Origin of the sequence: Weissella sagaensis (assembly GCF_010306265.1) — a bacterium.
In the GTDB taxonomy this organism is placed as follows: Bacteria; Bacillota; Bacilli; order Lactobacillales; family Lactobacillaceae; genus Weissella; species Weissella sagaensis.
This window is the reverse complement of record NZ_BLKA01000008.1, coordinates 1-46,696: the sequence shown is the minus strand read 5'-3', so window position 1 is coordinate 46,696 and position 46,696 is coordinate 1. Positions and strand designations below refer to the sequence as shown.

General features: G+C 35.5%; 41 protein-coding genes and 1 pseudogene. 36 read left to right on the top strand and 6 right to left on the bottom strand.

Annotated elements, in window-relative coordinates; translation table 11 throughout:
- From G7Y65_RS08180 to G7Y65_RS08145, 8 genes are all read left to right on the top strand, one after another.
- Nucleotides 1-1,050 (top strand): DUF1542 domain-containing protein (locus G7Y65_RS08180; RefSeq protein WP_165314789.1); only part of this gene is annotated, 1,050 nt, incomplete at its 5' end.
- Nucleotides 1,051-1,299: 249 nt separating this feature from the next.
- A complete protein-coding gene (locus tag G7Y65_RS08175; RefSeq protein WP_042494529.1) occupies nt 1,300-2,232 on the top strand; it encodes a phosphate/phosphite/phosphonate ABC transporter substrate-binding protein in 933 nt (310 codons plus the stop codon).
- A gap of 114 nt (nt 2,233-2,346) precedes the next feature.
- A complete protein-coding gene (phnC, locus tag G7Y65_RS08170) occupies nt 2,347-3,111 on the top strand; it encodes a phosphonate ABC transporter ATP-binding protein (protein WP_141926430.1) in 765 nt (254 codons plus the stop codon).
- Between the two features lie 3 nt (nt 3,112-3,114).
- Nucleotides 3,115-3,897 carry a phosphonate ABC transporter, permease protein PhnE gene (gene phnE / locus G7Y65_RS08165; RefSeq protein WP_042494533.1) on the top strand — a complete coding sequence of 261 codons (783 nt, stop codon included), beginning with the start codon at nt 3,115-3,117 and terminating at the stop codon, nt 3,895-3,897.
- A complete protein-coding gene (gene phnE, locus G7Y65_RS08160; RefSeq protein ID WP_185831444.1) occupies nt 3,897-4,691 on the top strand; it encodes a phosphonate ABC transporter, permease protein PhnE in 795 nt (264 codons plus the stop codon). Before phnE (G7Y65_RS08165) ends, phnE (G7Y65_RS08160) begins: the two co-directional genes overlap by 1 nt.
- 127 nt (nt 4,692-4,818) lie before the next feature.
- A complete protein-coding gene (locus G7Y65_RS08155) occupies nt 4,819-6,369 on the top strand; it encodes a bifunctional metallophosphatase/5'-nucleotidase (protein ID WP_165314788.1) in 1,551 nt (516 codons plus the stop codon).
- 122 nt (nt 6,370-6,491) lie between these two features.
- Complete coding sequence (locus G7Y65_RS08150; RefSeq protein WP_042494600.1) at nt 6,492-7,232, top strand: threonine/serine exporter family protein; 741 nt, start codon at nt 6,492-6,494, stop codon at nt 7,230-7,232.
- Nucleotides 7,233-7,664: a threonine/serine exporter family protein gene (locus tag G7Y65_RS08145; protein WP_042494539.1), complete on the top strand. Its 432-nt coding sequence runs from the start codon at nt 7,233-7,235 to the stop codon at nt 7,662-7,664.
- Nucleotides 7,665-7,715: 51 nt separating this feature from the next.
- On the opposite strand, the gene G7Y65_RS08140 is transcribed toward G7Y65_RS08145, so the two are convergent.
- Nucleotides 7,716-8,003, bottom strand: a complete 288-nt coding sequence (locus tag G7Y65_RS08140) for a PspC domain-containing protein (RefSeq protein WP_165314787.1) — start codon at nt 8,001-8,003, stop codon at nt 7,716-7,718.
- Nucleotides 8,004-8,121: 118 nt separating this feature from the next.
- Here G7Y65_RS08140 and G7Y65_RS08135 point away from each other — a divergent pair, with 118 nt between their 5' ends.
- From G7Y65_RS08135 to G7Y65_RS08125, 3 genes are read left to right on the top strand one after another with little or no spacing between them, the layout of a single operon-like run.
- The gene (locus tag G7Y65_RS08135) at nt 8,122-8,445 is read left to right on the top strand and encodes a PadR family transcriptional regulator (RefSeq protein ID WP_042494542.1); all 324 of its coding nucleotides are present in this window, start codon (nt 8,122-8,124) and stop codon (nt 8,443-8,445) included.
- A complete protein-coding gene (locus tag G7Y65_RS08130) occupies nt 8,435-9,064 on the top strand; it encodes a DUF1700 domain-containing protein (protein WP_042494544.1) in 630 nt (209 codons plus the stop codon). Before G7Y65_RS08135 ends, G7Y65_RS08130 begins: the two co-directional genes overlap by 11 nt.
- Nucleotides 9,057-9,995, top strand: coding sequence for a DUF4097 family beta strand repeat-containing protein (locus G7Y65_RS08125; protein ID WP_042494545.1), 939 nt, complete (start codon nt 9,057-9,059; stop codon nt 9,993-9,995). The genes G7Y65_RS08130 and G7Y65_RS08125 overlap by 8 nt, the downstream gene beginning before the upstream one ends.
- A gap of 256 nt (nt 9,996-10,251) precedes the next feature.
- Here the strand turns inward: G7Y65_RS08125 and G7Y65_RS08120 are convergent, their stop codons facing one another.
- A complete protein-coding gene (locus tag G7Y65_RS08120; RefSeq protein ID WP_240006087.1) occupies nt 10,252-11,151 on the bottom strand; it encodes a YihY/virulence factor BrkB family protein in 900 nt (299 codons plus the stop codon).
- Nucleotides 11,152-11,264: 113 nt separating this feature from the next.
- On the opposite strand from G7Y65_RS08120, the gene G7Y65_RS08115 reads away from it, so the two are divergent.
- From G7Y65_RS08115 to G7Y65_RS08085, 7 genes are all read left to right on the top strand, one after another.
- Entirely contained in the window at nt 11,265-11,660 is a 396-nt protein-coding gene (locus G7Y65_RS08115; RefSeq protein WP_042494549.1) for a LysM peptidoglycan-binding domain-containing protein, read from the top strand.
- A gap of 129 nt (nt 11,661-11,789) precedes the next feature.
- Nucleotides 11,790-13,175, top strand: a complete 1,386-nt coding sequence (locus G7Y65_RS08110; protein WP_042494551.1) for an MFS transporter — start codon at nt 11,790-11,792, stop codon at nt 13,173-13,175.
- Between the two features lie 499 nt (nt 13,176-13,674).
- Nucleotides 13,675-14,418 (top strand): hypothetical protein, encoded by a 744-nt coding sequence (locus tag G7Y65_RS08105; RefSeq protein ID WP_042494553.1) that lies wholly within the window; start codon nt 13,675-13,677, stop codon nt 14,416-14,418.
- A 10-nt stretch (nt 14,419-14,428) separates the two neighbouring features.
- Complete coding sequence (locus tag G7Y65_RS08100) at nt 14,429-15,091, top strand: ATP-binding cassette domain-containing protein (protein ID WP_052348465.1); 663 nt, start codon at nt 14,429-14,431, stop codon at nt 15,089-15,091.
- 264 nt (nt 15,092-15,355) lie between these two features.
- The gene (locus G7Y65_RS08095) at nt 15,356-15,712 is read left to right on the top strand and encodes a hypothetical protein (RefSeq protein WP_165314782.1); all 357 of its coding nucleotides are present in this window, start codon (nt 15,356-15,358) and stop codon (nt 15,710-15,712) included.
- A 1,608-nt stretch (nt 15,713-17,320) separates the two neighbouring features.
- Entirely contained in the window at nt 17,321-18,265 is a 945-nt protein-coding gene (rbsK, locus tag G7Y65_RS08090) for a ribokinase (protein WP_042494559.1), read from the top strand.
- A gap of 294 nt (nt 18,266-18,559) precedes the next feature.
- Nucleotides 18,560-19,381, top strand: a complete 822-nt coding sequence (locus G7Y65_RS08085; protein WP_042494561.1) for an HAD family hydrolase — start codon at nt 18,560-18,562, stop codon at nt 19,379-19,381.
- Nucleotides 19,382-19,455: 74 nt separating this feature from the next.
- Here G7Y65_RS08085 and G7Y65_RS08080 read toward each other — a convergent pair whose 3' ends face one another.
- Complete coding sequence (locus G7Y65_RS08080; RefSeq protein WP_042494563.1) at nt 19,456-20,376, bottom strand: hypothetical protein; 921 nt, start codon at nt 20,374-20,376, stop codon at nt 19,456-19,458.
- A gap of 270 nt (nt 20,377-20,646) precedes the next feature.
- On the opposite strand from G7Y65_RS08080, the gene G7Y65_RS08075 reads away from it, so the two are divergent.
- Entirely contained in the window at nt 20,647-21,096 is a 450-nt protein-coding gene (locus tag G7Y65_RS08075) for a DUF3290 family protein (protein WP_042494564.1), read from the top strand.
- A gap of 29 nt (nt 21,097-21,125) precedes the next feature.
- Nucleotides 21,126-21,737 (top strand): DUF421 domain-containing protein, encoded by a 612-nt coding sequence (locus G7Y65_RS08070; RefSeq protein WP_165314785.1) that lies wholly within the window; start codon nt 21,126-21,128, stop codon nt 21,735-21,737.
- Nucleotides 21,738-21,807: 70 nt separating this feature from the next.
- Here G7Y65_RS08070 and G7Y65_RS08065 read toward each other — a convergent pair whose 3' ends face one another.
- Nucleotides 21,808-22,779, bottom strand: coding sequence for an AEC family transporter (locus G7Y65_RS08065; protein WP_042494568.1), 972 nt, complete (start codon nt 22,777-22,779; stop codon nt 21,808-21,810).
- A 190-nt stretch (nt 22,780-22,969) separates the two neighbouring features.
- Here G7Y65_RS08065 and G7Y65_RS08060 point away from each other — a divergent pair, with 190 nt between their 5' ends.
- The gene (locus tag G7Y65_RS08060; protein ID WP_042494570.1) at nt 22,970-23,392 is read left to right on the top strand and encodes a cytidine deaminase family protein; all 423 of its coding nucleotides are present in this window, start codon (nt 22,970-22,972) and stop codon (nt 23,390-23,392) included.
- Between the two features lie 295 nt (nt 23,393-23,687).
- Here the strand turns inward: G7Y65_RS08060 and G7Y65_RS09585 are convergent.
- A pseudogene (locus G7Y65_RS09585) lies at nt 23,688-25,100 on the bottom strand (oligosaccharide flippase family protein).
- Between the two features lie 269 nt (nt 25,101-25,369).
- On the opposite strand from G7Y65_RS09585, the gene cbpA reads away from it, so the two are divergent.
- A complete protein-coding gene (gene cbpA / locus G7Y65_RS08045) occupies nt 25,370-26,014 on the top strand; it encodes a cyclic di-AMP binding protein CbpA (RefSeq protein WP_042494573.1) in 645 nt (214 codons plus the stop codon).
- A gap of 73 nt (nt 26,015-26,087) precedes the next feature.
- Nucleotides 26,088-26,813 carry a TatD family hydrolase gene (locus G7Y65_RS08040; RefSeq protein ID WP_042494574.1) on the top strand — a complete coding sequence of 242 codons (726 nt, stop codon included), beginning with the start codon at nt 26,088-26,090 and terminating at the stop codon, nt 26,811-26,813.
- Nucleotides 26,814-26,877: 64 nt separating this feature from the next.
- Here G7Y65_RS08040 and G7Y65_RS08035 read toward each other — a convergent pair whose 3' ends face one another.
- Complete coding sequence (locus G7Y65_RS08035) at nt 26,878-27,480, bottom strand: TetR/AcrR family transcriptional regulator (RefSeq protein ID WP_042494576.1); 603 nt, start codon at nt 27,478-27,480, stop codon at nt 26,878-26,880.
- Between the two features lie 137 nt (nt 27,481-27,617).
- Between G7Y65_RS08035 and G7Y65_RS08030 the strand changes: the two genes are divergently transcribed.
- From G7Y65_RS08030 to lysS, 13 genes are all read left to right on the top strand, one after another.
- Complete coding sequence (locus tag G7Y65_RS08030; protein WP_165314783.1) at nt 27,618-30,140, top strand: YhgE/Pip domain-containing protein; 2,523 nt, start codon at nt 27,618-27,620, stop codon at nt 30,138-30,140.
- Between the two features lie 123 nt (nt 30,141-30,263).
- Nucleotides 30,264-31,220, top strand: coding sequence for a TerC/Alx family metal homeostasis membrane protein (locus G7Y65_RS08025; protein ID WP_042494580.1), 957 nt, complete (start codon nt 30,264-30,266; stop codon nt 31,218-31,220).
- Between the two features lie 227 nt (nt 31,221-31,447).
- Complete coding sequence (locus tag G7Y65_RS08020) at nt 31,448-33,028, top strand: amidase family protein (protein ID WP_042494582.1); 1,581 nt, start codon at nt 31,448-31,450, stop codon at nt 33,026-33,028.
- A gap of 146 nt (nt 33,029-33,174) precedes the next feature.
- Nucleotides 33,175-33,741 (top strand): aminoacyl-tRNA hydrolase, encoded by a 567-nt coding sequence (gene pth, locus G7Y65_RS08015; RefSeq protein ID WP_042494583.1) that lies wholly within the window; start codon nt 33,175-33,177, stop codon nt 33,739-33,741.
- 17 nt (nt 33,742-33,758) lie between these two features.
- Nucleotides 33,759-37,259, top strand: a complete 3,501-nt coding sequence (gene mfd, locus G7Y65_RS08010; protein WP_141926435.1) for a transcription-repair coupling factor — start codon at nt 33,759-33,761, stop codon at nt 37,257-37,259.
- Between the two features lie 4 nt (nt 37,260-37,263).
- Entirely contained in the window at nt 37,264-38,853 is a 1,590-nt protein-coding gene (locus G7Y65_RS08005; RefSeq protein ID WP_042494585.1) for a polysaccharide biosynthesis protein, read from the top strand.
- A complete protein-coding gene (locus tag G7Y65_RS08000; protein ID WP_042494586.1) occupies nt 38,853-39,131 on the top strand; it encodes an RNA-binding S4 domain-containing protein in 279 nt (92 codons plus the stop codon). The genes G7Y65_RS08005 and G7Y65_RS08000 overlap by 1 nt, the downstream gene beginning before the upstream one ends.
- Before the next feature lie 130 nt (nt 39,132-39,261).
- Nucleotides 39,262-39,633, top strand: coding sequence for an FtsB family cell division protein (locus G7Y65_RS07995; RefSeq protein WP_042494588.1), 372 nt, complete (start codon nt 39,262-39,264; stop codon nt 39,631-39,633).
- Between the two features lie 110 nt (nt 39,634-39,743).
- Nucleotides 39,744-40,718: a tRNA lysidine(34) synthetase TilS gene (gene tilS, locus G7Y65_RS07990; protein WP_042494590.1), complete on the top strand. Its 975-nt coding sequence runs from the start codon at nt 39,744-39,746 to the stop codon at nt 40,716-40,718.
- Nucleotides 40,719-40,813: 95 nt separating this feature from the next.
- Nucleotides 40,814-41,410, top strand: a complete 597-nt coding sequence (gene hpt / locus G7Y65_RS07985; RefSeq protein ID WP_081839349.1) for a hypoxanthine phosphoribosyltransferase — start codon at nt 40,814-40,816, stop codon at nt 41,408-41,410.
- Nucleotides 41,411-41,467: 57 nt separating this feature from the next.
- A complete protein-coding gene (gene ftsH / locus G7Y65_RS07980) occupies nt 41,468-43,510 on the top strand; it encodes an ATP-dependent zinc metalloprotease FtsH (RefSeq protein ID WP_137600910.1) in 2,043 nt (680 codons plus the stop codon).
- 106 nt (nt 43,511-43,616) lie between these two features.
- A complete protein-coding gene (gene hslO / locus G7Y65_RS07975) occupies nt 43,617-44,510 on the top strand; it encodes an Hsp33 family molecular chaperone HslO (RefSeq protein WP_042494594.1) in 894 nt (297 codons plus the stop codon).
- Nucleotides 44,511-44,621: 111 nt separating this feature from the next.
- Nucleotides 44,622-46,106: a lysine--tRNA ligase gene (gene lysS / locus G7Y65_RS07970; RefSeq protein WP_137600909.1), complete on the top strand. Its 1,485-nt coding sequence runs from the start codon at nt 44,622-44,624 to the stop codon at nt 46,104-46,106.
- Nucleotides 46,107-46,696: the final 590 nt, after the last annotated feature.

Genomic DNA, 46,696 nt, shown 5'->3' with positions numbered 1-46,696 from the left:
GCCGCACAAACGGCAAAAGAAGCCATAACGAATGTGACAACGGACGCTGAAGTAGCAGCTGCACAAGCAGCCGGCGAAGCGGCAATTAGCAATGTTGATCAAACAGAGGTAACAAAGCCGACGGCTTCAGCGGCAATTGACAGTGCAGCCGAAGCAGCAAAGGCAGCAGTAGCGGGGAATGCCGGGTTAACGGAAGAAGAAAAAGCAACGGCAACTGCAGCAATTGATGCAGCTGCACAAACAGCAAAAGAAGCCATAGCTAATGCGATAACAGACGCTGAAGTAGCAGCTGCACAAGCAGCCGGCGAAGCGGCAATTAGCAATGTTGATCAAACAGAGGTAACAAAGCCGACGGCTTCAGCAGCAATTGACAGTGCAGCCGAAGCGGCAAAGGCAGCAGTAGCAGGAAATGCTGGACTAACAGCCGAAGAAAAAGCAACGGCAACTGCAGCAATCGATGCAGCTGCACAAACAGCAAAGGAAGCCATAGCTAGTGCGACAACGGACGCTGAAGTAGCAGCCGCACAAGCAGCAGGGGAAGCTGATTTGTCAGGTATTATGGAACAATGGCATAATGGTGGTGAGGAACAAACACCGATAACAGGTGGTGAGGAACAAACACCGATAACAGGTGGTGAGGAACCAACGCCGATAACAGGTGGTGAGGAACAAACACCAGTAACAAGTGGTGAGGAACAAGTACCTGTAATTGATAATGACATTGATCAAGAAAATGGTATTAATCATTCAACAGTTGCTGATGCGGATGTATTAGTCAATGATATGCAAACTGACACACCATTAAACACTGGTATTGATATGGCTGATGTTAATGCAAATACAACGAATGTATCAGTATCAATGAATCATAACCAAGCAATAGAACAAAATGAACATGTCGTAGCTGAAAATAAGCAAGATTTAGTTTTGCCAGAAACGGGCATTACTAATGAAACTGAAAATGATAACCTACTAGTTGTATTATCACTAGTAATGGCATCATTAATTGGTGGATTGAGATTAGCGAAAATCAAGCGACGTCATAATTAAGTATTAATCATTTGTTAAATAGAAAAGGCTATTAAATTCCAATGGGATTTTAATAGCTTTTTTTATAGCATTTAAGATAAAATCAATAAAACACGAACTTTAAAGACTTTTTATTCTTTTTTTAAAACGTTTAACTGAATTAAAATGAACTATTAATTTTGTTGACGATTTAATTGTTCGCTGTTATTATTTAAGTAACCTTTAAGTGTTGTAAGTGTATATGACTAAATTTTAAGGAGTACAAGGGTAATGTTTAAAAAAGTTGTAGCGGGAGCCACCGTAGCAATGTTGGCAACGACGATTGTCTCAGCCGTACCAGTAGTAACAGCTGATGCAGCGTCAAAGAAAGTTGATTTGAAAGAGTTGAACGTACAATTTGTACCATCATCTCAAGCAGATACAATTCAAGCAAAGGCTAAGCCATTGGAAAAGTTGTTGAAGAAGCAACTAGGAATTCCAGTACACGTTACAATTTCAACTGATTACAATACAGTTGTTGAAGCAATGGGTTCAGGTAAGGTTGATATGGGATTCTTACCACCTGATCCTTATGTACAAGCGCACAAGCAATATGGTGCGAAAGTTATTTTACAATCACAACGATATGGTATTAATGATAAGAAAAATGATGGTTCTGATACTGATAAATTAGTTGATTACTATCGTGCATTAGTATTGGTTAAAAAAGATTCAGGTATTAAGAATGCTAAGGATTTGAAGGGTAAGAAGATTGCTGTTCAAAATCCAACTTCTGATGCTGGGTATATTTTTCCTGTTGTGGACTTAAACAAAAAAGGGATGAACGTTATTAAAGATTCTGATCTAGTGACAGTTAAGGGTCACGATCAAGGGGTTATCTCAGTATTGAATGGTGATACAGATGCTGCCTTTATTTTTGATGATGCCCGTAATTTGGTTAAGAAAGATAATGCAGATGCATTTAAGGACACACGTGTCTTAGAATACACGGCTAAGATTCCTAACGATACGATTACGTTACGTAAGGGAATTTCAAAGGCTGATACCAAGACTATCCAAAATGCAATGTTAAAGGTCTCAAAGACGGACAAGGGTAAGAAGATTATGAAGGACGTTTACAGCTGGGCTGGTGTAAGCAAGTCAAAGGATTCAAACTTTGATACCGTTCGTAAGTACCAAAAGCAAGTAGAAGATATCAAATAAAAATAAGTTAATTTAATATTTTTTTAGAGTGGGGCCTGGCTGATATGTATATGCCAAGCCTCGCTTTAGTACATATTTTAGATAGATATATACAGAAGGTAGGATAGTAAAAATATGGGTAATGGTTTAGGTACCATCAAAATTAATGATGTTTCAAAGATTTATCCGAATGGCACAGTTGGATTAGATCACATTAATTTAGATATTAAATCAGGCGAATTCGTTGTCATTGTTGGATTGTCTGGTGCTGGTAAAAGTACGTTGCTACGCGCAATTAATCGACTACACGATATTAGTGAAGGTGAAATTTTACTAGATGATGTGGATATTACAAAATCAAAAGGGAAAGCATTACGACAACAGAGACGTAATATTGCAATGATTTTCCAAAACTTTAATTTGGTTAAACGAGCAACGGTTGCGCGAAATGTTTTGGCCGGACGAGTTGGGTATTATTCAACATTTAGAAGTACTTTTGGCCTTTTTTCTAAAGAAGACAAAGAAAAAGCAGCGATGAATTTGGACCGTGTTAATATGCTAGATAAATATTATACGCGAGCAGATGAATTATCAGGTGGTCAACAACAACGTGTGGCAATTGCTCGCTCAATGATGCAATCACCACATGTTGTACTAGCAGACGAACCGATTGCTTCTCTTGATCCAAAAACGACTAAGATGGTTATGGATGATTTACAACATTTAAATGACATGGGAATGACGGTCGTTGTTAACTTACATAGTGTTGAATTAGCAATGGCGTATGCAACTCGTATTATTGGGTTACGTGCTGGAAAATTAGTTTATGATAAGCCAATTGATCAAGTCAACGAACACGATTTTGATGATATTTATGCCGAATCTGGCGATGAGGAGTAGGATATGAACGCAACTTTACCTGAACGCCACTTCAGTGAAAAGTGGCATATTAAGGGCAGCCTAGCTGTTCTCCTATTTGTCGTAATTTTTATTGGATCTGGTTATAATACTGGTGCAACAACTAATTTTAGTTGGGATCAATTTTGGCAACTGTTAATTCGCATGATGCACCCAGATTGGTCATATGTGTCATCGATTATCACACCAATTGCTGAAACTATCCAAATGGCATTAGTCGGAACTTTGTTAGGGACGATTATAGCGATACCGTTTAGTTTATTAGCTGCACGTAACATTGTTAAAAATGTCTATTTACGAGGAATTATTCGTTTCTTCTTAAATCTGGTACGTGCTTTACCTGATTTGCTATTAGCAGCGGTGTTCGTTGCTATCGTTGGTATTGGACCAATGGCCGGAGTAGGTGCCTTAACAATTTTTAGTTTTGGAATGATTTCTAAGTTGTTTTATGAGGCCATTGAAACAATTGATGAAGGGCCAATTGAAGCGTTGACTTCAGTTGGTGCAAATGGAATTCAAAAAATTGTGTTTGCAGTTATTCCACAAGTTATGAATCAATTTTTGAGTTTTTTCCTATATACGTTGGAAATTAATGTTCGTGCATCAACGGTGTTGGGTTACCTAGGTGCAGGTGGTGTTGGATTGTATTTGGATCAAACATTATCATTATTCCGTTATGATCGAACAGCTATCGTTATTTTAGCAATTTTGGTAGTTGTCATAGTTGTTGATGGTATTTCTAATCGACTACGGGAGGCGTTGGCATAATGCAAAAAATACAACGAAATTCGTGGCAAAAATATGGTCCTTATTTAATAGCAATAGTAATTGCACTGATTTTTATATGGGCCTTTACTGGTATTCCGCTATCAACAGTCAAGCCACAAGCAGTGTCAGTAACAAAGTCAATTATTCATGGATTGTTTCATCCAGAGTGGTCATATGTTTACACAGGTGATGGTGAAGATTTAGTTAGTGCGTTAATTGAAACGCTAGCAATTGCTTTCTTAGGAACGTTTATTTCAGCTGTTTTAACGTTACCTTTTGCATTTTTGGCTGCACGAACTAAGAAAGGTTTCTTTACGCCACGTTCAACTATTGGGAAGGTAATCTTGACCATTATTCGTGTTTTCCCTGAAATTGTATTGGCAATTATGTTTATTAAGGCAGTAGGCCCGGGTGCGTATGCAGGTGTTTTGGCGGTGTCAATTCATTCTATTGGTATGCTAGGAAAGTTGTTCTCAGAAGCCATTGAAAATATTGATCGTGGACCTAATGAGGCGATTATTGCGGCAGGTGGTTCCACATTAGATGGGTTAACATTAGCAACAATTCCAGCGGTTATGCCAGAATTTATGAATTATACATTGTATCGTTTTGAAATTGCGGTGCGTTCAGCCGCTATTTTAGGAATTGTTGGTGCAGGTGGAATTGGTGCACCATTGATTTTCGCGCTACAAACGCGACAATGGCCAAAAGTAGGAATCATTTTATTGGGAATTATTGTAATGGTCACAGTTATTGACTTCCTATCTGGGCAATTACGTAAACGCTTGGTTTAGTAATAAGATGAAGTGAAGGCTAACCTTTTAAAATACATGTGAAAAGGTCGAAGTTAGTTCCATAAAATTTGGAAAACTTCGACCTTTTATTGTTAATCATAAAATGAAATATCATAAGGAGAACAACATGCAAGTTTCAATTCTATCAACGTCAGATGTTCATGGTTATATACGTGCTGATGATTTTAGACGACCTTTGTTAAATAATCAGTTAGGTCTTACACGAGCAGCATCAGTTATTGCTGAACAACAAGCGCAAGTTGCTATAACAGACGATGTTGTGGTTACCATTGAAAATGGTGATTTTATTCAAGGCTCACCATTAACTAATCATATTCAAAAAATAGTACCTGACCAAACAAATATATATCAAAAATTAGCTGATAAGATTTCATATGATGTGCGTATTTTAGGTAATCATGAATTTAATTTTGGTCGTGAATACATTGAGACAGTATTTGCAGATACTGACAATTTATTGAATGCCAATATTTTAGACAAACAAACACACGAACCATTTGTTGGCCAACCATATAAAATTATTGCACGTAAAGGTATCAAAATTGGAATAATTGGCTTAACAACACAGTTTATTCCGCATTGGGAACAACCAGCTCACATTACTAATTTAATTTTTCAAGATCCAGTGGCAACGGCAGAACAATATATTGCAGAATTACGACCACAGGTTGATGTTTTAATAATTGCTTATCATGGGGGCTTTGCTCAAGATTTGCAAACAGGAGAGCCTCTAGAAAAATTAACATCAGAAAATCAAGGGTATCAGCTATTACAATTACCAGGAGTTGATGCACTTGTAACAGGTCATCAACATCGTGAAATTGCAGAAGTTGTTAATGGTGTGCCAACAACACAACCAGGATATCGTGGTAATTATGTCGGATTAATGAAATTAACGCTGAATGAGGAACACCAGCGAGTTGCTGCAACAGCACAAATTTTGCCAACAGGCGAAAGCATTGAGCGTGAGGATATTGTGGCACTAATTAATCCATTACAACAGAAAGTTAATGATTGGTTGGATACGCCAGTTGGCCATGTTGGTGATAATATGGCAATTACCGATCATTTTGCTGCGCGTCTACACAACCATCCATTTATTGAATTGGTTAACCGCGTACAAATGGCAGCAACAAATACACAAATTTCTAATACGGCATTGTTTAATAATGAAGTACGTGGATTATCAGATGCCGTAACACAACGTGATATCATGACGAACTACATTTTTCCGAATACATTAGTAGTTGAAGCATTAACAGGACAAGATATTAAAGATGCGCTTGAAGTAAACGCACGTTACTTTAAGTTAGATGATCGGGGTGAAATCATTCTGAATCCACTATTTACGATGCCTAAAGTACAACATTATAATTATGATATTTGGAGTGGTATTGATTATACATTTGATCTGAATAAGCCGATGGGTCAACGTGTGGTTTCAGTTACTAAAGATGGTCAGCCATTAGATTTGAAGCAAACGTACGAAGTGACAATGAATAATTATCGGGCTGGTGGTGCTGGTAATTTTCCAATGTTTTCAATGGATAAAGCAGTACGTGAAGTGCAACGTGAAACGGCTGATTTAATTGGTGAATATATTATGAATCATCCACAAATTCATATTGAGCAACCAACCAATATCACCATTATTTAGTAACAAAACATGATAATATAATATTAGAAAGGCCAATAAACGATGTGCTTATTGGTCCTTTTTATTGGAATAATCCTTTAAAAGGAGGTGTTTTAGTGGCTGAAGAAGATTTAAATCACATAATGTATGTATGTGGGATGATGGCAAGAATTTTACTAGAAAGTGGGGCCGAAACAACTCGAGTTGAGTCAACGATTGATTATGTTGGTAAAGCTAGTGGTGTTGATTTAAATTGTCACGCCACAATGACGGCAATTTTTATTAGTACAGCTAGCGGCTCAAATACACATTTAGTAAAACCAAATGCGTCTTCATTTAATTTACAAAAAGTAGATGATATTAATACGGTATCACGCCGTTTTTTTGCACATGAAATTAATTTTATCCAATTGGAACAACAAGTGCGAACAATTGATCATAAAGTAATTGATTTTACATGGCCACAAAAGATTTTTGGGGCAGGATTAGTGTCGGTAGCACCCATGTTATTGTTTAAAGCCACATGGAGCGATTTAACGTTGGCTTTTTTTATAGGTATTCTAGGATACCTTGCATTAAAATGGGGTGATAGACATGCAGAAGCACCTTATTTTGGTGCGATTGTCGGTGGACTGGTTATTAGCTTGTTAGCAACCTTATTACAACAATTAGGCATTGCTAATAGTGCGGCTAATATTATTATTAGTGCACTAATGCCATTGGTACCTGGAGTACCGTTTACGAATTCTTTACGTGAAATTATTGATCGTGATATTATTTCTGGTTTGGTACGTGGTATTGATGCCGTTATGATTGCTGGTTCAATTGGACTTGGTGCTATTTTGGGCAGTTTTATTGTTCATCTTTTATTGGGAGGACTTTAAATGACAATATTAACAGGTTTTATTTTTAGTTTTTTGTCGACTGTTGGTTTTGGTATTATTACTAACGTCCCCCGCCGTGTGCTATTATATGCCGGTATGACAGGGGCTTTTGGTTGGACAGTTTATTTATTAGCTGAGAGTGTGACAAGTAATCTGATTTTACCTAATTTTTTAGCTGCACTAACCATTGGATTGTTAGGGAATGTAGCTGCAATTAGAGTTAAGGCACCCGTCAATATGATCTACGTACCAAGTTTGGTTTCATTAGTACCAGGAGTCATAATCTATACAAGTTTAAAAGAGTTTGCCTTAGGTAATTATATGCATGCAGGCCAAAATTTGGTTAAGACACTGGTTATTGCGTTAGCGATTGATATTGGTTTTGCTATTGCGGAATCATTGTTTAAGCGTGTATATCAATTTGTTAAGTAAAAAAACAATCACCAATTATGTACGGTGACTGTTTGTTGGTATTATTTATTTTTAAATTTCATCGCCATGATCATCTCTGTCAGGTGTTACATCACGTTGTTGACCGTTTGCTTCCTCATCAAAACGGTATTCATGACTATCATGATTTTTTGTTTCAGGCATAATAACTGCTGCGATGATATATAGAAATACGAATGGGAAGAAACCAGTGAAAACTGCAGCTGCAACAAATAATAGGCGAACTAATGTTGTATCTAAATCTAGATAATCCGAAATACCGCCTAAAACACCACTTAATACACGATCGTTTGATTTAGTTAATTTATTTTTCTTTGCCATAATGTTACTCACTTTCTAATTTTTATTACAGGAAAATTAAAACGCTTTACAGACTTGTTTTCATTCCCTATACTTGTATTATATTATACGTCTTATAGTATTGTAAAGGAAGATGACTATGGCAATGCAATTATCAAGTGATTTAATGGATGGTTTGGTATTAGCGTTACTGTCTAAAGAAGATTTATATGGATATTCATTAACAAAGCAAGTGCAGGAGCGTTTTGCAGTTTCTGAATCAACGATGTACCCAGTCTTACGCCGGTTAAAAAAGCATGACTGGGTTACGACTTATGATGAACCTTTTGAAGGACGTAACCGAAGATATTACAAAATATCTGATTTAGGGTATCAAGAAATGGCGCGCATTCAAGAAGAATGGCGTTATTTTAGTAGTAAAGTGAATGAAATTATATTGGCAGGAGATACTGATGGAAAATAGTATTTATTTTGCACAGGTCAAAAACTATTTGCAACAATTAACACCCAGTGAACAGGCAGATGTGATTCAGTTTTACCAAGAGTATGCGGTTGATGCGCAATTATCAGGAACACGTTTAATGTCAGAATTGGGAACGCCTAAGCAATTAGCACAACGTATTTTGGTTGATTATTCATTGCGTGTTGCTGATGAAGAAGAATTACCATTAGATGATGATACCCGACAAGGACATCAAAATTGGGTTAAACAGGAATTGAAATTGATCAGTACAGTATTAGAAGGTTTGCTATCATCAATTGTTTGGTTGCCAGCAATGTTGCTGATTTTAGTATGTTTGTTTGCAACGATTATTATCGCAGTAATTGTTATTGTTGTCTTAATTTATTATTTATTGACTGGTGTTTTTCAACTTATTGGCGGTCTAGCAGTATTGCCTAGTAATTGGGCAACTGGTTTATATCAAGGGGGCATTGGCCTGATTATTGTTGGATTACAATTAGTTGCTTGGCCACTTGGTGCGGCAATTATTCGTTCGGTATTTCAGATGTTAATGCAATTTGTTAAATACATAGGACGTAAGTTTTCACATAAAAATAGTGGGGTGACACGTCATGCGTAAAGGATTTCGGTATGTGTTAACAGGATTTATCGTCATTTCCTTTGGTGTTATTATCATGTTGGTTGGCTTAGCGCATGGTGGACAAAATAAATTAGGTTGGCATAATGGTCGTTTTGAGGTTTCACAAATTAAATCAATTCACCATAAAATTAAACCAGCGCAAAAGCTTGATGTTGAGACTGCTAATGTGCCGGTCATCCTCGAGACAGGTAAACAAAAGAAAATTGAAATTAAGGGACGTATCACTAATCCTGATTTTTTACATATTACACGAGCTGGTAAGCAACTTAAGATTCGTTATGTGCCAAATCAAGAAAAAGGATATGAAGTAAGTTTCAGTAAACGTGAACCTGAAAAAATTGTGATTAGTCTTCCTCAAAAAATGCGACTAGATGACTATCAACAATCAGCCGTGTATGGTGCAATGAATATTGCGAATATCGCTGCTAAGCACGTTACTTTAACAGCCACAAATGCGAATGTGCAGATGAATAATGTCAATACGGCTAATTTATCGACATCAGCACATGATGCAGAGATTGCATTACATAATATTAAATCTCAGCAAACGACAATTAATGTTAATGATAGTCGCTTAAAAACAGACAATGTACAAATGGGCCGTTTGATGTTATCAGCAGATGAAAGTGTCACTAATCTACAGCACACAGCGATGAATACAAGTGCAATTCAGGTAACCAGTGGGACATTAAAGTTGTTAGATACGAAAATACAGAATCAGAATATTATGACAATTATGGATGGCTCATTAAAAGCGAGCGGATTGCCAAATGTTGGTCTGCAAATGCAAACAACAGCAGGTAGAGTAAAAGTTGCGGGTGAAAACTATGGGAATAGTTACGCCAACGATTTGGGTACTAATAATCAATTAAATGTTTCTGTGTCAAATGGAAATATTACAATTAAATAAAAAAAACACTAGCAATGTGGGGTTGCTAGTGTTTTTTTATGTCATTAGACGTTAATCATGATGACATTAATCATAAACAACAGTCGACTGTGTGTTTATAATTATATTTTAAGGAGTAGGTTGTAGGTTAGTTAGGCCTACAATACTAAGCATCGCTACTTAGTGTTATGAGTTTTTGTACATATAGTCAGAGAAATATACTTTCTCGTAACACTTAATAATATAACGCAAAAAGTCCGATAATACAACGTTTATTTTATTTTTTTCCTGAATTTCGGAAAAAAAGTTTAATCATATACCAATTACTAGCACGATCACTGATATGTGCTGGAAATAGTTCTTGCAAAATAGCAGTAATAATTGTGCCAACTAATGATGATAACGCAATAAAGTTAAGCCAAAGTAGTAAAATGATGGCAGAGCTCAAGGCTTGGTAAAAAGAGAAAGCGCGAGCAGCAATATTTATATACCATCCAAATGCTTTAGCTAACCAAATGACCAGTGTGATTTGGATAATTGTACCCAAAAAATTCCAAATAAATCGCGGCTTTTCTCTAGGTAAGAAGGTATTAAAAAGGAAAGCACCAATAAATAAACCAACAATAACAATGAGACGTTTGGCAGATTCAATTTTATAAATAATTTGACTACTAATTGGTAGAGCATCTAAAATATTTGATCCAATTGAGGCGATGATTAGTAAGATACCAATAATAAACATAATAATAATTAACCAAAACATGGAAATGAAGCGATTAAAAATAGCAACATTATTTGGTTGAATATTATAAATCCCATTTTGAGCAACTCGAATTGCGGAGACAACACGAGATAATGACCAAAGGGTAATGATAATTGAGATAGATAGGGCACCAACACCATTTTGGCTTAGCACAGATCTAATTATAGGGTCAAGAAAGGTAAAGACAGATTCAGGTACGGCTGTTTGGACGTAATTTAATGCTGTATCAATTGTTAGTCCTAAATAAGGTAGAATAGTACTTAGGATGACAATACTAGGAAACAAAGATAGTAGCCCGAAGTAAGCAATCGATGAACTGGCAGTTATAATATCGACACGGGAAACAACATTAATAATAGTTGTAATGAATTTATTATTCATAAGATTTTTGAAAAGCAGTTTCACGATGTACATTCTCCTGATAAAATTAACAATAATCATCTAATTCTATCAAATATTACGATATGACGTGCAAAAAATTTTAGTTTGAGACGTAGATAAATAAAAAGATAAAGTGAGATTATAAAATGAAAACAAAAAAACCTTCTCGTATTAAATATTGGATTATCATTTTAGTTGGCTACGTCGCAATTTTTCTAATCGGTTTTTTCATACCGATTGCCTATGATAGGGTGACACATAAAGATAACCAAACTGACATGGCTGCTGATGCTGCTTCAGATAGCAGTAAACATAAACAAAAAAGTAAGCCAAAGTTAGCAACGTCAAAAAAAGCAGCCGTAAGTGCTAAATCGACTAAAAGTCATGCAACAGCCGCATTATCTAAAATTGAAGTGGCTGCAGGTGAGACAGGTTATGCAATAGCTACCAAATATGGCTTGAGTGTTGATGAATTACAATCCTTAAATCCTGATGTTGATGTCAATAATTTAAGGGAAGGTGAAACGTTAACAATTAAATAATCAAGATAAATGAGTTGTTTTTTAAGCTAACAATTCATTTATTTTTTTTTGTAACATAAAAGATACTTACACATAATTAAGAAATGTGTTTAAATAAAAATCAAGCACTTTTTTTATTTAGGAGGAGTTATGCAGGAGCAAAAAGTTTCACCCAAGGTTATTTGGTCGATTGTGGCCACTGCCATTTTGGGATTTTCAGGTATTCTAACAGAAACGTCTATGAATGTGACGTTTCCAGAATTAATTCAACAATTTCATCAACCAATGGGGACTGTACAATGGTTAACAACGGCTTATCTATTAGTCGTTGCTTTGATGATGTTAACGTCAGCACACTTTAATGCAATTTTGAGTAAGCGCCAAACATATATGATAGGTTGGCTTGCATTTGTTATTGGTGACGTTATTGCAATGGTTGCCCCTAGTTTTTGGTTACTATTATTTGGTCGCTTGATCATGGCAGTCGGGACTGGATTTGCATTACCATTAGTGTTTAACATTATCTTTACCAGTGTGCCAATGTCTCAATTAGGTAAATATATGGGATTTGGGACATTGATTATTTCATTGGCACCAGCATTAGGCCCTGTTTATGGTGGTGTAGTTGCCTATACATTAGGTTGGCGTGCTATTTTCATGATTATTTTACCAGTTGCACTTATTTCATTATTAATTGGTTGGTTTAATCTGGATACAAAAGTACCAAAGGCAACTAACAAGTTTGCTTTAGGTCAATTTTTGTTAGTTGGTGTGTCACTAACATCAGCATTATTGGCTTTGGGACAACTAGAGTCCGGTAAAATTACGGTCATGATTATTAGCTTGCTTGTAATTGCAGTTGTGACAATGATTGCATTTATCATGGTTGCTAAGAAAGCACAACATCAATTGATTGATTTAACCATTTTCCGTAGTAAAGCACTTGTCATGGCATTATTAATTTACGCTACATCACAAGCAATTAATCTAGCTGTTAATTTTGCATTACCACAATATACACAATTAACACTAGGTACGACGACAATGGTTGCAGGATTTATCTTGATGCCAGGTTCATTGTTAGGTTCTGCTGTTGCACCAATTTATGGGTCAATGTATGACAAAAATGGTGCTAACAAGCCATTAGCTTGGGGAACTATTGCGTTCTTGGCAGTTATGATTGTCTTTTCATTTATGGCACCAAATATTATGACGATTGGTTTGACAGTTGTTTACGCTTTATTTACGTTAGCACGAAACTTGACCTTTAGTGTGTCAATGACTGCGGGAGTTGCTGAAGTTAAGCCACAACAGTCTGGGGATGTTAATGCAGTGTTCAATACAATGCAACAATTTATTGGTGCAGTAGGAACAACGGTTGCCGCTTTGTTTATTCAAACAACGGGCACAACAAAAGCGGCTGTCGCAGCACAAACAGCCACTGGTTTTGGTCACTTAATCGTATTTAGTACGGTTATTGTTGCTATTAGTTTGATTTGGTTAGTTATCTTTATGAAGACTAAGACGGCTAAGTAATGAAGTTTTTAATTAAATAATTTGTGAAATATGGCTTGTGAGACTGACAATTTTGTCAGACTTGCAAGCTTTTTTATATATAATTATATATGCGATTACAAGAAAATTATTATATATTCATTTTTCTAATTTTCTTGTAATTAAATCGTTGACAATGCTTTTGAAAAAGGGTTTAATGATTACATGTTTTAGGTGCAAAAAGGTGTATTTCATATGTTTAGTGAAGTTTTGAGCTGTAAACATTGGAAATATAGATAAAGGTTTAGCGGGGATGCTAAGCAGCAAAATTTTTAGTACATATTATGCAGGATTATTTAATACAAAATAATGATTCTATCCCGTTGTCGGGATATTGTACATATAAATGTTTGCTAAATTTAGAGATTGGGTCAGCAAAACTATTAGCTTTAATAAATAAAACAAATCATTAGAATGCAATTAATACTGATTATTTTGGCAATTAACCAGTTATTCAGTAATTAACGGAGGTATTGGAAAAATGGCCCACGATATTTTAGCAATTAATAAACTTTTTTTATCTAACCTACGGTATAACAAAATCTCTTTAATATTTAATTTATTATTTCCGACGCTATATTTTTTTTATGCAAACCCAGTAGGTAATGTAAAATCACAAAATATTTTTAGTAATATTAGTTTTTTTTGGACATATATTATTTTCGTAAGTATCCTTAATTTTATGATATTATCAGTTATTAATTATAGAGAAAATGGAACTTATAAACAGTTATGGTTAATTGTAACTAATAAAAATAGTATTATAGTGTCTACATTTATTGTATATATAACTATCATTATGCTAGAACTAATTATTTTCAATCTAACTATTATGATTTTTAATCATATGTGGCAATCACAGTTGTTTATAGCAAGTTTATTGCTCCTTTTGATATTTGGTATTGTAATCTATATGGAACTGATGATTTTGCTGATTTTAAAAATTAAACCAGAAACAATTAGTATATTAGCAACAATTTTAATTTTTACATTATTTTCATTAATAACAATAAATCCAGATAATTTTTATCTTCAAATCATATGTATGATAAATCCGGTACAATTTCTATTAGTTGCTTCAAAGTGGATTATAAGTATTATAACGGGTCAGGGATTTATGCCCGTACTTATGTGTCAGTTATTTATTGTTTCGATGATTATGGTTATAATCGGGATATTCGCATTAAAAAGATTTAATATTAACCCATTAGTTAAGCAAATGTAGAGGTATAAGGATGAAAATTAGCAACTATTCTGTTATGCATAATCAGCAATATATTCTTAAAGATCTTTCTGTTGAATTTACACCTAATCGATTAAATATTTTAATGGGAGAAAATGGTGCTGGTAAAACGACACTATTTGATAGTATTGCTGGAGTATTACATGAAAATAAGCGACCAATATTAGATGTTTCAGTTGCTTACAAGATACAAAATCCAGTATTTTTTTCTAATTTAACTGTTCAAGAAATTATTAATATGTTTAATGTGATTGGAGATGATAAATTAGAAACTGAGTCAGGGCGTTTGATTAAAGAGCAATGTTTACGTAAGATTTTTCATCGAAAACTAGGGCAACTTTCTGGGGGAGAATTACAGTTACTTTTTGATTATGGGACTCATTTATTGGATCGAGATTTGTATTTATTTGACGAACCCACTGCAGGTGTGAGTTTCTCAAATTCTCAGCTTGTATTACAAATGATGCAGGAACTAGTTGACGAGAGAGGAAAAACGGTTGTTACAACTCTTCATGACTTTCGAGAAGTTAATGATTTGAAAGCACATATTATTACCCTTAAGGATGGTAAGGTGTCTTTTTCTGGGACACGAGATCAGTTATTGACAAAAGACACGGTAACAAATTTAAAACAGGAAATTAATCCGTTAATATGATAAGAATTAAGTGTTTTGAGTGAAAATAAATACGATGATAATAATGGGCTTTATGGATATTGAAAAGAAATCCATAAAGCCTTTTCATTTTGCTTTAGTCAGTATTATTTGTTAATTTGAATATATAAACCTATATATTCAAAATATAATTAATTCGAATTAACTATTTTAGATTTTTTAATTTTATGGGTTATGCATTATCAACAACAAGCCTATTATTATGAACATAATGGCGTATGTGGTCGGTATAAAGGAGATAGTATTATGAAAAAAATAAATGAATGTTTAAAAAAGCACCCTTTGTCTGTGCTATTTGTTACAGCGATTATAGTCGGATTGTTAAAGATGTTTATTAATACTATTCAACGGCGTCCCATATATGAAGAGCTTGATGGTGTTATTTATATATTTGGTGTTTATCTTGTTTGTTGGATAATTGCAAAAATAATACACAATACTTATATTCGACTTGGTGTAGTAGCCTTCATAACTTTTATTTATTTAAGTATTGATGGTAGTTATGTTAATTTCACCTCTTTTATTGTCACGGGTGGTGTAGCCATTTTGATAGCTGTAATAATTGTTTTTACTATTCATATAATTGAGAAACAAGTAAAATGATAGTTTCTCTTGCTTATATTATCCAGTTAATATTAGTGTTTAATTTAGGTAACAATGCAATATTCAAAAAATAGGAAAAACATAGTATGAAGTTGTAAGTAAGATGAGACTTATTCACATGCTAATAAAAACTTAGAAAGGAATTAACAAAGTTTTGGCATTACTGTTAATTCTAGTAGTGGCACGAAGTAGCCATGGTAAAGTAAGACTACTTTAAAACGAAGAGAAGATATTTATGAAAGAAAATAATAAAATATTCTTTTTATGGTTAAGTGTTTTTATTATTAGTTTGGCTATAGACATTTTCGTCAATCCGGGATGGAGAAGCTTTTTATATTTTGTTGTAAATATAATTAATCTCGTTTCTTTGGTTCTTTGTCTTGTCTATTTTCCGAAGAAAAAATAATCACACTTAATAGATCGAATATGATTTGATACTAAACATTTAACAATAAATGAAAATATTAACTATCCTTGCGATAACGTCATAAAACGGCATTGCAATATCTATCCATTGTGCTGTTTTTTTAGACACAAAATGTTGGTAATTATAGGCGGCCAGTATTTCTCTGACCGGGTAATTATATAATTACGTTACAACATGATTAATCAATTCATGGGTGCGAAGTTATACCCTTTTAAGTTCGACAGTGTCATCTGTTGGGCTCCTTTTTTTTCAAAAAAAGCCTCCGCTGATAAACGGAGACGTTGGTATTATCGGTGGTTAGTATCATAAAAACACTTTTGGCACATGCTTGAAATAAAGATTAGATCGACTTGCCAAGCGAACCGAATAAGATATTAAAAGCCCTCTTTTCAAAGACAGTCAATTGAACACTGCTTTTGAGTTTGTAGCTCTATATGTTATCAGAGTCCTGATATTTGTTTTTATTAAATCAACGTTTCTTATTTCCCGTGAAAAAAGGAATTACAGAAAAGATTATGGATAAAATTAGTGACCAACCAAAAAGCCCTTGTATATGATTATGCGCAATAATTGGTGTAAGGCTCCATAAATCATGTTTAATTAAAGCATGTACAAAAATGATTAGTGTAAGTAACCACAAACATAAAGCTAATAATTTAAAAAAATTTTTCAAAATAATACCTCCAAAAATATTTAATTTGTTTATATTATTATTTTAAACTCATTTATTATTATTGCACGATTCAATAGCAGTGCATCGGACTATTGCTTGAATAGCAACAATTTCTGATAGAATTTAATGACCATGAACTGCAAAAGTGCATGAGTGATTATTTTCTGTCTAAAATTGCGCAAAAAATTATGGCGCAAGTCAAAGATTGGCTGATATATTGATAATAAGCAACGTATACAAACAAAATTAGGCGGTAAATCACCGAAAGAATTTCGACAATTTACCGCCTTGAAAAAACCAAGCTATTCATCTTTAACTTTTTGGGTACACCTCACGTCGGTATTGTACCCATGATGAAAATGTAAAGTCTGTATAAAAATTAATTTAGTAGTGTATTCAAATCAGTTATTTTGAGATGCACATAATGAATTATATCGATATAATAGGAACTATTAAGATTTGTCTGGATAGATAATACTGAATTATTGATAATATACGGAGAAAAATAATGACAAAAAAAATAACCGTGTTGGGTTCAACGAATATTGATCGTGTTGTATCAGTACCTAGATTTGCTCAAAGTGGTGAAACATTGCATACAGATAGTCATTTAACAAATGCAATGGGTGGTAAGGGATTAAATCAAGGTGTTGCAGTTGCCCGTTCAGGTGTACAGACGAATATGATTACTAAAGTTGGGCGTGAATTTAACATTGCTGAAAATATGGCAGTAAAAAATTTACTGACAGATCATGTGATGTTTTCAAAAACGGCTGAAACTGGGCAGGCATATATCACGGTTTCTGAAGAAACTGGTGATAATATGATTTATATTTATGGTGGTGCCAATGCTGATTTGACAGTATCTGATGTAAATGATCATAAAGAGGCAATTATTGAATCAGATTTTGTGGTGGCACAATTAGAAATTTCAATTGATGCAGTGATTGCAGCATTTAAAATCGCACATGAAAATGGGGTTAAGACGATTCTTAATCCAGCGCCAATGCCAGAAACAGGTGGTTTACCTGAGGAATTATTAGAATTAACGGATGTTATTGCTCCTAATGAACATGAAACGTTCTTGTTAACAGGTGTGGCGATAACGGATGAAGAGTCGTTGCTACGTAATGCTGTTTATTACTTCCAGCGGGGTATTGATACCGTTATTATTACTTTAGGATCACAAGGTGCCTTTTACATGCGAGATAATGGTGAAACAAAACTTGTACCTATCTTTAAAACAACAGCAGTTGATACAACGGCAGCAGGCGATACGTTTATTGGTGCAATGGCTACGCGTTTAAATAAAGATTTGAGTAATCTAGAAGATGCTATGGTATATGGATCGGCAGCCTCATCAGTTACCGTTTCGAGGCCAGGTGCACAACCAAGTATTCCGTTTGAAAATGAAGTGTTAGCAATTCTTGCAGCGCATGCAGACGTAATTTAAAATAAATAAATATGAAAACACGATTTTGTTAACAAAATCGTGTTTTTTTGTGTCATGTCTTCAATAAAATTCAGAACGTAACGCATAATAATGGAACATACAAAAAAGTTGAACATGTGGTCTGATATAATTGTAAAATAAGCCAATATTTATGGAAATTTCAGCCGAATACATTAGGTTTATGAATTTTAAATTACTAATAGCCAATATAGTGTTGTTAATTTTTATTTGAGGTGATTGTATGATTTAATAGGGTGAGTTAACGATTATGAATCATTTAGAGGGGAATTTTTAATGATTAAACAAATATTTTTAGATATGGATGGCACGTTATTGGATGCTAAGGGAGATGTCACCCAACAGACAATTGATACGATTAAGACGGCGAATATACCAGTTACTTTGGTTTCAGCGCGAGCACCACAAGAAATGACGGCAGCAATTGATCAATTAGAGTTGAATGCACCACAAGTTGCTTTTAATGGTGGTCTAATATATCAGTGGTATGCCAATAAAATGCATGTGTTAGGTGCTAATACGATTGCTCGAGAAGTTAGTAAGCAATTAATGGAGTGGTTGTTAGACAATTATCCAGCCATGAGTTTAAGTTACTACACACAGGATGAATGGATTGTTTCTGATATGTCACCAGAAGTGAGCCGTGAAATTGAATTTACTGGGTTGATGCCACGTCTACTAAATACGGCAACTTTTTCTGAAGATGTACAAAATGGTATTTTTAAAATTATGTTGATCGATTTAAGTGGCGAATTATTGGATGATATTCAAGCGGCTATTTTAGCCTTAGACTTGACAGGGGTTAATGTGCAACAGTCAGATAAGGAACATTTAGAAATAACAAGTCATGTGGCTGAAAAAGCACGCGGTGTTGCTTATATTGTTGAACAGGAAGGTTTAAATAAATCTGAAACAGCAGCGTTTGGTGATGGTCAGAATGATTTGTCGATGTTTGACGAAGTTGGTGTAGCCATTGCGATGGGAAATGCACCACTTAATGTTCGTCAGGCAGGCGATTATGTAACAAAAACTAATCGAGAAAATGGTGTTGCATATGGCATTCAGCAAATTTTGTTGCACCAAGATAATTTGGAATAAACAAGATTTAAACAGACATGAAAAAGGCAGGCGATAATCAATAATTGGTTACTTCCTGTCTTTTTGATTAGTACTTATATATCAAAACTTGATGATGTGCTAAAACTTGTATTGTCAAATTGTTGCCGACTGTAATCACGAATTTTATCTTGAATGATAGTAGTCAATTCTATTTCTGATTTAATTTTATTAGCTGCCGGCATTTTAACGCGCAATTTGTCATCACGTTTAGTGTTAGTCTGGAAAGTAATTCGACCTAATTTACCATCTTCTTTACCAGAAAAGTTCATCTTTAGTAAGTGACCATTTTTACTAGTAGTGATGCTAAATTTTAAATTATCAATGTCGTTAATGGATGACTTGTATGCTTGCCATTCTGATTTAGGAATTTCTTTACCAGATTTTGTTTTTGATATCTTGGTCATTAAGCGTTTCATATCAGTTTTGTTTAGATCAACCTTATAACCATCAGAAACTTTTTCAAATTTCTTGCCGTCTAAATCTTGGAACCATGCAGTTAGTGCACGAGTATCGGATTTAACTGTTTTTGGTTTAATCTTAGCTGTTTCATATGAAGTAGTATCTGAAGTTTTTAACCAATACTGATTAATTGATTTTGTGATTTTAGAGACCTCGTTATTATAACTAGATAGTCCTAAAGAACCTGTCACAAAGCTGGCTGACAAATAAGCATTATCGTTATTTGCTTTGATGTGCATTTTTTGTGCTTGCTTATTGTCAGACAAGTTCATCACTAAATCCATATTATTTTTATGCTTTGCATCAAACTTTATCTTACCATTAACGCGTTTATCAGACATGTCATCACCACTGACCTTTACCCGAAAGTCAGCTATGTTGTTTTTATTATCCGTCATTTTAGTTAGGCCGGAATTGAATTGTCGTTTAGGTGTGTGTAGTGCCATATATGAGCCACCACCGACAACTGCGACAACAATAACAGCTGTTGTTCCAATTACAAGCGTTTTTTTCATAATCCCTATCCCTCCCGTTACTGATTCTCTCCCCCATTCATTAGAATATTATGTTTACTTGAATGTAATATTCTAATTGTATTATAACAAAAATGGTGTATAGGTATATAAAAAGGGATTTATTGGTTAATTTTTAAATAAAATAGACTAAAATAATTGACTTAACAAGCATATAATGGTTTTTATAGCATAAGTAATTATCATGTATAGTGTTACTATACTTTATATTAATAATTTTAATTTTTCTTTTAAAAATAAGGAGTTAATATCATGACGTTTTATACATATCAGTATTTATTGGATAATCAGGCGCAGTTTCCTTATTTACGCTTAGCTATTATTGTTTTTTTGGCAATTATGTTTATTGGTCTATTAGTGCGGTATTTTTCGAATAAGGGTGATATTAAATATAAGGATTTAGCGGTAATCGTAGGTACGCTAATTGTCTTAGCGCTTGCAATTCAATTTAATGATTATACTAATTTTCAAACGAGTAGTAAGCAAAGTGGTCAGCAGGTCTCCTTAGTGGAGGATATTGCTAAGAAATTAGCTGTAAAACCACAAAAACTAAGTGTTAATAATTTACAAGAAGGTAATGGGGATATTTTGGTTCATAGTGCTAAAGGTAATTATCGCGTTATTTTTAATAGTGATAATTCTGAATATGTTTTAGAAAAAATAAATTTAACAAAAGAGACAATTAAGGTGGAGGATAAGTAAATTATGTTTTCGTATTTTCGTATTCAGATGTGTTATTGAAACTGATTATTGGGTTCATTTTTATTACATTGTTAATTAAATTTAGTGGTAAAGGTAGTTTGGCACCAACTTCGCCATTAGACCAAGTACAAAATTATGTTTTAGGTGGTATTATTGGTGGTATTTTATATAATCAAGCAATTTCAATTGCGCAATATGTTGTTGTGTTATCAATTTGGGCTTTGTTGATGTTAACAACGCGTTATTTGAAAATTCATAACCATATTGTTGGAAAATTTATCGATGGGGAGCCAATGACGGTCATCTATAATGGTAAATTATTGGTAAAAAATTGTTTGCAGGCTAATTTATCGGCTAAGGAAATTGATTTTAAATTACGTTCAGCTGGTGTTTTAGATATTACCACAGTAAAACGCGCTATTTTAGAGCAAAATGGTAGTATTACGATTTTAGGAAAATATGATGAAGATGTACGTTTCCCTGTGATTATCGACGGCAATATTGATATGGATGTATTATCGGTTATGAACAAAGATGAAGAATGGCTCCAAGAAGAGTTGGGTAAACAAGGCATAGAAAATGTAAAAGATGTTTATATGGCACGTTATCGTCATGATAAGTGGGAAATCGCAATTTATTAATATGAAATAAAAAAAGGGTGCGTAATCTATGATAGATTGCGCACCCTTTAAACATATTTTGTTGTAAAAACTAAATAAATAACATAATAATGACAACAGCAAATGGGAAAATAAAGATACTTTCTGTTAAAATACGCGTTGAAAAATCGACATCCATATCATTTTGTTCAGCCAACATTGGTAGAACAGTTAACATTGGTGTTATCGATTGAATCATCAATGTTTTAACTAACAGATCTGGTAATGTAAACAAACCAACTAGCTGATTCATCCATAGCACAATTGCCATGGTAAGTGGTGTAATGACAAATTTACCCAATTGTGCAAAAATATCGACCTTTTCCATTTTAAGGTGTGACAATTGTGTCTTAGCAAGTTGTAAACCAATAAAAATAAGCGAAAGTGGTGTTACAACATTTGCAACATAATTAAGTCCTTGATATAAAAAACCGTTAACAGGTAATTTAATGTTAATGAAAAAGAAAATGATGCCGATAACGAATCCCCACATAGGTGGTGTTAAAAGATTAATTATTCGACGCCATAATGGTAATTGTACGGCGCTAGTGTTTTGGGGACCATCTTTATAAATTAATTTAACACCAACTGCCCAAGTCGTAATCGTATTTGCAACGAAATAAGCTAAAAAGTAAGGTAAACTTTTGCTACCAAATAATGCCAGGTTTAATGGTAAACCAACGAATAATGTGTTGGCATTAACAAAACCATTTAAAAATATACTATGGCGATCTTTATTAAGGTGTAGTAAACGACCAGTTGGGATAGCAACTAAAAAGCAAAGTCCAATGGCGATTAATGACAAAATAACACCAATTAATAAGATATGAAAATTTTGTCTATTGATGTATTTTTGTGCTGATATAAAGACTGAAACAGGTAGTGCAACGTTAACAACGATGGTTGATAAATCATTAATGAAATGTTGACTAACAATTTTGGACTTACCGATAATAAATCCGATAATAATAACCGTGATAATAATAAAAACACTATTTAATGAAATAAGAAAGGTTGGTAACATAAATAACTCCTAAAATAAATTGATTAATTAATGAACAAACTGTGTCAATTAATAGCAATCAAATTAATTCTACACTTATACAACCTTAAATGCGATGTGATTTCATAGGGAATACGATAAATTTGCAATAATATATGTAAGCAGTATCATATGTCTTATAAAAATAATTTAGAAATGTTGGGGAAATATAATGACTATTTGGCAAGAATTATATGAACAGGCAAAAAAGCAATATGATCCTAAAGATGTTACACCATTTATTTATGCACACAATGTTGTATGTGCATTAGAGGCAGAAAATGGACAAATTTACACGGGCTTTTGTGTAGAAAGTTGTTCAGGAGTTTGCAACTTATGTGCTGAACGAGTAGCAGCTTTGAACATGTATGTTAATAGTGGACAAACACACATTAAAAGACTAATTGCATTTAGAGATGCTGCTCCTAGTGGTGGTGGATCGGGAATGCCATGTGGTGCCTGCCAGGACTTTTTATTACAATTAGATCAAAAAAATCAAGCAACTGAAATTATGCTTGATTATAGCAAGCAAGAAACAACTACTTTAAATGATTTAATGCCTAATTGGTGGGGAAATGAACGTTATGGTGAATAAATAATAATTTTCACTAATAGTAGTTAAGATACTTGTGGTGCGAAATAGACTATGATTTATCATAATAAAAAATAATCGAGTAGCAGTTTTGTTACTCGATTATTTTGCATATGATATTTAGAATAGGATAGCTGACCGCTTACCAGTAAAAGACCTGTTTTTGATGATATCGAAAACAGGTTATGAGTAATTGAAAGTTATTAAAAAATAGCTTTTTTATTTTTGTCTTTCAGATACGTTAGTACCATTATGCGTTAGACCAAAAGAATCTTTTAAATCTAAGTGTAGAAGGTTTTTAAATTGATTTTATAATTGTTGCAATTTTTTTGTAGAAAAAAATTGCAACTAATAATACATAGACAACAACGCCAATTAAAATTTCTAAAAGTAAATTACCAGGACTAAATGGTAATTGGTCATTAATGAACAGAACTATTCCATACATGACAATAGCAGCTATTAAGAATTTTAAACTTCTCGAAAATATTTGTTTTATAGTAAAATGCTTTTTAATAATATAAAACTGAAACATGGTGACAGATAATTCAGCGGTGATGGTTGCATATACAACACCAATTTCTTGAAATAACTTAATACATGGATAGTTCAGTAATAAATTAATGCAAGCACCGATTACTACAGAATAAAAATAAGGTTTTATTTTTTTAGTCGGTATTAAAAATTGGACACCGATGATATTACTCCAACTAATTAAGATAATTAAAATTGCTTCTAATTCAATGTAAGTTGATATGCCATAAAACTTATTGGAAAAAAACCACAATGAGAAATCTTTTGATAAAGCTAATATGCCAGCGACTAATGGAAAACATAAAAAGTTAGTAATGATAAAACTATTTAAAATCAATTTTTTTAAGGGTTCAAATTGTTTTGTAGCATATAAATTATTTATTCTCGGAATAAACACTATACCGGAAGCAGTAATGAAAGTTATTAAAATTTTTATTAGTCGATCAGCATTTTCAAAGTAGGCAACAGCAGACATACTAGAAAATATCCCCAAGCAAGTTTTATTAATGGTGGCATATAAAGTAATAACTAATTCGGGTAGAAGTAAAAGAGTTGCTGGTTTAATATGCTTTTTAAAGCATAAACAGTGTTTTGTTGGTTTAGAAATTTCGTTGTGTAAATTTATATAAAAAGTTAAATTACTAATCAAAGTAGAACAAGATAAGATACAGATATATAATAGTAAATCTGATTGATTTTTTATAAGAATAAAAATACTAAGGGTTGTTGCAATGCGCATGATAAGATTGCGTATCGTGATTAATTTAAAGTTTTCAATACCTTGATAGTACCAAGAAATATCCAAGGCAAGTGCAATGATTTGAATAGATTGGGTTAAATAGAAGGGAAAGTATGTTGTCTGAGTTAAAAATAAAAAGGCTATAAAAATTATAAAGATAAACGTAGAGACAATTATTCGAAAAAAATAAAGTTCCCAAAATAGTTGAGTCTGTAATAATTTATTTTTTTAAGCTGTAGTAATCAGTTGGCAACCGTAAGTGACACCAATAGTGGCAATTAAGATAAAATATTGTGTGTTTGTTGCAGTGTAAGAATGAATACCCAGTTCGTGAGGACCTAAGGTGCGGGCTACATAGGGCATTGTCAATAAGGGTACAAACAAATTAAAAATGTGATATAAAACGTTCCAAAAATAGTTATATACTAAAGATGTCATATAATTTAACCAGGCTTTTTGAGAAATTATCTGTTAAAAAATATAGCATAATTTATTCAGGTAGACTTTAATGTAAATTCAACGTACTGAAATTGCAATTAAACGTCATTGAGTATAAAGCCCTACCGAAATAATAAATAACATTAATAAAAGTGCTAATTTTCTCATTTTAAAGTAAAGTTTACATTACGAGTTCCAGAAAATAGTGCAGTATAACAGGTTTCGTGGTATTATAATTGAATTAGAAACTAAGGATAGGAGTTGTCTAAATGTTAGCGACTTTAGTTAAGTCTCGAGACCTATTAACAACGCTCAGTGAAAATGCAACACTCCAAGATGCATTGGATGTCTTTGATAATTCCAACTTTCGAGCTATTCCTATTTTAGACGAAAGTGGACAATTGTTCCGTGGTGCAATCTATAAATTACATATTTATCAACACCTTATTCAAGGTGGTGATTTGAATGCACCAGTGACCAGTTATATGCGCAATATGACAAAGTTTGTTCGAGTTGAATCAACTTTTTATGAAGCCTTTTTTACGCTAAAAGACTTACCATTTATTTCGGTTCTTGATAATGACAACCATTTTATTGGTATCTTAACGCACTCACGCATGATGCGATTATTAGCTGATTCTTGGACAACTGATGGTGGCCGTTATAGCTTAACTTTGGTATCAGAAGGTGAGCGGGGAACATTGGAAAAAGCAACCCATATCATTTCTCGGTATACCACCATTTCATCAGCGATGACTTTAGATCCTGATAAGAATCCGCGTACCACGCGTCTTTTATTTACGTTACCGCGTACGGTTAGTGAAGGATCTCTATCAAAGATTATCAAGATTTTGTCTAGAAAAGGTTATCATCTTGAGTCGTTAGAAGATTTATCACAATCATCGTATGTGTAAGATATTAAAAAAAGTGACTAACTAGGCGGATGAGTCTGCCTAGTTAGTCACTTTTTTGTTAGGAGTTTAGATAATGTTAATCGATATGCATAGTCATAGTGATGGCAATGCAAAATTTATTGGTGCACAGCAAGCTAATCATATTGCTAGTATTTTAAATGCCACGACTACAGATGAATTTCAATTTAATCAGCAATATGCAGGTATGCAGCAGCTCGTTAGTTATGGTGTCCATCCGTGGGAATCAGAACGCCAAGTTGTTGATCAACAGTTGCTAGCTACAGCATCAATCATTGGTGAAATTGGTTTAGATACAGAGTGGACAGATGTTCCCTTAACCATACAACGACCAGTTTTTATGCAACAATTACAAGCGGCACAACAACAACATAAGCCAGTTATTTTGCATACGAAAGGTTGTGAAGCAGAAATCTTGGCAATTTTGAAAGCATACCCGCAATTAACCATTTTAGTGCATTGGTATTCATCTAAATTATATCAAGATGAGTATGTGCGACGACCCAATAGTTATTTTTCAATTGGACCAGATGTATTGACGGATCCAGTCGTTCAAAAATTTGCAAAAAAAGTTGCGCCAACACAATTATTTATCGAATCAGACGGATTAGAAAGCTTTACTTGGGTACTAAACCGTACTGTTGATATCAGTGAATATGCAATTATTCTCAAAAGTGTTTATCAAAAAGTTGCCCAATTACGCTCGATAACTTTAGAAAAATTAGAAGAACAAATTCAAATGAATTGGCAGCAACTATTAGCGACTAGCATAATAAATTAAGTGAAAACAATATGAAAGACCGTCAACTAACAACATGACGGTTTTTGTATTATTACCCTCTTTTTTAATTGAAAGCAATTAAATCATGGGGTGACATAAAACGACTACGCATTAAAATGTTGGCTAATTCATCAGGGGATTCGGGATTACGTTTATCAAGCCAATGACGAACGATGTTTAAGATACTGTTAATCGCAATTTCCTTGGTATAGTCAATGGGAATATCATTAACGAAATAGCCATTGTTTTTTGATAATTGGGTTGTAAAAAGATTATCCACGACAGTTTTGACCTGTGAAAAAAATTGTGAATCGCCATTAGCTGAAAATAATGCATGCATGGTTGCGCGTTCGCTGTCAACGTATTCTAAAGCTTGGCTAAAAACACGATACGTTGCACCGGAACGATCGGCATTATAATCGTTACTTAACGGTTCTTTTAGATTATTCTTTAATGCTGCCGTGATATTCATAATCAATTCGTCTTCAATTTTAGTTAATAACTCATACTTATCCGTATAGTGTACATAGAAAGTACCTCGGCTCACAGCCGCATCACGTGTGATGTCAGATACCGTGATATTACTAAATCCCTTATTTTCAATTAGTTTTATAAAGGATTGTTTGATGTTTTGTTTTGTACGTGCGTTACGATCAGCTTGTCTCATAATTTTTTTACTCCATTTATTGAACAACGTGTTTAAAATTGTACATTGTACTAATGCCCTATTAGCATTAATATAGTCCTCAGAGAAAAAATATTCAACAAGTTGTTCAATGATTTGTTATAGAAGGAGAAAAAACAATGTTGAAATCAGAGTGGCAATGGCTAAAAGCACATAAATTTTATATGTTAGTTCTTTTTGTTTTATTGTTTGTACCATCAATTTATGCTGTCACTTTCCTAGGTTCATTGTGGAATCCTTATGGCGAAGTCAGTAAATTACCAGTAGCCGTTGTTAATAAGGATAAATCGGTGACTTATGCAGGAAAAAAGTTAACAGTGGGTCATGATTTAAAAGAAGAATTACAAAAATCGGATGCAATGAATTTTAAATTTCCATCAGCAACGGCAGCCCAAAAGGGTCTAGATGATGGTAAATACTACACAGTCATTACGATTCCAAAGAACTTTTCACAAAATGCAACGACATTATTGGATAAACAACCTAAGCAAATGAAATTGCAATATGAAACGAGTTCTGGTCATAGTTTCATTGCTGGTAAGTTATCTGAATCAGGTGCTGAAAAGATTGGCAATCAAATTTCTGGTAAGGTTACAAAAATTTATACTAAGACATTGTTTAAAGAGATACAAAAAGCTGGTAAGGGGATGGATGAAGCCGGTGCTGCTAATAAAAAATTAGCTGATGGTGCTAATACGTTAAAAGATGGTAGTGACCAAGTGACTGCCAACCTTAATAAGCTAGCTGCTAGTTCATTAACTTTCCAGGATGGCGCTAAAACCCTAACACAAGGCGTTGGTCAATATACATCTGCGGTTAGTCAAGCAAGTACGGGAAGTAAACAACTTGCTTCTGGTTTGAATCAAATGAATCAACAGGCGCCAACGTTGATTAATGGTATTGGACAATTAAAGCAAGGAACGCAGCAATATACAGCAGCAGTTGGTAAAGCGGCTCAAGGTAGCCAAACATTGTCAACTGGGCTAAATCAATTAAATCAACAGGTACCAACGTTGCAGACTGGTGTTACACAGTTAAACAATGGTTTGGCAAAGTTAAATAAGCAGATGGTTGATAATGATGTAAAAGGTAATTTAGCCAAAGTTCAAAAAGAATTAACATCATTATCAGCTGTAATTGATGATACACAGGCTGCTTTACCAAATGATCAAGCAATTAATAGTCAATTTAATACGTTGCAGTCAGATATAAAGGCGTTAGAGCAAGCGAATGCAGCTGATCAAGGGATATTAACAAACAATGTGAATGCAGCCATGAATGATGCAGGTATTGAGCTAACAGCAGAGCAAAAGCAAAAATTTGTACAGTCATTGGCAACCAAACAAAGTAACACGCAGACTGCTAAAGTCTTAGCTACAATGATACAACATGCAACCGCATTGCAAGGTAATGTCAGTCAGTTAGTGCAAACAGTTCAAAAGCATCAAGGAACATTAACAGCATTAAATAAGACGCTACAAAATACAGATGTAAAAACAATTAATAATCAATTAACGGCGATGCAACAAGTGCCAGATGCTGTTTCACAACTAGCAGCTGGTTCACAACAGTTAAATGATAAATTACCAACACTAAAGGGTGCTGTTAATAAATTAGCGACAGGTGGTCAAACATTAAATACCGGTTTGCAAACATTACAAGGTAAGTCAGCAACATTGAATAGTAGTGTGGCAACATTACAATCAGGGGCACAAACATTAAGTGGTGGTGTCGGCCAATTAGCTAGTGGTGCTACACAATTGAATGGTGGACTTCAGACCTTAAATGGTATGAGTGATCAACTAAACAGCGGTGCTAGCCAATTAAGTGGCGGTGCCGGTCAAATTAGTGACGGTTCAGAAAAGCTAGCAAGTGCTGCGCAACAGATGGGGCCAGCTTTGACGAAGATGAACACAGGAAATCAAACCTTAGCGGACAAACTAGCAGATGCCGGTAAGCAAGCTGGTCAGCTTAAGAGTACTAAGGGAACGCTAAAGCAAATGGCTACGCCAGCTAAGTTAGCACATACTGAAAAAGATAAGGTACCTAACAATGGAACTGGTATGATTCCATACATGTTTTCAGTAGGAATGTTCGTTGGTATGATGGCATTGAATTTGATGCTAGATATGTTGACACCACGAACAAAAATATCATCATTGGGTGCGTGGTTCGGTTCAAAGATGGCTATTTTGCTTGGTATTGCAACCTTGGCGCCGATGGTCTTGTATGCGCTAAGCGATTGGGTATTGGGTATGGATCCAATTAATCCAGGGCAAACATTCTTGGTCATGTTACTAACAAGTTATATGGATGCACTATTAGTTACGGCTATCTACATGTGGTTTGGCCGTGCTGGTGCTTTTGTCTCAATGGTTTTGTTGGTTGTTCAACTAAGTGTAGCTGCCGGAACTTATCCAATTGAACTATCAAATAAGTTTTATGAATGGTTACACCCATTGGTACCAATGACTTATTCAGTGAATGGCTTGCGTGAAACAATTATGATTGGTGGTGCAATTAATACTGAACTAATAGTTATCATCAGCGTTGCACTGGTTTCACTACTAGCATTATTTATCTATTTTGTTATCCGTCGTCGTAGTTTTAACACAATGAGTGATCCGGTAACAAAATCATAAAGAAATACGGAATCTGAAACAAATGACTGTTTCAGGTTCTTTTTTGTTATAAAATATAAACTAGTATAGTTCATTATTTGCAATGAATTATTTTGTAATAAAACAAAAAAGGAAGCGTACTAAATGGAAGTTAATATATGGGTTTGGGTTGGATTTTTTGCATTTGTGATTGCGATGCTTGTATTAGATTTGACTGTTTTTAATAAAAAAGGCGAGGTGCCAACTTTTAAAAAGTCTTTGTTACAAACAGCGGCATGGATTGCATTAGCGTTTATATTTGCTGGTGGTGTTTGGTACTTTGCTGGTAGTGGTCATGCCATTGATTTCATTACTGGCTATTTGCTTGAAGAGTCGTTGAGCATGGATAATCTGTTCATTTTTATCTTAGTCTTTGGATTTTTCGGTATTGAAGCACGTTATCAACACCGTGTGCTCTTTTGGGGAGTATTTGGTGCCGTGGTAATGCGTGTCCTATTTATCTTAGGTGGCGCAGCCTTATTGCATAAGTTTGAAGGGTTGATGTACTTATTTGGTATTTTCTTAGTTTATACTGGTATTAAAATGTTCTTCAATAAAAATGAGGATCAAAATTTGGATGACAGTAAAATTATTCAAGTACTACGCAAATTTTTACCTGTTAAAGATGATGTTAGTAAGCCGCATTTTATCGTTAAGGAAAATGGTAAGCATTATGTGACACCATTCTTAATCGCATTAATTTTCATTGAACTTTCTGATCTGTTGTTTGCGGTTGATTCAATTCCGGCAGTATTAGCAGTGACACAAGATACATTTATTGTCGTAACTTCTAACATCTTTGCCGTTCTAGGACTACGTTCATTATTCTTTGCATTATCAAAGTTATTGCCAATGTTCCGTTACATTAAGTACGCATTGGCTGGTATTCTAGCTTTTATTGGGGCAAAGATGTTAATTAATGAAGCCGGCAAAATGTTTGATTGGCAATTTGAAATTTCAAATGTTACATCATTAGTGGTGATTATTGGTTTATTGGCCATTGCAATCATTGCTTCAATTATCAAAACTCGTTGGGAAGACGAGCATAATCAGGCGAAATAGATAAATTAAAATAACTTCAATCCGATTATTATTTGGAATGAGGTTATTTTTTATTGCTGTGATTTAGTTTGTTGCGTCAGTAGTACATATGTGATTACAAAAGAGATTATAACTGGCGTAAAATTAATTTATAGATGCACGATTAAGCATCTTAGTTAATATCAGTATGTGGGATATTGGTAGTGTAGTCATTAAAATAGTAGTTTTAGTTCTTGGGGGGACATAAAATGAATAGCAAAAAAATTCTGAAATTTGCAGTACTTGGGATGGTGTTGAGCGCAGGGATAGGTGTGGTGATGCAAAATCAGCATGTGTATGCCAAGACAGACGTGCTACAACACAAAAAGGTTAATCAGGATGGTATTGATGCTGATGTCTATCGAAAAGCGTCAGCAAGTGAATTGGCTCAGATGATTCGTGATGGTAAAGTCACTAGTCAGCAATTAATTAAGCATGCAATTTCACAAATAAAAGCTGAAAATCCGCAATTAAATGCAGTTATTAGTTTACGTGAGTCAGCAGCATTAAAAGAGTCAGTAGCTTTGAAGGATACGGGGCAACCTTTCTTTGGTGTACCAATTTTAATAAAAGGTCTGGGTCAGCAATTAGATGGTGAATCGAATACCAGGGGGCTAAAAGATCTTAAGGATAATAAAGCAACTGAAACAAGTGACTATGTTAAGAAGTTGCAGTCAATGGGATTTGTGATTATTGGTCAAACTAATTTTCCGGAATTAGGATTAGTAAATATCACAGATTCAAAGTTGAATGGTGTTGCCCATAATCCTTGGCGTCTATCTCGTAATACAGGTGGTTCTTCGGGAGGAGCAGTCGCAAGTGTTGCGGCTGATTTTGTGCCAATGGCAACTGGTAACGATGCGGGTGGTTCGCTTAGAATTCCAGCATCATTTACAGGCGTAATTGGATTAAAACCAACACAAGGGGCAATTACTGGAGATAGCACGGTACCTTCAACGGTTAATTTTGCTAATGCTCGGCAAATTTCAGATTTACAAACTTATTTTAAAGGCATGCAGAATGCTGATCATCCAGAATTGATTAAAGATGCACCCACTGATTTAAAGCAGTTAAAAATTGCTTATTCAACTAAATCACCAGTCGGAACAAAAGTTAGCAAAGATGCTGTTAAGGCAGTGCAACAATCGGTAAAATTTTTAAGGTCGCAAGGTTATACTGTCGTTAAGCATGATGCGCCAGTTGATGGTAAGAAGCTTATGAAGATGTATTATACAGAATCAACACCAACTGGTACGGATGCGAATGAAATGATCAAGGAAAAAACTGGTGAAAACATGCAATTTAAGGATGTTTCTCCTATGACATGGGCCTTGTATCAAGCAGATAAGAAACAGACTAAACAAAGTGAACAATTTGTTACATCCGAAATGGCAAAAGTTAGTCAACAAATGACGGATTTTCATAAGACTTATCCGATCTATTTGACACCGACAACGGCAACACCAGCACCTAAAAATAGTGATCCAGCCTACTTACCTAAATATGTTAAGCAATTAAAGCATATTCAGAATTTAAATCATAAAAAACAAATTCAATTAATTTATGATGCATGGCTTCATGGTTTATCAAAAACACCGTTTACACAGTTAGCGAATGTTTCGGGGGAGCCGGCACTTAGCTTACCAACGTATGTGACAAAGCAAGGATTACCATTAGGTGTACAATTTGAAGCAGATAAGGGACAGGATCAATTGTTGTTACAATTAGGGAAAGAATTCCAAGATCATAATCAATTGCAGTTCTTTGATAGTTATCATGCCAACAAGTAAAATAGTTAAGACTATCAAAATGGCGTGATTTGGGTTAAAATTTATAGTCATTAAGTAAAAATAAATAACGTATTTGGGTGGGGGCTAAATCAGCCTCGACCCATTTCGTGCGTTAGTTAAAATGAAACAGTGAGGTTAAAAGCAAAATGAAGATGATTGTTGGTTTGGGTAATATTGGTAAAGAATATGATAAAACACGTCACAATATTGGCTTTATGACGGTGGATGTCTTGGCAGATAAGTACCAAGCAACATTTAAGCAAGACGGCCAACATCATGCATTTGTGGCAGATGTACGGATTAATAATGAAAAAGTTTTATTAGTAAAACCAACGACCTATATGAATGATTCTGGAGATGCTGTTCGTCCATTAGTTGATTACTATAAGTTAGATTTAGCTGATTTATTGGTTGTTCAAGATGATATGGACATGGATCTAGGTCGACTACGTTTACGTCAAAAAGGCTCTGCCGGTGGACACAACGGGATTAAAAGTATTGCAAATCAATTAGGGACACAAAAATTTAATCGTCTAAAGTTTGGTATTGGTCATCCAGCGCATGTTCATCAAGCAGTGGTGGATTATGTATTAGGACATTTTGGTCAGGATGAGCAACCCGATTTGTTGTCAGGACTAGATCAAGCAGTTGAAATTTTCGAAGGATTTGCTGCTGGTAAAGAAATGCCAATCTTGATGAATCAGTTTAATTAAAAGGATAAATAGGCGTTATGGAGTTAACGGAATTTTTACAACAAGATAAAGACTTACAGCAATTAGCAACTGGGCTGAAGCACGGTGGTCGTCATTTAATGACGGGTATTTCGGGGACAGCACGAACGGTTTATTTGGCTGCGCTACAAAAGAAAACGCAGCAACCAATGGTGATTGTGTCAGATAGTCAATTTCATGCTGATCAATTGACCGAAGATTTACAAGCGCTACTAGGTGATGAGCATGTCCGATCATTTCCAGCAGAAGAAAGTATCGCTGCAGAATTATCAGTGACATCCCTAGATACTCGCCTAGCCCGTGTTCAGGCCATGCAATTACTATTGACGGATCCGCAAGCAGTAGTGGTGACGGGCATTGCAGGTGCACAACGTTATTTGCCAACGGTTGATGCATTTAAAAAGGCACAAATCACGATTGACTTTGATCATGAATATGAACTAAATCAATTAGAAATGCAATTACATCAAATGGGATATCATCGAAATTCTACAGTTGAGCAACCGGGTGAATTTGCAATTCGTGGATCAATTATTGATGTTTACCCATTAGATGTTGGTAATCCAATCCGGTTGGATTTTTTTGATACGCAACTAGATTCAATGCGTTCTTTTGATGCGGAAACACAGCGCAGTATTGATAATTTGGATAGTTTAACTATTTTACCAGCAACCGATTTGATCATTGATGATGAAGAACGTGGACAAGCTAAAACGCGTCTTGAGTTAGCGATGACGAAATATCGTGATTCATTGGAAGGGGCCGATAAACGTCACTTAACGGAGGCGATGACACCATTGCTAACTACTTTAGCTGATGGTCAATTATTGCCGGATATTCGTGCCTATCTACATTTTTTGTATCCAGATGCAGTCAGTTTATTTGACTATCTACCAGAAAATGGGGTTGCGGTATTTGATGATTACCCACGCGCTGTGGAAAATGCTGCCCAAATGCGCTTAGATGACACCAATTGGTGGGCAGATAAATTATCAAAGCAGCAAGCATTACCAGTTGATGATTTTGGTTGGACTCTAACCGATCAGGCTCGCGATATTCAGCAAACCAGTTTAGTGTTATCACCATTACAACGAGGCATTGGGCAGTTACGACAAACCAGTTTAACAAATGTGACCGTTCGCCCAACACAACAATTTTTTGGGCAAATGCCACTGTTAAAGGGTGAGGTTGATCGTTGGCAAAAGCAAAATATGACGATTGTTTTCCTTACCAATTCAACTGAGCGTCAAGTTAAATTAGTTCAGACATTAAATGATTTTGGTGTCAAAATTAATCAGGTAGCTGTTGATGGTCTAACAGATGGTCGAACACAATTAACAACATTACCCTTGAGTGCAGGTTTTGAGCTACCAATGCAAAAGTTGGTTGTTTTAACCGAAAAAGAATTATTTCAACAAGTACGTAAACGAGCGCCGAAACGACAAACGTTATCAAATGCAGAACGGATTAAGAGTTACAATGAGTTAAAGCCGGGTGATTACGTTGTGCATGTTAATCATGGTATTGGTATCTATGAAGGGATGCAGACGATTGAAAATCGTGGTGTTAAACAAGATTATATTACGATTGGTTATCAAAAAGATGCAAAGTTGTTTATTCCGGTTACACAGTTAGATTTAGTGCAAAAGTATGTTGGTGCTGCTGAAAAAGCCCCCAAGATTAATAAGATGGGTGGCCCTGAGTGGCAACGGGCAAAGGCTAAAGTTGCTAAAAAAGTTGAAGATATTGCAGACGATTTATTGGCATTATATGCAGAACGCGAAATTAAAAAAGGTTATGCTTTTGCCCCCGATGACGATGCCATGCATAATTTTGAAGAGGCGTTTCCTTATCCTGAAACACCAGATCAAATTCGGTCTATAAAAGAGATCAAAGCTGATATGGAAAAGGTGCGACCAATGGATCGTTTATTGGTTGGCGATGTTGGGTTTGGGAAAACTGAAGTTGCGATGCGAGCTGCTTTTAAAGCGGCACATGAAGGTAAACAGGTTGCGATGTTGGTACCAACGACTATTTTGGCACAGCAACATTATGAGTCATTTATTAATCGTTTTGAAGGTACTGATTTAAAAATTGCGGGGATGTCGCGTTTTCAAACGCCTAAGCAAAAGAAAGAAATCAAAGCTGGTTTAAAAAATCACACCATTGATATTGTCATTGGGACACATAGTTTGTTGGCTAAAGATGTGGTTTTTGGTGATCTTGGGCTGTTAATTATCGACGAAGAACAGCGCTTTGGGGTTAAACATAAAGAGCGCCTTAAAAGCTTACAAACAAATGTCGATGTTTTGACGTTAACTGCGACGCCAATTCCAAGAACATTAAATATGGCCATGGTTGGTGTGCGAGACCTGTCGGTAATTGAAACACCGCCAGCTAATCGTTACCCAATTCAAACGTATGTTATGGAACAAAATGGTCGCGTTATTGCAAATGCTGTTGAACGAGAAATGGCCCGAGGTGGTCAAACATTCTATTTGCATAATCGTGTCGCTGATATTGAAAAGGTCGCCGGGATGATTCAAAGTTTGGTTCCGGAGGCCCGAGTTGCCTATATTCACGGGCAAATGACGGAAGCCCAGATGGAGGGTATTCTGGTCGATTTTATTAATGGTGAGTATGACGTCTTAGTTACGACAACTATTATTGAAACGGGTGTGGATATTCCAAACGCTAATACGTTATTTGTTGAAAATGCTGATTACATGGGCTTATCACAACTTTATCAGTTGCGTGGTCGTGTGGGACGTTCACATAATGTGGCCTATGCCTACTTTACGTATCCAGGAACGCGTTCTTTGAATGAAGAAAGCGAAAAGCGATTAACAGCTATTCGCGATTTTACAGAATTAGGTTCTGGGTTCAAAATTGCGATGCGTGATTTATCAATTCGTGGTGCGGGCGATTTGTTGGGACAATCACAACACGGTTTCATTAATACTGTGGGGTATGATTTATATACGCAAATGCTTCAAGAAGCGGTGGCTGCAAAACAAGGTAAACAGGTTAAACAAGTGGATTCAGAGTTGGATTTGCAGGTTGAAGCATATTTGCCATCAAGTTATGTTGCTGATGGCCCACAAAAAATTGATTTATATCAACGTATTCGTAAGGCAAACAAAGCGGAACAGTTTGCAGAAATTACAGATGATTTAGTTGATCGTTTTGGTGATATACCGGCAGCGGCTAGTCGCTTGTTAGAAGTATCTAAGCTAAAGGCGCTAGCTGATCAGCTAGGTATTAAGCAAATCAAACGAACGATTAATCAACCAGAATTGGTGATGATTAATTTTTCTCAAGAGGCAACGGTTACAGCACAACAAGTTAAACAGGCGAGTGCCTTGACGAAAACACGCGGACAAATTAAAGTAAATGAACCCGTTTTATTTGCCATGGCAATTCAGCCTAAGCAAACAGACGATGATTGGTTAGAAAACTTAATGCAGTTTTTGACGGCATTATTACCAAAAAAGGACTGAGCATATGCGTAAAAGTGGTCAAAATTTAATGGTAGGCGCTGGTATTTTAACCTTAGCAGGAATGAGTGCGAAGTTATTGAGTGCTGTATATCGTATTCCATTTCAGAATTTAGTTGGTAATACTGGTTTTTATGTGTACCAACAGGTCTATCCTATTTATGGTATTGGCGTCGTGTTAGCCTTAAGTGGTTGGCCAGTATTTATTTCAAAAATCATTACTGAACAACCTGATGAAGCACATCAACAATTAGTTGCTAGGCGGTTGTTTTGGTGGTTGCTGTTCATTAGTTGTGGGTTATTTATTTTGGTTTATGGTGGGGCACCAATATTAGCATTGGGAATGGGTGGCAATTTAAAATTGACGCCAGTTGTCAAAGCGGTCGCGTGGATGTTTTGGTTTATGCCATTTTTGGCAGTTGGCCGTGGCTTTGCACAAGGGCAACTTAATATGATGCCCACAGCAATTTCACAAATTATTGAACAAATTGCACGCGTGGCAATTATTATTGCGATTGCGTGGTATGGTGTTTCGGCTAAATGGTCTGTCTACACAATCGGTACCTGGGCGATGGCTGCCGCTGCTGTTGCTGCTGCTGCTGCAACGTTGTATATGACGAATATTGTGAAATCAATTTGGCGGACCCCGATTACAAAATCTGTTAAAAAAGATAAATCAATTGGCTGGTTTAGAATTTTTCGTCGCCTTTGGAATGAAGGCAATTTATTGGCTATGTTAGCCGGATTATTGGTGCTATTACAGCTAGTAGATTCATTTTCAACTAAAGGATTATTAGAAATTCATGGTCTAAGTACGCAAGCAGCTGAATATGCTAAGGGTGTATATGATCGTGGCCAACCACTGGTGCAATTGGGGATGGTTTTAGCAACAGCGATTAGTACTTCATTGTTACCAGTTTTACGAAATCATGTTGTCCATCATGAACAAAAAGAATTTGTTAATGATTTTCAAATGATGTTTCGCTTATCGCTGATATTATCAGGAGTAGCAACGTGTGGGTTAATGGCAGTGATGCCGGTTGTTAATCAAGTATTGTTTAGTACACGTGAAGGTAGTCATGCCTTGATTGTATTTGTATTAACTGTCATACCAGCCACCTTAATTTTAATTGGTACAAGTGTTTTACAAAGTTTAAATAAAACACGAGGAATAAGCTGGTTAATTATTTTAACGATGGTTATTAAATACGGGTTGAATATCTGGTTAGTACCAAAATATGGCATCATCGGTGCTTCATGGGCCACGATGCTATCGTTATTGCCAATGTTATATATTGTGATGCATCGTTTACCTAAAACGGTGTGGCAACAATGGCATGCACCATACTGGTGGTTGAAGTTTATGATAACTTTGCTTGGTGTGTTAGTCAGTGCTGGTGGATGGTGCAAAATTAGTGACATTTTTATAGGATCATCGCGTTTAGCCAGTTTAATAATCCTGATTATTGCTATATTAATTGGTATAATAGTATTTATCATAATGCTATGGCGATTACGATTACTATCAGTAGCAGAGTGGTATGCTTTGCCTAAAGGATATAAAATATATAATTTTTTGGAAAGAAGAAACAAATAATGCGATTAGATAAATACTTAAAAGTAGCACGTTTGATTAAACGTCGATCAGTAGCGAAAGATATTGCAGACCAAGGACGGATTGATATTAATGGCAAAACAGCCAAGTCATCTAGTGATGTTAAAAGTGGCGATGAATTAACGATTCGTTTTGGAAATAAAACGACAACCATTGAAATTGAACGAATTGTTGAAACAACGAAAAAAGATGAAGCAGAACATATGTATCGAATCGTTTCTGAGACATATGCACAAGATTTTAGTAATAATAGTAAATAACGTAACGCTCTGTTATGTTTTTATATAAAATCATTAAGAAACGTTAATGAGAGTTAAGAATATTTAAGTTTAGCGTTAAAGTTAGAGTGATCGGAGATTACTTTTGTGTTGTTTTTGGGAGGCTGATGATATGAGAAAAGTTAGAAAACAATCAAATATTGAGCCGTTAAATACTGCCGGAAAACAACATATGCATTTTCAAATGCGCCAAGAGCAATATAGTCGATGGATTCACTGGCGACGTCGAGGCATTGCTGTAATTGCGATGTTAATTATTACCGTATTGGCGATGATTAATTTATATGGTCAACAAACCAAATATACAAATGCCTCAGCTGGATTACAACAGACTAATAAAGCTTTGATTAACGCTAAGCAAAATAATGCGGATCTAAAACAAGAAGTGCAAGATTTGCATGATGATAGTTATTTGCAAAAATTAATCCGTGAAAAATATATGTACACAAAAGATAATGAAATTGTGTTCAATATGCCAAATTAACGATATTAATGATCAGCAGACTTACATACTAGCGTAAGTCTGTTTTTTATATGCTGGTAGATTTTGTCATATAATAAGACTAATCAAGTAAAGATAATGGAGTATATCGTATGAAACCAAAAGTTTTGCGAGCTAATTTGATCCGTAAAATTCGTGAACAACAATTATTTAACGCCAATGATCATGTGTTAGTAGCCGTGTCAGGTGGACAAGATTCGTTACGGTTACTACGGTGGTTGACAGAAGGCGATTTACCTCAAGATATTCAACCTAAAGTCAGTGCTATTTATATTAACCATCAACTAAGACAAGATGCGATGCAAGAAGAAACCTTTGTACGACGCGTGTTATCCAATACGCCCAATTTAGTAGTGCGGGCAATAGAAAGAATCAATTGGGATGAAGTGCCAACGATCTCTGTTGAAGAACAAGCACGCGATAGACGCTATCAAACCATGTTTACGGTCGCCAATAAAATTAAGGCCAATATGATTGTCACGGCACATCATCGTGATGACCAGGCTGAGACGATTTTATATAAGTTAGCGCGTGGTAGTCGTTTGGATCAACTTACGGGGATGCCTGCTAAACAAACGCTAACGAATCATTTACAATTGGTGAGACCGTTTTTAGATCTTTCAAAAGTAGAATTACAAGGTTTGGTTAAAGAGCCTGTGCAAGAATGGATTGATGATTACACTAATGATGATCAAAAATATGCGCGTAATCGATTACGACATGCCATCATTCCTGATTTACAACAGATTAATCAACAAGCAATGCCACATATTATTGATTTTGCTGAGGAACTAGCGGCATTACAAGCATTGGCTGCTCCGCAAATCACACAATACGTAGCTGATTTAGAGCAAGGTCATTTAGACTGGGAATTGCCAACGTCTCAATTGGTGTTAGTGTTACAAAAGTGGTTGCAAAAGTATCAAATATTAGATGTAAAAAATCGTCAATTAGAGCAGGCGGTGCAATTAATGAAAAATAAAAATATTGCAACCGGAACAGTTCATTTACAGGGTAATAACCTACTTGTTAGAAGTCATGAAAATTTACAATTATTAAAAGGGTAAAATTATTGGTTATTGACTAAACATTTAAGGCTAAACATGTTATTCTTAAAGTTATGTAACAGTAGGGGAATCAAGATTTAGGAGATTAACAAAACATGAACCAACCAGATATGAATAATGATATCGAACGGGTATTGTATAGCGAAGCAGAAATTGCAAAAGCTGCAAAACGAGTAGGTGAGCAATTAGCTGCTGACTACGAAGGTCAAACGCCGATTATTCTATCAGTACTTAAAGGTGCTGTTTTGTGGACCGTTGATGTTATGAGACATATGCAATATGCAGAAGTTGAATTCATCGATGTTTCTAGTTATAACGGTGGTATCGCCTCATCAGGAAGTGTTGATTTGGTAACAGATTTACAAACTGATATTGCAGGTCGTGATATTATTATCATGGAGGATATCGTTGATACTGGTCGATCATTAAAGTTTATGGTTGAGTTATTAAAAGACCGTGGTGCAAAATCAGTAAAAACGGCTAGTTTGTTGGACAAAAAAGATGGTCGCGTTGTGGAAGCAACGGTTGACTATGTTGGCTTTGATGTACCAAAAGCCTTTGTGGTAGGATATGGGCTTGATTACAAGCAACTATATCGTAATCTACCATATGTGGGCGTTTTGAAACGTGAAGTTTATGATCCACAACATGCTGATATGGTTGACACGGTAGACATCACACCAAATCATTAAGCTAGTACATTATATGAGGTAGTAACTGCTATTACTACCTGTTCTTGGGAGGAATTGATGAAAAACCAACGAAACGGAAATTTTGTCCGAAATAGTTTGTTTTACGTAATTGTAGTCCTAGGTATTATGGGTTTGATTTATTGGGTAGCTGGGCCCACGCAGACTTCAAATACAAAGACTATTTCTACGTCAACATTCATGACGGAATTGCGTGACAAAAAGATTGATAAAGTCACGATTCAACCTGGCGATGGTGTCTATGACATTAAGGGTGAATACAAAAAAGCACAATCTGATAAAGATGCTAACAATGATGCATTTACTTCACTATTAGGTGGTAGTTCAAAGAAAGCTAATTCTTTTGAAACCAAGTTGGTTGGGAGCGATAATATTGTTGCTGATGTCCAAAAGGCTGCAGATGCTTCAAAGACAGACGTAACGACAAAACCACAACCTTCTAATTTCTGGGGTACACTTGCAGTAACCATGTTGCCATTACTTTTGATGGTCGGATTATTCTACCTAATGATGGGTGGTATGAATCAAGGCGGTCAAGGTGGTCGTGGTAACATGATGGGTATGGGAAAATCAAAAGCTAAGGCTGCTGACCCATCAGAAAACAAGAAGCGTTTTGGCGACGTTGCTGGCGCTGAAGAAGAAAAGCAAGAATTGGTCGAAGTTGTTGAATTTTTGAAAGATCCTAAGAAATTCTTGAAGTTAGGTGCCCGTATCCCGTCGGGTGTTCTACTAGAGGGACCTCCCGGAACTGGTAAGACTTTGCTAGCCAAAGCCGTTGCCGGTGAAGCTGGTGTGCCATTCTATTCAATTTCTGGATCAGACTTCGTTGAAATGTTCGTTGGTGTTGGGGCAAGTCGTGTTCGTGACTTGTTTGAAAACGCTAAAAAGTCTGCACCATCAATTATCTTTATTGATGAAATTGATGCAGTTGGACGTCAACGTGGTAACGGTATGGGTGGTGGTCACGACGAACGTGAGCAAACGCTGAACCAAATGTTGGTTGAAATGGATGGATTCGAAGGTAACGAAGGGGTTATTGTGATGGCGGCTACCAACCGTTCTGACGTTTTGGACCCTGCCTTGCTTCGTCCTGGTCGTTTTGATCGAAAGATTTTGGTTGGCCGTCCTGACGTTAAGGGTCGTGAAGCTATCTTAAAGGTTCATGCTAAGAATAAGCCATTAGACTCAAGTGTTGATTTGAAAGAAATTGCTAAGCAGACTCCAGGATTCGTTGGAGCTGATTTGGAAAACTTGTTGAATGAATCAGCTTTGTTAGCTGCACGTCGTAATAGTAATACGATTACAGCTAAGGACTTGGATGAGGCTGAAGATCGTGTGATTGCAGGACCTGCTAAGAAGGATCGTGTGATTTCAGCTAAGGAACGTAATACTGTTGCGTACCACGAAGCAGGACACGCTATTGTTGGTCTTGTCTTAAATGAAGCACGTGTTGTTCATAAGGTAACGATTGTGCCTCGTGGTCGTGCCGGCGGATACGCAATTATGCTACCACGTGAAGACCAAATGTTGATGAGCAAGACTGATGCTATGGATCAAGTTGCTGGTTTGATGGGTGGTCGTGCTGCTGAAGTATTGCTATTCAATCAACAATCTTCAGGGGCATCAAACGACTTTGAGCAGGCTACTGGTATTGCACGTGCGATGGTAACGCAATATGGTATGTCTGATAAATTAGGAATGGTTCAGTTGGAGAAGGATAATGGCCCACAATATGGTCAACCATTATATTCAGATACAACGTCGCGCCTAATTGATGAAGAAGTTCGACACATTACAACGCAAGGGTATGAAACAGCATGTGACATTATTCTACGTTATAAGGATCGTCATGAAGCAATTGCACAAGCATTGTTAGAATATGAAACATTGGATGAAAAGCAAATTTTGAGCTTGTTCAACACTGGTAAAATGCCAGAAAATGAGAACGAAGCAAAAAAAAATGATGGTACACCAATGTCATACGAGCAAGCAAAGCAAGCAGCAAATGACAAGCTAACAGAAGATGAAGCAGCAGCTTCATCAGAAGAAACGACAACGTCAGATGATGACGATAAAGCTTAATGTTTAATAAACTAAAAGAGTTTAGGGAGCTGCTCCCTAGGCTCTTTTTTTATATACTCTGTGTTACACTTGATAACGGGAAACAAATAGGAAAAGGAAAGATATTATGGCAGATAAATTAGTACGTGCGATTACGACAGATGGTAAGTTTCGTGCAATTGCAATTGATGCAACTGAGATGATAAAAGAAGTCGCAACATTTCATGATGCGACACAACTTGGCACAACAATCTTAGGACGTGCATTAATTGGTTCTTTGATGATGTCAAACGCAATTCTTAAAGGAGAAGAACGTTTAGCAGTTAGTATTGATGGTCAAGGCCCTGCTGGTAAAATTGTTGTTGAATCATCAGCACAAGGAGAAGTTCGTGGTTATGTAACCAATCCGCAAGTGACGTTGCCATTAAACGTTAAGCAACAACCTGATGTTGCAACTGCAGTTGGTGTGGACGGCTTTTTGACAGTCACAAAGGACTACGGGACCAATGAACCTTTCACAGGTAAAGTTGCTTTGGCAACAGGTGAAATTGGAGACGATTTAACTTATTATATGGCCAAGTCAGAACAAATTCCGTCAGCGGTTGCAGTTTCTGTATTAGTTGATCCAGATGGTAGTGTTGTGACAGCTGGTGGTTTTATGGTATCAACGCTACCAGATGCCACAAATGAAGATATTGAACAATTAGAAACCCGCTTAGCAAATTTTCCAGCTATTTCAACTCAAATGATGGAAGGGTACACGCCAAGTGATTTATTACAAAACTTATTTGGTGCTGAAGAATTGCAGGTTTTGACCACAACTGAAGTGTCATTGTATCCAGCGATTACTAGACATGAGTATGCACGTATGCTAGCGACGTTACCGTTAAGTGAATTGCAAGCAATTTTGGCTGAAGATCATGGTGTTGAAATTGTTGATCGTTTTACTGGCAAAGTTATCAATTTTGATGAAACGCAATTGCAAGCAATTATTGCAAGTAAAGATGCAAGTGGTTTATAAAAAGTAGCAGTTCGGACTTGCAAAATGTGTTGAATATTGGCAAACTTATAGATATGTATGGTAGAAACCAATTACGAATTAATTAATGAAAAATGAGGCAGGGATAGAAGAATGGCTGATCAACAAGTGTCATTAAATGACCAAATGATCAAGCGTCGTGAAAAAATGACCGAACTGCGCGAAGCAGGCATCGATCCATTTGGTCACCGTTTTGATCGGACACATATGGCATCAGAATTACATGCATTGTATGATGATGTTTCAGGCGAAGATTTGGAAGCACAAGCAAATGAAGTAACGATTGCTGGACGAATGATGACTAAGCGTCGTTCAGGTAAAATCAGTTTTGCTGATATTAAGGATCGTTCTGGACGTATTCAAGTATTCGTTCAAAAGCCAATAGTTGGTGAAGAAGTATATGATTGGTTTAAGAAGTCTGATTTGGGTGACTGGCTTGGCTTTAAAGGCACAATGATTAAGACACGTGCTGGTGAGTTATCATTGAGCGTGACTGAAATTGTTCACTTGTCAAAAGCTTTGCGTCCATTGCCTGACAAATTCCATGGTTTAACTGACGTTGAGACGAAATATCGTCAACGTTATTTGGATTTGATTGCAAACGATGATTCATTTGAGCGTTTCCAAAAACGTTCAAAGATTATTTCAGCTATTCGTGCCTACATGGATGGGGATGGTTTTACGGAAGTTGAGACACCAATGTTGCAAAATGCTGCTGGTGGTGCTGCTGCACGTCCGTTCATCACGCATCATAATGCTTTGAATATTGATTTATACATGCGTATTGCTTTAGAGCTACACTTAAAGCGCCTAATCGTTGGTGGTATGGAACGTGTATATGAAATTGGTCGTGTCTTCAGAAATGAAGGAATGGATCCAAAACACAACCCTGAATTTACTGTTATGGAGTCATATGCAGCATTTTGGGACTTGGGCGATGTAATGACTGAAACAGAAAACATCTTTAAAGCAGCTGCAAAAGTGGTGGCTGATGATATGATGATTACTTATCAGGGAACAAATATTGATTTGGCAAAGCCTTTTGCTCGTAAGCATATGGTTGATTTGATCAAAGAGAAGACTGGTGTTGATTTCTGGCAAGATTATTCCCTTGAACAAGCTCGTGCAATTGCAGACGAAAAAGGGGTTAAATATGAACAATACTGGGGTGTTGGACATATTATTAATGAATTCTTTGAGGATTTTGTTGAAGAAACATTGATTGATCCAACCTTTGTTTATGGCCACCCAGTTGAAGTTTCACCACTAGCTAAGAAAAGCGATGATGATAAACGTTTTGCACAACGTTTTGAGTTGTTTATTTCAGGTGGTGAATATGCCAATGCATTTACGGAGTTAAACGATCCAATTGATCAACGTGAACGTTTCGAAGCGCAAGCAGCTGAACGTGATGCTGGTAATGACGAAGCTGAAGGTATTGACGAAGACTTTATTGAGTCATTAGAATACGGTATGCCGCCTACTGGTGGATTGGGAATTGGAATTGATCGTTTGGTTATGTTACTAACTGATGCTGATTCAATTCGTGATGTTTTGTTGTTCCCAACGATGCGTTAATCAAACTGAATGTAAAAAAACATGTTTCAAAAGGTGTTATATTAGGATTTTGTGTCTAAGTAGGACGACAATCTACCATGGATAATGGTTAGATTGTCGTCCTTTTTCATATCAGTAAAGTGGTTTTGAGGAGTAGTTTGTTGCGTTGCGTTATTCTGATGCTAATTCTTTTTTAAATAAGATGATATAAAATGTGAATTAGGGGTTGCATTATGCTGTGTATGGTCGTATTATATAAAAGTTGGCTTTGAGGAAAGATTTTAAAAATCAATTCAAAAAGCATCAAAAAATATCTAAAATACAGTATTGACATTCACAAAAGTATACTGTAATATAGATTAAGTTGTGACGCACAACGGATTGATTATTTAATCTTAAAATTAGTTATTGACAAGCGTTTTGCTTGATGATATACTGATTAAGTTGTCAGCGAGACAGCAATGTAGGTCATTGAAAACTGAATATCGTTTCGATAGAACAAATGTGTAGGGTCTTCAAGCATTATGCTTGAAACAAAAACATTTGCGAAGTCAATTCGCTAGTAAATTCGTTTAACTTCTGTTAAACAAAACAAATTAATGAGTTATACT

What these genes read in the sequence shown, in the direction of transcription:
- hslO (WP_042494594.1), top strand. Translation starts at nt 43,617, where the DNA reads ATGGCAGATAAATTAGTACGTGCGATTACGACAGATGGTAAGTTTCGT.
- G7Y65_RS08065 (WP_042494568.1), bottom strand. Translation starts at nt 22,779, where the DNA reads ATGTTACCAACCTTTCTTATTTCATTAAATAGTGTTTTTATTATTATC.
- G7Y65_RS08115 (WP_042494549.1), top strand. Translation starts at nt 11,265, where the DNA reads ATGAAAACAAAAAAACCTTCTCGTATTAAATATTGGATTATCATTTTA.
- rbsK (WP_042494559.1), top strand. Translation starts at nt 17,321, where the DNA reads ATGACAAAAAAAATAACCGTGTTGGGTTCAACGAATATTGATCGTGTT.
- pth (WP_042494583.1), top strand. Translation starts at nt 33,175, where the DNA reads ATGAAGATGATTGTTGGTTTGGGTAATATTGGTAAAGAATATGATAAA.
- G7Y65_RS08175 (WP_042494529.1), top strand. Translation starts at nt 1,300, where the DNA reads ATGTTTAAAAAAGTTGTAGCGGGAGCCACCGTAGCAATGTTGGCAACG.
- G7Y65_RS08155 (WP_165314788.1), top strand. Translation starts at nt 4,819, where the DNA reads ATGCAAGTTTCAATTCTATCAACGTCAGATGTTCATGGTTATATACGT.
- G7Y65_RS08075 (WP_042494564.1), top strand. Translation starts at nt 20,647, where the DNA reads ATGACGTTTTATACATATCAGTATTTATTGGATAATCAGGCGCAGTTT.
- G7Y65_RS08035 (WP_042494576.1), bottom strand. Translation starts at nt 27,480, where the DNA reads ATGAGACAAGCTGATCGTAACGCACGTACAAAACAAAACATCAAACAA.
- G7Y65_RS08110 (WP_042494551.1), top strand. Translation starts at nt 11,790, where the DNA reads ATGCAGGAGCAAAAAGTTTCACCCAAGGTTATTTGGTCGATTGTGGCC.
- G7Y65_RS08130 (WP_042494544.1), top strand. Translation starts at nt 8,435, where the DNA reads ATGGAAAATAGTATTTATTTTGCACAGGTCAAAAACTATTTGCAACAA.
- G7Y65_RS08005 (WP_042494585.1), top strand. Translation starts at nt 37,264, where the DNA reads ATGCGTAAAAGTGGTCAAAATTTAATGGTAGGCGCTGGTATTTTAACC.
- G7Y65_RS08080 (WP_042494563.1), bottom strand. Translation starts at nt 20,376, where the DNA reads ATGAAAAAAACGCTTGTAATTGGAACAACAGCTGTTATTGTTGTCGCA.
- G7Y65_RS08000 (WP_042494586.1), top strand. Translation starts at nt 38,853, where the DNA reads ATGCGATTAGATAAATACTTAAAAGTAGCACGTTTGATTAAACGTCGA.
- phnE (WP_042494533.1), top strand. Translation starts at nt 3,115, where the DNA reads ATGAACGCAACTTTACCTGAACGCCACTTCAGTGAAAAGTGGCATATT.
- lysS (WP_137600909.1), top strand. Translation starts at nt 44,622, where the DNA reads ATGGCTGATCAACAAGTGTCATTAAATGACCAAATGATCAAGCGTCGT.
- G7Y65_RS08020 (WP_042494582.1), top strand. Translation starts at nt 31,448, where the DNA reads ATGAATAGCAAAAAAATTCTGAAATTTGCAGTACTTGGGATGGTGTTG.
- G7Y65_RS08145 (WP_042494539.1), top strand. Translation starts at nt 7,233, where the DNA reads ATGACAATATTAACAGGTTTTATTTTTAGTTTTTTGTCGACTGTTGGT.
- G7Y65_RS08040 (WP_042494574.1), top strand. Translation starts at nt 26,088, where the DNA reads ATGTTAATCGATATGCATAGTCATAGTGATGGCAATGCAAAATTTATT.
- G7Y65_RS08025 (WP_042494580.1), top strand. Translation starts at nt 30,264, where the DNA reads ATGGAAGTTAATATATGGGTTTGGGTTGGATTTTTTGCATTTGTGATT.
- phnE (WP_185831444.1), top strand. Translation starts at nt 3,897, where the DNA reads ATGCAAAAAATACAACGAAATTCGTGGCAAAAATATGGTCCTTATTTA.
- tilS (WP_042494590.1), top strand. Translation starts at nt 39,744, where the DNA reads ATGAAACCAAAAGTTTTGCGAGCTAATTTGATCCGTAAAATTCGTGAA.
- G7Y65_RS08120 (WP_240006087.1), bottom strand. Translation starts at nt 11,151, where the DNA reads ATGTACATCGTGAAACTGCTTTTCAAAAATCTTATGAATAATAAATTC.
- G7Y65_RS08095 (WP_165314782.1), top strand. Translation starts at nt 15,356, where the DNA reads ATGAAAAAAATAAATGAATGTTTAAAAAAGCACCCTTTGTCTGTGCTA.
- G7Y65_RS08150 (WP_042494600.1), top strand. Translation starts at nt 6,492, where the DNA reads ATGTATGTATGTGGGATGATGGCAAGAATTTTACTAGAAAGTGGGGCC.
- G7Y65_RS08135 (WP_042494542.1), top strand. Translation starts at nt 8,122, where the DNA reads ATGGCAATGCAATTATCAAGTGATTTAATGGATGGTTTGGTATTAGCG.
- G7Y65_RS08125 (WP_042494545.1), top strand. Translation starts at nt 9,057, where the DNA reads ATGCGTAAAGGATTTCGGTATGTGTTAACAGGATTTATCGTCATTTCC.
- G7Y65_RS08060 (WP_042494570.1), top strand. Translation starts at nt 22,970, where the DNA reads ATGACTATTTGGCAAGAATTATATGAACAGGCAAAAAAGCAATATGAT.
- G7Y65_RS08100 (WP_052348465.1), top strand. Translation starts at nt 14,429, where the DNA reads ATGAAAATTAGCAACTATTCTGTTATGCATAATCAGCAATATATTCTT.
- G7Y65_RS08085 (WP_042494561.1), top strand. Translation starts at nt 18,560, where the DNA reads ATGATTAAACAAATATTTTTAGATATGGATGGCACGTTATTGGATGCT.
- G7Y65_RS08030 (WP_165314783.1), top strand. Translation starts at nt 27,618, where the DNA reads ATGTTGAAATCAGAGTGGCAATGGCTAAAAGCACATAAATTTTATATG.
- phnC (WP_141926430.1), top strand. Translation starts at nt 2,347, where the DNA reads ATGGGTAATGGTTTAGGTACCATCAAAATTAATGATGTTTCAAAGATT.
- ftsH (WP_137600910.1), top strand. Translation starts at nt 41,468, where the DNA reads ATGAAAAACCAACGAAACGGAAATTTTGTCCGAAATAGTTTGTTTTAC.
- G7Y65_RS08105 (WP_042494553.1), top strand. Translation starts at nt 13,675, where the DNA reads ATGGCCCACGATATTTTAGCAATTAATAAACTTTTTTTATCTAACCTA.
- hpt (WP_081839349.1), top strand. Translation starts at nt 40,814, where the DNA reads ATGAACCAACCAGATATGAATAATGATATCGAACGGGTATTGTATAGC.
- cbpA (WP_042494573.1), top strand. Translation starts at nt 25,370, where the DNA reads ATGTTAGCGACTTTAGTTAAGTCTCGAGACCTATTAACAACGCTCAGT.
- G7Y65_RS07995 (WP_042494588.1), top strand. Translation starts at nt 39,262, where the DNA reads ATGAGAAAAGTTAGAAAACAATCAAATATTGAGCCGTTAAATACTGCC.
- mfd (WP_141926435.1), top strand. Translation starts at nt 33,759, where the DNA reads ATGGAGTTAACGGAATTTTTACAACAAGATAAAGACTTACAGCAATTA.
- G7Y65_RS08140 (WP_165314787.1), bottom strand. Translation starts at nt 8,003, where the DNA reads ATGGCAAAGAAAAATAAATTAACTAAATCAAACGATCGTGTATTAAGT.